At 64.7% G+C, this 57671-nt stretch carries 50 protein-coding genes, 2 pseudogenes and 1 riboswitch (1 of these 53 running past the window's edge); of the genes and pseudogenes, 22 read left to right on the top strand and 30 right to left on the bottom strand.

The features are described from left to right. The 4 genes from VKI00_RS10925 to VKI00_RS10910 all read right to left on the bottom strand — a co-directional run. Positions 1-539, bottom strand: partial view of a maltokinase N-terminal cap-like domain-containing protein gene (locus VKI00_RS10925; RefSeq protein ID WP_324437476.1) — the start only. It extends 781 nt beyond the left edge of the window; the window shows 539 of its 1320 coding nt (coding positions 1-539); its start codon is at positions 537-539; its stop codon lies beyond the left edge, outside the window. After that, positions 536-2305 (bottom strand): maltose alpha-D-glucosyltransferase, encoded by a 1770-nt coding sequence (gene treS / locus VKI00_RS10920; protein ID WP_324437475.1) that lies wholly within the window; start codon positions 2303-2305, stop codon positions 536-538. The genes VKI00_RS10925 and treS overlap by 4 nt, the downstream gene beginning before the upstream one ends. Before the next feature lie 93 nt (positions 2306-2398). Continuing rightward, positions 2399-3421 carry a S1C family serine protease gene (locus VKI00_RS10915; RefSeq protein ID WP_324437474.1) on the bottom strand — a complete coding sequence of 341 codons (1023 nt, stop codon included), beginning with the start codon at positions 3419-3421 and terminating at the stop codon, positions 2399-2401. Between the two features lie 143 nt (positions 3422-3564). Next, positions 3565-4026 carry a nuclear transport factor 2 family protein gene (locus tag VKI00_RS10910; RefSeq protein ID WP_324437473.1) on the bottom strand — a complete coding sequence of 154 codons (462 nt, stop codon included), beginning with the start codon at positions 4024-4026 and terminating at the stop codon, positions 3565-3567. A gap of 73 nt (positions 4027-4099) precedes the next feature. Between VKI00_RS10910 and VKI00_RS10905 the strand changes: the two genes are divergently transcribed. The 3 genes from VKI00_RS10905 (at position 4100) to VKI00_RS10895 (ending at position 7570) form a co-directional block, all read left to right on the top strand. Next, positions 4100-4861, top strand: a complete 762-nt coding sequence (locus VKI00_RS10905; RefSeq protein WP_324437472.1) for a glucose 1-dehydrogenase — start codon at positions 4100-4102, stop codon at positions 4859-4861. Between the two features lie 26 nt (positions 4862-4887). Further along, positions 4888-5295 carry a TIGR03668 family PPOX class F420-dependent oxidoreductase gene (locus tag VKI00_RS10900; protein WP_324437471.1) on the top strand — a complete coding sequence of 136 codons (408 nt, stop codon included), beginning with the start codon at positions 4888-4890 and terminating at the stop codon, positions 5293-5295. A gap of 115 nt (positions 5296-5410) precedes the next feature. Beyond that, positions 5411-7570, top strand: a complete 2160-nt coding sequence (locus VKI00_RS10895; protein ID WP_324437470.1) for an elongation factor G-like protein EF-G2 — start codon at positions 5411-5413, stop codon at positions 7568-7570. Positions 7571-7580: 10 nt separating this feature from the next. Here the strand turns inward: VKI00_RS10895 and VKI00_RS10890 are convergent. After that, positions 7581-7817: pseudogene (locus tag VKI00_RS10890) on the bottom strand (cysteine hydrolase); the annotation flags it as partial. Positions 7818-8110: 293 nt separating this feature from the next. On the opposite strand from VKI00_RS10890, the gene VKI00_RS10885 reads away from it, so the two are divergent. From VKI00_RS10885 to VKI00_RS10875, 3 genes are all read left to right on the top strand, one after another. Continuing rightward, positions 8111-8866 carry a L,D-transpeptidase gene (locus VKI00_RS10885; RefSeq protein ID WP_324437469.1) on the top strand — a complete coding sequence of 252 codons (756 nt, stop codon included), beginning with the start codon at positions 8111-8113 and terminating at the stop codon, positions 8864-8866. Positions 8867-8980: 114 nt separating this feature from the next. Beyond that, positions 8981-12574 (top strand): carboxylic acid reductase, encoded by a 3594-nt coding sequence (car, locus tag VKI00_RS10880; protein WP_324437468.1) that lies wholly within the window; start codon positions 8981-8983, stop codon positions 12572-12574. Next, positions 12571-13503, top strand: a complete 933-nt coding sequence (locus VKI00_RS10875; RefSeq protein WP_324437467.1) for an NADP-dependent oxidoreductase — start codon at positions 12571-12573, stop codon at positions 13501-13503. The genes car and VKI00_RS10875 overlap by 4 nt, the downstream gene beginning before the upstream one ends. An 8-nt stretch (positions 13504-13511) precedes the next feature. Here the strand turns inward: VKI00_RS10875 and VKI00_RS10870 are convergent, their stop codons facing one another. Then, positions 13512-15272 carry an NRAMP family divalent metal transporter gene (locus VKI00_RS10870; protein ID WP_324437466.1) on the bottom strand — a complete coding sequence of 587 codons (1761 nt, stop codon included), beginning with the start codon at positions 15270-15272 and terminating at the stop codon, positions 13512-13514. 124 nt (positions 15273-15396) lie between these two features. After that, positions 15397-15738, bottom strand: a complete 342-nt coding sequence (locus VKI00_RS10865; protein ID WP_324437465.1) for a hypothetical protein — start codon at positions 15736-15738, stop codon at positions 15397-15399. A 343-nt stretch (positions 15739-16081) separates the two neighbouring features. Then, positions 16082-16254, bottom strand: a riboswitch (M-box (ykoK) riboswitch). 164 nt (positions 16255-16418) lie between these two features. Between VKI00_RS10865 and VKI00_RS10860 the strand changes: the two are divergent. Then, positions 16419-17079: pseudogene (locus tag VKI00_RS10860) on the top strand (O-methyltransferase). 6 nt (positions 17080-17085) lie between these two features. Here VKI00_RS10860 and VKI00_RS10855 read toward each other — a convergent pair. The 15 genes from VKI00_RS10855 to VKI00_RS10785 form a co-directional block, all read right to left on the bottom strand. Beyond that, positions 17086-19050, bottom strand: coding sequence for an acyltransferase family protein (locus tag VKI00_RS10855; RefSeq protein ID WP_324437493.1), 1965 nt, complete (start codon positions 19048-19050; stop codon positions 17086-17088). A 397-nt stretch (positions 19051-19447) separates the two neighbouring features. Next, complete coding sequence (locus VKI00_RS10850; RefSeq protein ID WP_324437464.1) at positions 19448-20608, bottom strand: NDMA-dependent alcohol dehydrogenase; 1161 nt, start codon at positions 20606-20608, stop codon at positions 19448-19450. A gap of 31 nt (positions 20609-20639) precedes the next feature. Beyond that, positions 20640-22343: a class I adenylate-forming enzyme family protein gene (locus VKI00_RS10845; protein ID WP_324437463.1), complete on the bottom strand. Its 1704-nt coding sequence runs from the start codon at positions 22341-22343 to the stop codon at positions 20640-20642. A gap of 2 nt (positions 22344-22345) precedes the next feature. After that, a complete protein-coding gene (locus VKI00_RS10840) occupies positions 22346-23479 on the bottom strand; it encodes an FAS1-like dehydratase domain-containing protein (RefSeq protein WP_324437462.1) in 1134 nt (377 codons plus the stop codon). A 74-nt stretch (positions 23480-23553) separates the two neighbouring features. Beyond that, on the bottom strand, positions 23554-24546 hold the full coding sequence (locus VKI00_RS10835) for an MDR family oxidoreductase (protein WP_324437461.1): 993 nt from the start codon (positions 24544-24546) through the stop codon (positions 23554-23556). An 18-nt stretch (positions 24547-24564) separates the two neighbouring features. Beyond that, a complete protein-coding gene (locus VKI00_RS10830; RefSeq protein WP_324437460.1) occupies positions 24565-25167 on the bottom strand; it encodes a nuclear transport factor 2 family protein in 603 nt (200 codons plus the stop codon). Next, entirely contained in the window at positions 25157-26038 is an 882-nt protein-coding gene (locus VKI00_RS10825) for an SDR family NAD(P)-dependent oxidoreductase (RefSeq protein WP_324437459.1), read from the bottom strand. Before VKI00_RS10825 ends, VKI00_RS10830 begins: the two co-directional genes overlap by 11 nt. Positions 26039-26044: 6 nt before the next feature. Further along, positions 26045-27481 carry an aldehyde dehydrogenase family protein gene (locus VKI00_RS10820; RefSeq protein WP_324437458.1) on the bottom strand — a complete coding sequence of 479 codons (1437 nt, stop codon included), beginning with the start codon at positions 27479-27481 and terminating at the stop codon, positions 26045-26047. A gap of 16 nt (positions 27482-27497) precedes the next feature. Then, positions 27498-29204: a thiamine pyrophosphate-binding protein gene (locus tag VKI00_RS10815; RefSeq protein WP_324437457.1), complete on the bottom strand. Its 1707-nt coding sequence runs from the start codon at positions 29202-29204 to the stop codon at positions 27498-27500. 13 nt (positions 29205-29217) lie between these two features. Next, positions 29218-30426, bottom strand: coding sequence for a CoA transferase (locus VKI00_RS10810; RefSeq protein ID WP_324437456.1), 1209 nt, complete (start codon positions 30424-30426; stop codon positions 29218-29220). Further along, positions 30419-31369 carry an SDR family NAD(P)-dependent oxidoreductase gene (locus VKI00_RS10805; protein WP_324437455.1) on the bottom strand — a complete coding sequence of 317 codons (951 nt, stop codon included), beginning with the start codon at positions 31367-31369 and terminating at the stop codon, positions 30419-30421. Before VKI00_RS10805 ends, VKI00_RS10810 begins: the two co-directional genes overlap by 8 nt. After that, positions 31366-32193, bottom strand: a complete 828-nt coding sequence (locus VKI00_RS10800; RefSeq protein WP_324437454.1) for a TauD/TfdA family dioxygenase — start codon at positions 32191-32193, stop codon at positions 31366-31368. Before VKI00_RS10800 ends, VKI00_RS10805 begins: the two co-directional genes overlap by 4 nt. Further along, the gene (locus tag VKI00_RS10795) at positions 32190-34043 is read right to left on the bottom strand and encodes an NAD(P)/FAD-dependent oxidoreductase (protein ID WP_324437453.1); all 1854 of its coding nucleotides are present in this window, start codon (positions 34041-34043) and stop codon (positions 32190-32192) included. Before VKI00_RS10795 ends, VKI00_RS10800 begins: the two co-directional genes overlap by 4 nt. Beyond that, positions 34040-35440 carry an aromatic ring-hydroxylating dioxygenase subunit alpha gene (locus VKI00_RS10790; RefSeq protein ID WP_324437452.1) on the bottom strand — a complete coding sequence of 467 codons (1401 nt, stop codon included), beginning with the start codon at positions 35438-35440 and terminating at the stop codon, positions 34040-34042. Before VKI00_RS10790 ends, VKI00_RS10795 begins: the two co-directional genes overlap by 4 nt. After that, positions 35440-36288, bottom strand: coding sequence for an SDR family oxidoreductase (locus VKI00_RS10785; RefSeq protein ID WP_324437451.1), 849 nt, complete (start codon positions 36286-36288; stop codon positions 35440-35442). The genes VKI00_RS10790 and VKI00_RS10785 overlap by 1 nt, the downstream gene beginning before the upstream one ends. Before the next feature lie 211 nt (positions 36289-36499). On the opposite strand from VKI00_RS10785, the gene VKI00_RS10780 reads away from it, so the two are divergent. The 5 genes from VKI00_RS10780 to VKI00_RS10760 are packed head-to-tail and all read left to right on the top strand — an operon-like array spanning position 36500 to position 42662. Then, positions 36500-38074 carry an SMP-30/gluconolactonase/LRE family protein gene (locus VKI00_RS10780; protein ID WP_324437492.1) on the top strand — a complete coding sequence of 525 codons (1575 nt, stop codon included), beginning with the start codon at positions 36500-36502 and terminating at the stop codon, positions 38072-38074. Next, positions 38067-38807: a GntR family transcriptional regulator gene (locus VKI00_RS10775; RefSeq protein WP_324437450.1), complete on the top strand. Its 741-nt coding sequence runs from the start codon at positions 38067-38069 to the stop codon at positions 38805-38807. The genes VKI00_RS10780 and VKI00_RS10775 overlap by 8 nt, the downstream gene beginning before the upstream one ends. A 30-nt stretch (positions 38808-38837) precedes the next feature. Continuing rightward, complete coding sequence (locus VKI00_RS10770) at positions 38838-40421, top strand: AMP-binding protein (RefSeq protein ID WP_324437449.1); 1584 nt, start codon at positions 38838-38840, stop codon at positions 40419-40421. Next, complete coding sequence (locus VKI00_RS10765) at positions 40414-41196, top strand: SDR family oxidoreductase (protein ID WP_324437448.1); 783 nt, start codon at positions 40414-40416, stop codon at positions 41194-41196. Before VKI00_RS10770 ends, VKI00_RS10765 begins: the two co-directional genes overlap by 8 nt. Next, complete coding sequence (locus VKI00_RS10760; protein WP_324437447.1) at positions 41136-42662, top strand: AMP-binding protein; 1527 nt, start codon at positions 41136-41138, stop codon at positions 42660-42662. Before VKI00_RS10765 ends, VKI00_RS10760 begins: the two co-directional genes overlap by 61 nt. 6 nt (positions 42663-42668) lie before the next feature. Here the strand turns inward: VKI00_RS10760 and VKI00_RS10755 are convergent, their stop codons facing one another. From VKI00_RS10755 to VKI00_RS10745, 3 genes are read right to left on the bottom strand one after another with little or no spacing between them, the layout of a single operon-like run. Further along, the gene (locus VKI00_RS10755; protein ID WP_324437446.1) at positions 42669-42863 is read right to left on the bottom strand and encodes a hypothetical protein; all 195 of its coding nucleotides are present in this window, start codon (positions 42861-42863) and stop codon (positions 42669-42671) included. 7 nt (positions 42864-42870) lie between these two features. Beyond that, complete coding sequence (locus VKI00_RS10750) at positions 42871-43335, bottom strand: SRPBCC family protein (RefSeq protein ID WP_324437445.1); 465 nt, start codon at positions 43333-43335, stop codon at positions 42871-42873. An 11-nt stretch (positions 43336-43346) separates the two neighbouring features. After that, positions 43347-44078 carry an enoyl-CoA hydratase/isomerase family protein gene (locus VKI00_RS10745; RefSeq protein ID WP_324437444.1) on the bottom strand — a complete coding sequence of 244 codons (732 nt, stop codon included), beginning with the start codon at positions 44076-44078 and terminating at the stop codon, positions 43347-43349. A 151-nt stretch (positions 44079-44229) separates the two neighbouring features. On the opposite strand from VKI00_RS10745, the gene VKI00_RS10740 reads away from it, so the two are divergent. The 8 genes from VKI00_RS10740 to VKI00_RS10705 all read left to right on the top strand — a co-directional run bounded on the left by VKI00_RS10740 (position 44230) and on the right by VKI00_RS10705 (position 51076). After that, complete coding sequence (locus VKI00_RS10740) at positions 44230-45435, top strand: hypothetical protein (protein ID WP_324437491.1); 1206 nt, start codon at positions 44230-44232, stop codon at positions 45433-45435. Then, positions 45432-46577, top strand: a complete 1146-nt coding sequence (locus VKI00_RS10735; RefSeq protein WP_324437443.1) for a sulfotransferase — start codon at positions 45432-45434, stop codon at positions 46575-46577. The genes VKI00_RS10740 and VKI00_RS10735 overlap by 4 nt, the downstream gene beginning before the upstream one ends. Further along, positions 46574-47230: a TetR/AcrR family transcriptional regulator gene (locus VKI00_RS10730; RefSeq protein WP_324437442.1), complete on the top strand. Its 657-nt coding sequence runs from the start codon at positions 46574-46576 to the stop codon at positions 47228-47230. The genes VKI00_RS10735 and VKI00_RS10730 overlap by 4 nt, the downstream gene beginning before the upstream one ends. Before the next feature lie 9 nt (positions 47231-47239). Then, the gene (locus VKI00_RS10725; RefSeq protein WP_324437441.1) at positions 47240-48043 is read left to right on the top strand and encodes an SDR family NAD(P)-dependent oxidoreductase; all 804 of its coding nucleotides are present in this window, start codon (positions 47240-47242) and stop codon (positions 48041-48043) included. A gap of 151 nt (positions 48044-48194) precedes the next feature. Beyond that, complete coding sequence (locus VKI00_RS10720; RefSeq protein WP_324437490.1) at positions 48195-48932, top strand: enoyl-CoA hydratase/isomerase family protein; 738 nt, start codon at positions 48195-48197, stop codon at positions 48930-48932. An 18-nt stretch (positions 48933-48950) separates the two neighbouring features. Then, positions 48951-50249 carry an acyl-CoA dehydrogenase family protein gene (locus tag VKI00_RS10715; protein WP_324437440.1) on the top strand — a complete coding sequence of 433 codons (1299 nt, stop codon included), beginning with the start codon at positions 48951-48953 and terminating at the stop codon, positions 50247-50249. A 169-nt stretch (positions 50250-50418) separates the two neighbouring features. Then, complete coding sequence (locus VKI00_RS10710) at positions 50419-50790, top strand: DUF732 domain-containing protein (protein ID WP_414687167.1); 372 nt, start codon at positions 50419-50421, stop codon at positions 50788-50790. A 73-nt stretch (positions 50791-50863) separates the two neighbouring features. After that, on the top strand, positions 50864-51076 hold the full coding sequence (locus VKI00_RS10705) for a hypothetical protein (RefSeq protein ID WP_324437439.1): 213 nt from the start codon (positions 50864-50866) through the stop codon (positions 51074-51076). Positions 51077-51105: 29 nt separating this feature from the next. Here VKI00_RS10705 and VKI00_RS10700 read toward each other — a convergent pair whose 3' ends face one another. Together VKI00_RS10700 and VKI00_RS10695 are read right to left on the bottom strand one after the other, a co-directional pair. Continuing rightward, positions 51106-52089: a phosphotransferase family protein gene (locus VKI00_RS10700; protein ID WP_324437438.1), complete on the bottom strand. Its 984-nt coding sequence runs from the start codon at positions 52087-52089 to the stop codon at positions 51106-51108. Continuing rightward, on the bottom strand, positions 52077-52862 hold the full coding sequence (locus tag VKI00_RS10695; RefSeq protein WP_324437437.1) for an SDR family oxidoreductase: 786 nt from the start codon (positions 52860-52862) through the stop codon (positions 52077-52079). Before VKI00_RS10695 ends, VKI00_RS10700 begins: the two co-directional genes overlap by 13 nt. 410 nt (positions 52863-53272) lie before the next feature. Here VKI00_RS10695 and VKI00_RS10690 point away from each other — a divergent pair, with 410 nt between their 5' ends. Together VKI00_RS10690 and VKI00_RS10685 are read left to right on the top strand one after the other, a co-directional pair. Continuing rightward, entirely contained in the window at positions 53273-55015 is a 1743-nt protein-coding gene (locus tag VKI00_RS10690; RefSeq protein WP_324437436.1) for a hypothetical protein, read from the top strand. An 89-nt stretch (positions 55016-55104) separates the two neighbouring features. After that, positions 55105-55473 (top strand): nuclear transport factor 2 family protein, encoded by a 369-nt coding sequence (locus VKI00_RS10685; RefSeq protein WP_324437435.1) that lies wholly within the window; start codon positions 55105-55107, stop codon positions 55471-55473. Positions 55474-55476: 3 nt separating this feature from the next. Here the strand turns inward: VKI00_RS10685 and VKI00_RS10680 are convergent, their stop codons facing one another. From VKI00_RS10680 to VKI00_RS10670, 3 genes are all read right to left on the bottom strand, one after another. After that, complete coding sequence (locus tag VKI00_RS10680; protein WP_324437434.1) at positions 55477-56298, bottom strand: SDR family NAD(P)-dependent oxidoreductase; 822 nt, start codon at positions 56296-56298, stop codon at positions 55477-55479. After that, positions 56295-56711, bottom strand: a complete 417-nt coding sequence (locus VKI00_RS10675) for a nuclear transport factor 2 family protein (protein ID WP_324437433.1) — start codon at positions 56709-56711, stop codon at positions 56295-56297. The genes VKI00_RS10680 and VKI00_RS10675 overlap by 4 nt, the downstream gene beginning before the upstream one ends. Next, positions 56708-57671 (bottom strand): zinc-binding dehydrogenase (locus VKI00_RS10670; protein WP_324437432.1); only part of this gene is annotated, 964 nt, incomplete at its 5' end. The genes VKI00_RS10675 and VKI00_RS10670, both read right to left, overlap by 4 nt.

Genomic DNA, 57671 nt, shown 5'->3' with positions numbered 1-57671 from the left:
TCGTAGCTGCCGAGCAGTCTGGCCACATGTGGGTTCTCGGCCCGTCCGAGCACCCGGTTCAGCTCGATATCAGGGTTGATGCCGGTGCTGACGCGGCGGAATACCTTCAGGATGGCATCTCGCTCGAAGATCACGCTGGTGTTGCTCTGCTCGGCGTCTGACACCCGTGGCGCCGCCTCCAACGGAAGGGTGACCTCCGGCTCCTTGGCGAATGCCACATCGGAACGAACCGCGGACTCCTCGATCAGGGACAGCAGGAATTGGGCCGCCGGCGGGTCATACAGCGCGTCATAGGCGGTGCGGTCGTTGTCGGTACCGATGGTGGCGACAGTGGTGTACTCGGGAACCGGGGCGGTGTCCCAGCTGACCAGCACCTGATAGCGCTCCGCCGAACCGTCGGTGTAAGCGACGTCGACCAGCACCAGGTCAAGGCCATCGTTCAGCGCGACGACGTGGCCCGTCTGCGCGCTGGCGATTTCCCGGGCTCGCCCGGCATACCAGCGCTGCTGGGGAAGCCATTCAGACCACGGCAGGTTCATTGCGACTCCTGCGACTCTGCCAGCTCGAACCAGTAGAACCCGTGTCCTGGCAGTGTCAGCAGATAAGGCAGTTGGCCGATGCGCGGGAACTCCACCCGACCGGTCAGTTCGACCGGCGTGTAGCCGCTCCAGTGCTGGAGGTTCAATTCGATGGGCTGCGGGAAACGCGACAGGTTGTTGACGCAAAGGACCACGTCGTGGTCGGCTTCGCGCACGTAGGCCAGTACTGAGGGGTTGGATCCACCCATTTCCTCGAACGTACCTATCGCGAATGCCTCATGTCTGCGCCGCACCATTAGCATCGTGCGCGTCCAGTTGAGCAGCGAGGTCGAGGTGTCGCGTTGGGCCTCGACGTTCACGGTTTGGTAGCCGTAGACCGGATCCTGGCTGGGTGGCACGTACAGCCGGCCGGGATTGGCCGTGGAAAACCCGGCGTTGCGGTCCGGCGTCCATTGCATCGGGGTGCGCACCCCGTCGCGATCGCCGAGCCAGATGACGTCGCCCATACCGATCTCGTCGCCGTAGTAGATGACCGGGGAGCCGGGCAGCGACAGCAGCAGCGCGGTGAACAACTCGATCTGATCGGGGTCCTTCTCCAGCAGCGGGGCCAGCCGGCGGCGGATGCCGACATTCGCCTTCATCCGCGGATCCTTGGCGTATTCGGAGTACATGTAGTCGCGCTCGTCGTCGGTGACCATTTCCAGGGTCAGCTCGTCGTGATTACGCAGGAAGATGCCCCACTGCGCCATCTTTGGGATTGGCGGTGTTTGGCCCATGATCTCCGAGATCGGGAAACGCGATTCCCGGCGCACCGCCATGAAGATGCGCGGCATCAGCGGAAAGTGGAACGCCATGTGGCACTCGTCGCCACCGGTCTCGGGATCACCGAAGTACTCGACGACGTCGCCGGGCCACTGATTGGCCTCGGCAAGTAACACCCGAGCCGGGAATTCGTCGTCGACCACCTTGCGGACGCGCTTGAGAAACGCATGCGTCTCCGGCAAGTTCTCGCAGTTGGTGCCCTCACGTTCGAACAGGTAGGGCACGGCGTCCAGCCGGAACCCGTCGATACCGAGGTCGAGCCAGAACCGCATGACGTCGAGCATCGCCTCCTGAACATCGGGGTTGTCGTAGTTCAGGTCGGGCTGATGGTCGAAGAACCGGTGCCAGTAGAACTGGCGGCGCACCGGGTCGAACGTCCAGTTCGAGTCTTCGGTGTCGACGAAGATGATCCGCGCGTCCGGGTATTTGTCGCTGCTGTCGCTCCACACGTAGTAGTCGCCGTATGGTCCGTCAGGGTCACGGCGCGACTCTTGGAACCAGGCGTGCGAATCCGAGGTGTGGTTCATCACCAGGTCAGTGATGACCCGGATGCCGCGCCGGTGCGCGGCGTCGAGGAGCTCGACGAAGTCGTCGACGGTGCCGAACTCCGGCAGCACCTTGTAGAAATCGCGGATGTCATAGCCGCCGTCGCGCAGCGGCGAGTCGTAGAACGGCGGCAGCCAAATGCAGTCGATACCCAGCCATTGCAGGTAGTCGATCCGTTCGGTCAGGCCACGCAGGTCACCGAATCCGTCGGCGTTGGAGTCGTAGAACGCCCGGACCAACACTTCGTAGAAAACCGCATGCTTGAACCAGGTTGAATCGGCGGGCAGTTCCCTGGCGTCGGCGAAGTCGTCGGCGCTGGGGTGCTCGACTACGCCGTCCTCGACGTGACTTCCCTCGGCGGGATCATGCTCGACGGTGTCATCTCTGTCGCTCGTCAAGTCCACGAGTTTACACTTACCCGAGGCGTGCTATCGCAAACCATATGCACGCCAAACGAATTGAGAGCAGCCACGCAAGCTGCGGTGTTCAGGTCAGCCCGGCGGGCCATCCCCGAGCGTCACGTTGGCGCTCCGACCGCCAGCCCGCACGGTGACATTGTCACCGGGGTGGTGCTGATCGAGGATGGCCGTGAGCGCGGTGGCCGAGTTGACGGGTTGGCCGTTGATCGAGGTGATCACGTCCCCGGGTGCGAAGCCGGCACCGGCGGCAGGACCGTTCGGGATCACCTGCCTGACCACGGCGCCGGCACCACCCTCGGCGTCGTTGACACCGACACCGAGGAAGGCCGTCGGACCGATGTGCACCGACGGCCCACCACCGCCCTGAATCTGCCCGGCGATGGCCATGGCCCGATTGATCGGGATCACGAAACCCTGCCCGTGACCCAGTTTGAAGTTGTCGGTCGCGGCGGTGTTCAGGCCGATCACCTGGTTGGCGGAGTTGACAGTGGGCCCGCCGGAGTCGCCGGGGCGTATTCCGGCGTCGACCTGGATCAATCCGTTCAGTGTCTCGGTGCTGCCGGTCAGGGCGTCGTGCGCCGATACCGTCTGGTTCAATCCGATGACGCGGCCGTCGATCGCGCTGGGGGCTCCGCCGGCACCACCGGCATTGCCCATCGAGACAATCGGTTCGCCGACCCTAACCGAGTCGGAGTTGCCGATGTTGGCGGGCTGTAGTCCGCCTCCGCCAAGCTGCACTACGGCGATGTCATGGCTGCGGTCGAAGCCGATCACCGTGCCCGGGAACGTCTGACCGTTGCCGATGGACCTCACGTTGAGGCTGGTAGCGCCGGCGATGACGTGGTTGTTGGTCAGGATCGTGCTCGGACCGATCACGATGCCGGTTCCGGCGCCCACGGCGCTCTGATATTCCATCTGGGTGTCGATGTCGACGATCGTCGGACCTACCTGTCCGACCGCGGCCAGAGCGTCGAGCGGCCGCGGCGTCGATGGCGCCGCCTGGGCGGGGGCCGTTGCCAGGCTCAGCCCCAGCACTGCTATCAGACTGAGCAACCACAACGACCACCGCGGTTTACGGCGGTGCGATCCGCTCATCGGTGTTACCTCCTGCATAGTTCCAGCCCGACTCAAGCTCGGATTGTCGCAGCGTCGGGGGTTTCCTACGCGCGAATCTGTTCACTACACCGTAACCGGGGTTTGCGCGTCGGGCATCCTGGTCAGGCCAAAAAGGGCGCTGATCAGGCGGTTCCTCGGGTCTGCGCAAGCGGCCCGGTCAGGTGATGGCTGACGTCGCCGATCATGTCCATCAGGGAGTAGTCGCGGAAGGAATACCGCCACCGGCCGTCGACGCGCTCGAATTGGTCGTGATAGCGGCCGGTGACGATGATCTGCGGGCCGAAGTCGTCGGTGTGCTGGATCACCGTGTAGTAGCTGCGGCAAGTGGCCGTGCCGGCAGCCTCGTCGACCTCGATGATCGGGTTGGTGACGACGTGTTTGGTGCGCGGCGTGCCGTCCGGGTAGCGCATCACCCCGGACGTCCAGATCGCCAGCAAGGTCGCCGAGTCGATCGTGCCGTGCGGGCCGTCGGCGACCCGCAGGCGGGCGTGCTCGAAGAGTGCGGCCGCCCCGGCGAAGTCGCCGCTGTCCATGCATTCGGCGTAGCGATAGAGCAGGTTCGCGATCTGTGTCTCGGCCGACATGCTGCAAACGGTAGCTTCATACCTTCTAGGTTTCTGGCCGGCCTGGCAACTCGACAGCAAAGGTGGCTATTCGATGGGCGTGCTTGATTTATTCCGGCTCGACGACAGAGTCGTGATCGTGACCGGTGCGTCGTCGGGCCTCGGCGTGGCCTTCGCCGAGGCCTTCGCCGAGGCCGGCGCCGACGTCGTACTGGGCGCCCGCCGCGTCGAAAGGTTGGCCGAGACCGCCGCGCTGGTCGAAGCCGCCGGCCGTAAGTCGCTCGGAGTGGCCACCGACGTCAGCGAGCCCGCGCAATGCCAGGCCCTGGTCGACTCGGCGATGCAGACCTTCGGCCGAGTCGACATCCTGATCAACAACGCTGGAGTGGGCTCCGCTCACCCGGCGACCCGCGAGACGCCCGAGCAGTTCCGCTCGGTGATCGACGTCAACCTCAACGGCGCGTACTGGGTGGCACAGGCCTGCGGGCGGGTCATGCAGCCGGGGAGTTCGATCGTCAACATCGCCAGCATCTTGGGGATCACCACCGCCGATCTGCCGCAGGCCGCCTACAGCGCGAGCAAGGCTGCGATCATCGGGCTGACCCGAGATCTCGCCCAGCAGTGGGGCTCCCGAAAGGGAATTCGCGTCAACGCGCTGGCGCCGGGATTCTTCCGGACGGAGATGACCGACGAGTACCAGCCCGGGTACCTGGAGAGCCAGGCGCATCGCCTGGTGCTGGGGCGTTTGGGCGACGCACGCGAACTCGCCGCCACCGCGGTGTGGCTGGCGTCCGCGGCCGGTGGTTACGTCACCGGGCAGACGATCGTCGTCGACGGCGGCCTGACGATCACCTAGTTTTCTAAGCCTCTAGGCTCGGTGTGGTGGTCGACTTCGACCCCAAGGCCAGCTTCGGGCGTGCACCGGTGGCCCGGCTGGGCACCGTCGCTCCCGACGGCACGCCGCACCTGGTGCCGGTGGTGTTCGCGCTTCACGACGAGGTCGTGTACACCGCCGTGGACGGGAAGCCCAAGACCACTCAACGGCTGCGTCGGTTGGCCAACATCGAACGCCACCCGCTGGTGAGCATGCTGGTCGACCACTACGCCTCTGATTGGACGCAACTGTGGTGGGTCCGGATCGATGGTCTGGCTGCGATCCATCACGACGGCAATGCCCTGCACGCAGGTCACGACCTTTTGCGCGCGAAATATGCCCAGTACCAGTCGGTTCCGCTGAATGGACCGGTGATCGCCGTTGCGATCCGACGTTGGAGCAGCTGGCACGCCTGACCGCGGCCGCTGCGTGGGAATGGGTTCACCGCCTGTTCACTCTTGTGCTGCGCGGGCGCTAGGGGAAAAGTGACATACATCACGATGGCGTCGGGGCCAGGAGGAGAGACACGTCATGGCAGACAGGTCCAATAGTTCCCAAACCGCAGGAGCCGCTCCTGCCGTGGCTGATCCGGCCGCCGTCCGGAACGTAGTGCTGGTAGGGCCGTCCGGCGGCGGGAAGACCACTCTGGTGGAGGCCCTGTTGGTCGCCTCCGGCGTGCTGTCCAGACCCGGCTGCATTGCCGACGGCACCACGGTCTGCGACCACGACGAGGCGGAGATCCGCCAGCAGCGCTCGGTGGGTCTTGCCTTGGCGTCGCTGCTGCACGAGGGCGTCAAGGTCAACCTCGTCGACACTCCCGGGTATGCCGATTTCGTCGGCGAACTGCGGGCCGGGCTGCGAGCCGCGGATTGCGCGCTCTTCGTGATCGCAGCCTGCGAAGACGTCGACGAACCGACCAAGTCCCTCTGGCAGGAGTGCAGTCAGGTCGCAATGCCGCGGGCGGTGGTGATCACCAAACTCGACCACGCCAGGGCCAACTACCAGAACGCGCTGGCGACGGCCCAGAATGCGTTCGGCGACAAGGTTTTACCGCTTTATCTGCCCGCAGGCGAGGGTCTGATCGGGCTGCTGTCGCAAACGCATTACGAGTACCAGGGCGGCAAGCGGAACGCGCACCCGCCAGATTCGTCATACACCGATCAGATCGAAGAAGCGCGCGGCACGCTGATCGAGGGAATTATCGAAGAGTCCGAAGACGAATCGCTGATGGAGCGTTATCTCGGCGGTGAAAAGATCGACGAGTCGGTGTTGATCGACGACCTGGAGAAAGCAGTCGCCCGTGGCTCCTTCTTCCCGGTGATTCCGGTCTGCAGCGGCAGCGGCGTCGGCACCTTGGAACTACTGGAGGTCGCCACCCGCGGATTCCCGTCTCCGGCGGAACACCCACTGCCCGAGGTCTTTACGCCGCAGGGCGCCACTTTCACCAAGGTGACCTGCGGTTCCGATTCGCCGCTGCTGGCCGAGGTGGTGAAGACGACGTCGGACCCCTACGTCGGCAGGCTGAGCCTGGTCCGGGTGTTCTCCGGCACCATCAGGCCCGACACGACCGTTCATGTGTCGGGCCATTTCGCTTCCTTTTTCGGAGGCTCCAACGGGATCACTAACGGTGTCGGCAACAACCACGCCGACCACGACGAGGATGAACGCATCGGCGCATTGTCGTTCCCGCTGGGCAAGCAGCAGCGGCCCGCGTCGGTGGTGTTGCCAGGTGACATGTGCGCAATCGGCCGGCTGAGCCGGGCAGAGACCGGAGACACACTGTCCGACAAGGCCGAACCGCTGGTGCTCAAACCGTGGATCATGCCGGAATCGCTACTGCCGGTGGCCATCCAGGCACACGCCAAGACCGACGAGGACAAGCTGTCGGTCGGGTTGGGGCGGTTGGCCGCCGAGGATCCGACGCTGCGAATCGAGCAGAACCCGGAGACGCATCAGGTGGTGTTGTGGTGCATGGGTGAAGCGCACGTCGGCGTGGTACTCGAGGCGCTGGCAAACCGGTACGGCGTCGCGGTGGACACCGTCGAGCTGCGAGTACCGCTGCGGGAAACCTTTGGCGGCAAGGCAAAAGGCCACGGCCGACATGTCAAGCAGTCCGGCGGGCATGGCCAGTACGCGGTCTGCGACATCGAGGTTGAACCGCTACCGGAAGGATCGGGTTTCGAGTTCGTCGACAAGGTGGTTGGTGGCGCGGTGCCGCGGCAGTTCATCCCGAGTGTGGAAAAGGGGGTGCGCGCTCAGATGGAAAAGGGCGTGCACGCCGGTTACCCCGTGGTCGACATCCGCGTCACGCTGCTCGACGGCAAGGCGCACAGCGTCGACTCGTCGGATTTCGCCTTCCAGATGGCCGGTTCGCTGGGGCTGAAGGAGGCCGCGGCGGCGACCAAGGTGAGCCTGCTCGAGCCGATCGACGAGATCTCGGTGCTGATCCCCGACGATCTTGTCGGCGCCGTGATGGGTGACCTGTCCGGACGACGCGGCCGGGTACTGGGTACCGACACCGCAGGCAACGACCGCACATTGGTGCGAGCCGAAGTGCCGCAGGTGGAGCTGACCCGTTACGCCATCGACTTACGCTCGCTGTCACATGGGGCGGCCTCGTTTACCCGCTCCTTTGCCCGGTACGAGCCCATGCCGGAATCCGCTGCAGCCCGGGTGAAATCCGCGGACTGACACCTACGGTCTACCCCCGACTCAACCAAGTCAGGGTCGCGGATAGGTCTCGAACGTCAAGCCTATCGCCCGGCATTCCTTGATGCCCTGGTCATCCAGCCCGGACACCGCATCCGATACCAACATGATGCGGAAATATGATGCGGAAATCCCGCTCGGAGGCCTCGTAGATCGACGTACGCGGGCAGTTCGGGAAGTTGCAACCGATGAAAACTATTGTGTCGCTTGCGATATTGCGAAGATGCTGGACGTCGATCACGACAAGTGCCGCCGGGCCCGGCAGCGGCCGGGTGTACGGATCGGTGATGGGGTTTGGTGCAACACAGCGATCTGCGCTTGCCAACTTGCAAGTAACTGGACGAGTTTCAGATCACGTTAGGGTCTCTTTTTGGTTGCCGAACAGGCACGTTAACGAATTTTGCGCTCACTTATCGCGACTTGCGCGTTTTACGATCCGTTTGCTGGGCGCCCGATAGGGTACATATTACGGATACAGAATGTAAGCGCTTCGGGCTTGCACCATCTCGGAGGGTGGACACCGTGCGTACAGCGGTTCGAAAAGTGTGGCTCGCGGCGGCCGTTGCCGTGCTGGCCATGGCGGGATCGAGCGCCCCGAGCACGGCAGCGATCGCGCCCCCCAACCCGGCCGCCGATGTCGCCTCGATCCAGCCGGCGAACGGCGCGGTGGTCGGTGTGGCCCATCCGGTGATCGTCACGTTCACCGGGCCGGTCAGCGACCGGGCAGCGGCGGAGCGGGCAATCAAGATCACCGCGCCGAACCACATGACCGGGCGGTTCGACTGGGTCGACAACAACGTCGTGCAATGGATTCCGGACGGCTACTGGCCTGCCCACAGCCACATCGGTGTTGCGGTGCACGCGTTGTCGACCGGCTTCGACACCGGCGACGAGCTGGTGGGCGTTGCCAGCATCTCGCAGCACACATTCACCGTCAGCCAGAACGGCGAGGTGCTGCGCACGATGCCAGCGTCGATGGGTAAACCGACCCGCCCGACGCCGATGGGCAACTACACCGCGCTCTCCAAGGAGCGCACTGTCCGCATGGATTCGCGGACGATCGGGATCCCGCTGAGCTCGCCGGAGGGATACGACATCGTCGCCTCGTACGCGGTTCGTGTTACCTGGAGCGGTGTCTACGTGCATTCGGCGCCGTGGTCGGTGGATTCGCAGGGCTATGCGAACGTCAGCCACGGCTGCATCAATCTCAGCCCGGACAACGCCGAGTGGTACTTCAACACCGTTCACGTCGGTGACCCGATCAACGTGGTGGCCTAGCCGGCGCCTCGCCTGACGTCGTGCCGTTGTGGCGACGGTCACACCCGGGCGTGGAAGAGACGGGTGAGCCGCTGAGTTTGCGCCTAGGGAGACTGTTTCGACGGAGGGTGCGGTATGACCGGTGACGCGCGATACGGGAACGGCAACAGCCCGGCTCCAGGAGGCAGTCTCGAAACGCACGTCGCTCAGCACCTCGCCGAGCTGTACGCCGACGATGAGCAGATCCGGGCAGCAATCCCGAGGCCCGATGTCGTCGAGGCGGCGCGGCGCCCGGGTCTTCGATTACCGCAGGTGCTGCAGACCTACGTCGAAGCCTATGCCGACCGTCCGGCGCTCGGATGGCGCGCACGCACGCTGACAACCGACCCGACAACCGGCCGCAGCACCAGCCAGTTGCTCCCGCGATTCGAAACCATCACCTACCGCGACCTGTGGGCCAATGTGAGTGCGGCCGCCGCGGCCTGGCGACACGATCCAGATCATCCGGTCGCGCCCGGGGATTTCGTCGCGACCGTCGGCTTCGCCAGTCCCGACTACCTGACCATCGACCTGGTGTCCGGATACCTCGGCTTGGTCGCAGTTCCGTTGCAGCACAACGCTCCGGCTTCGCGGCTGCGGCCCATCATCGACGAAGTCGAACCGCGGATATTGGCGGTCAGCGCCGCGTATCTGGATCTGGCCATCGAGTCCGCGCTGCACAGTCAGTCGGTGCGTCGCATCGTCGTCTTCGACTACCAGCCGGAGGTCGACGACGAACGCGAAGGCCTGCAGCGGGCACACGCGCGGCTGGAGGACGCCGGTGTGCCCGCGATCGTCGAAACGCTCAGCGATGTCATCGCTCGCGGCCGATCGCTGCCACCGGAGCCCATCTACACCGACGGCGACGACCAGCGCCTGGCCATGATCATGTACACCTCCGGAAGCACCGGGCTGCCCAAAGGAGCGATGTACACCGAGAACATGGTGGCGCGCGTCTGGACCGCCGACGCGATGCCGACGGATGAGGCACCGGTGGTCAACGTCAACTTCATGCCGCTGAACCATCTCGGCGGACGCATCCCGCTGGGAACCTCGTTCCAGGCCGGTGGCACCAGTTTCTTTGTGCCGGAAAGCGACTTGTCCACGCTGTTCGAGGACTGGAACCTGGTGCGCCCCACCGAGATGGGCCTGGTACCGCGGGTCGTCGAAATGCTGTACCAGCGCTACCATAGCGGCGTTGACCGTCGGCTGGCCGACGGAGCCGAACCGCATGTCGCCGATGCGGCGGCGAAGTCGGAACTACGCGAGCAGGTGCTCGGTGGCCGGATACTCACCAGCTTCGTGGGAACGGCGCCGCTGGCCGCCGAGATGAAAGCTTTCATCCAGTCATGCCTGGGCGTGCATGTCCTCGACGGCTACGGTCTCACCGAGGTCGGCTTTGTCAGCATGGACGGCGTTATCAAACGCCCGCCGGTGATCGACTACAAACTCATCGACGTTCCCGAGCTGGGGTACTTCGCCACCGACAAACCGCATCCGCGAGGCGAGCTGCTGGTGAAATCCGCGAGTGCGACGCCCGGGTATTACAAACGCCCCGAGGTCACCGCCGGGGTCTTCGACGATGACGGCTACTACCGGACCGGTGACGTGATGGCCGAGATCGCGCCGAACACACTCGCCTACGTGGACCGGCGCAACAACGTACTCAAGCTCGCGCAGGGCGAGTTCGTGGCCGTCGCGCACCTGGAGGCGGTGTTCGCGGGCGCAGCGTTGGTGCGGCAGGTCTTCGTCTATGGCAACAGCGAACGTCCCTACCTGTTGGCGGTTGTGGTCCCCACCGACGATGCGTTGCAGAGATTCGTTGGCGACGATGCCGGCCTCAAGGCCGCGCTGAGCGAGTCGCTGCGCCAGACAGCAGCAACCGCCGAACTGCAGTCTTACGAGGTGCCGGTCGACTTCCTGGTCGAGTCCGAGCCGTTCAGCACCGACAACGGTCTGTTGTCGGGTGTTGGAAAGGTGTTGCGGCCCAAGCTCAAAGAGCACTACGCCGAACGACTCGAGCGGCTGTACGCTGATCTCGCGGCGAACCGGGTCGACCAGTTGCGCGCGCTGAGGGCGGCGGCGGCCGACCAGCCGGTGCTCGACACGTTGATCCGCGCGGCGCAGGCGTTGCTGGGATCGCCCGGGACGCCGGAGCCCGAAGCGCACTTCACCGATCTCGGCGGTGACTCGCTGTCGGCGTTGACCTTCTCCAACCTGTTGCAGGAGATCTTCGGAGCCGAAGTGCCCGTCGGCGTGATCATCAACCCGGCAGGCAACCTGCGGCAGCTCGCCGACTACATCGAGGCCGAACGCGGCGCTGGCACCAAGCGCCCGACATTCACGACGGTCCACGGCACTGGAGCCGCCGAAATCCGCTCTGCTGAACTGACTTTGGATAAGTTCATCGATGCGGCGACACTGGCCGCGGCACCGTCACTGCCCTCGACCACCGGTGAACCGCAGACCGTTTTACTCACCGGTGCCAACGGGTACCTTGGCCGGTTCCTCACCCTGGATTGGCTGCAGCGACTGGCCGAGACGGACGGGAAACTGATCTGCATCGTCCGGGGCAGCGATTCGCAGACGGCCGCGAAAAGGCTAGAAGCGGTCTTCGACAGCGGGGATGCGCAACTGCTGGCGCGATTCCGGGAGTTGGCGGCCGATCGGCTCGAAATCGTCGTCGGCGACATCGGCGAGCCGAATCTTGGTCTGGATCAAGCCACTTGGGAGCGGCTGGCGCAGACGGTGGACTTGATCGTGCATCCGGCCGCGCTGGTCAACCACGTCTTACCCTACGATCAGTTGTTCGGCCCGAATGTCGTTGGCACGGCAGAACTCATCCGGTTGGCGATCACTTCGCGGATCAAGCCGATTACCTACCTGTCGACCGTGGCGGTGGCGTTCTCGGTGGATCCCGCTGAGTTCGTCGAGGACGGTGACATTCGCGACGTCAGCCCGGTGCGGCCAATCGACGACTCGTACGCCAACGGCTACGCGAACAGCAAGTGGGCCGGCGAGGTGCTGCTGCGCGAGGCACACGACCTGTGCCGGCTGCCGGTGGCGGTGTTTCGCTCTGACTTGATTCTCGCGCACAGCCGCTATGCCGGTCAGCTCAATGTGCCCGACGCATTTACCCGGCTGATACTCAGCGTGCTGACGACGGGCGTCGCGCCCCGCTCGTTCTATCAGACCGACGCCGCGGGGAACCGACCCCGGGCACATTACGACGGCCTGCCCGTCGACTTCGTCGCGGAAGCGATCACCACGCTCGGCGAACAGTGTGCGACAACGGCATCTTCGGGATTCCGGTCCTTCGACGTGATGAACCCGCACGACGACGGGGTGTCGCTGGACGTGTTCGTCGACTGGCTCATTGACGCCGGCTATCACATCCAGCGCATCGACGACTACGCCGAATGGCTCGCGCGCTTCGAGACCGCATTGCGCGGGTTGCCGGAAAAGCAGCGCCAGCATTCGGTGCTGCCGTTACTGGATGCCTACCGGAAGCCGGCCGAACCGTTGCTTGGCGCGCCCGCCCCGACCGAGGTGTTCCGCGGGGCGGTACGAGCAGCGAAAATCGGTGCAGACGAGGATATTCCGCACCTCTCGGCGCCGCTGATAGACAAATACGCCGCCGATCTGGAGCTCCTCGGCCTGCTCGTACACCAAGAAAGGAGATCAGCATGACAGCTACCAAAGCGCGCGCGGTCCGTTTCGATCGATACGGCGGGCGGGATGTGTTGTACGTGGCCGATATCGATATGCCGGTCCCCGCTAAGGGCGAGGTGCTTGTCGAGGTTCGCGCTGCCGGGATCAATCCCGGCGAGGCGGCGATTCGCAGCGGCGCAATGCAGGAGATATTCCCCGCCACGTTTCCCTCCGGCGAAGGCAGCGACCTGGCGGGCGTTGTCGTCGAAGTCGGGGACGGCGTCAGCGATTTCGCCGTCGGAGACGAGGTGCTCGGGTTCAGCTTCCAGCGGTCCAGCCACGCGACTCATACCGTGGTGCCGGTCGACCAGCTGATCCACAAGCCGGCTCAGCTGAGCTGGGAGGCCGCCGGCTCGCTCTACGTCGTCGCAGCGACGGCATACGCCGCGGTGCACTCCGTGGCGCCACAGCCGGGTGAGACGGTCGCGGTCTCGGCCGCGGCCGGTGGCGTGGGCAGCCTGGTCGTCCAGCTGTTGACGCTGCGCGACGTGCGGGTGTTGGGCATCGCGTCGGCAAACAATGCGGAATGGCTTCGCGCGTACGGCGTCGTCCCGGTCGAGTACGGCGACGGGTTGGCCGAACGCCTGCGCGAGGCCGCGCCGGACGGCATCGATGCCTTCATCGATTTGTTCGGACCGGACTATGTTCAGCTCGCGGTCGATCTCGGTGTGCCGCCCGAGCGCATCGACACCATCATCTCCTTCGCGAAGGCCGCCGAGGTCGGCGCCAAGACCGAGGGAAGCGCCGAGGCGTCGACGCCGGCCGTGCTGACCGAAATCGCCGACCTGGTCGCCTCCGGCGCGGTCGACTTCGACGTCGCCGCCACCTATCCCCTCGACCGGGTCGCCGACGCCTACGAGGAGCTCGAGCGGCGGCACACCCACGGCAAGATCGTTCTGCTGCCCTGAGATTCTCCTCAGCCGAGGCCGGCCTGAACAAGCTTGACCACCACCATCACGCCCGCAATGACCAGGTAGCTGCGCAGCGTCAACAGCCCGGCTCGACGCAGTGGCGATATGGCCGGCCGCTCCAGGGTCGCGAGCGCCGGCGTCGTCCACCGCGCCCGGACCCGATCGCGGAAAGCCTTGAGTTCCTTACGCGTCAGCTTCGGAAGCTCTTCCAGTTCCTCCACCTGGTCGAGGTCCAGCGCGCCGAACGGCACGGTGTTCTCCGACTCTCGGCGCTGCGCAAGCCAACCCGCGCCGTAGATGAACGCGCCGCCCACTAGGCCGAGCCCCGCGGCGATGCCGAGGCCGATCACCAGGGTCGCGGTGGACAGGTTCGGGTAGAACGTCACCGCGGTCAGCATCAACGACAGCACCACCAGCGACCACACGATCATCCACGCCAGGGCGTTCTGACGGAAGCTGTTCACCCATGGGCCCATCACCGGACGGTCGTTGCACAGCAGCACCAAAAACACTGTGGCGGACGGCAAGAGCACTCCGGCGAGCGCCTGCACACCCTGAGTGATCAGGCCGAGGACGTGGTCGGGGCTGAACGCGACGCTGGCCGACACCGCGAGCAGCAGCGCGTAGCTGCCGTAGAACAGCGGCGCCTCGGTGATCTTCCAGTGCAGCGAGTGCGGCTTACCCATCGCGTCGCCCAGCGCGTAGGTGGTGGCCAGTCCGACACAGTTGGCACCGATCAAGGACGCGTCCAGCAAGATGATCGCGAACAGCACGCCCATCGTGTGGCCGATGTGGTCCGACAAGTGCGTGGCGACCGCCCCGGCGTCGGTGAAGTTGCCGACGGCGCCGGTTCCGGCAAGCCCAAATCCCGTGATCGCCATCAGCGCGAACGCCCCGCACATCACGGTGACGATGCCGATCACCAAATCGGCACGCCCGTAAGGGATCCAGCGCGGGGTGATGCGCTTGTCAACGACGTTGGACTGCTGGAAGAACAGCTGCCAAGGCGCGACGGTGGTGCCGACGATCGCCATGATGAGCAGCAGCACGGCAGAGCCCTGCCCGCCGGGCAACGACGGAATCAGTCCATGCACGCTAGCGCCGACGGTGGGGTGTACCGACAGCGCGACTGGAAAGATCGCGATGTTCACCGCGATCAGCACGAACATCAGCTGCTCCCAACGACGGAACGAGCCACCGGCCACCACCGCGAACAGCAGCACCGCGGCGACCGGTATCGCCACCGCCTTCGGACAGCCCAGGAATCCAAGCGCCAGGGCGACCCCGATGAATTCGGTGACGATCGTCAAGGCATTCAGTATCAACAGGTCTCCGACACTGAACGCGCCCCAGAACTTGCCGAACCGTTCGAAGATCAGCCGCGCGTGGCCAACTCGGGTGACGGCGCCCAACCGAAGCACCATCTCCTGGTTGACATACAGCACCGGGATCAGCAGTACCAGCGTCCATAGCAGCTTCATGCCATAGTTCTGCCCGGCCTGCGTGTAGGTCGCGACGCCACCGGCGTCGTTGTCGCCGACCATCACGATCAGTCCGGGTCCGGTGATCACCAACAGCATCCGAAGCCGTTGCCAACAACTACGACCCGGGCCGGCGGCGTCCATCCGGATACGACCGAATGCGCCGACGATGTCGCCGACGTGCGCCGAATCCAGCACAGCCGAACCGTTGGGAGCGGCATCGTGCGTGCCGTCCTTGATCGTCGGCGGAACGCCGACAGTGGTCTGAGGGGAGATGGAAGTCATCAGCCTCTCGCTCTCTGGAAAGGGTTGGAATGTCGGAGTTTCGCGGACGCGACAGCTTTCGGGCGGCCGGATACGTCGCGCGACGCAGTGCGCATGCGCGGCGTGTCGACAGCGGTGCGGCGCGCTAGGAGGCGGATGCCCGCCTGGCGATGCCGTGATCACCTTCGGCGGAGTTCACGACATATAGCGGCTTCTTGCCAACTCGGCTGCGGTAATACGACCAGGGTGGACGCTGCTCTTCCGGGAGGCCCACCATCTGGTCGAGCAAGTTGGTGGCATGCAACGCAACGGCGACGTGACGCTGGACACGCCCCAAGTTGCTGAAGGCCTTGAACATGTCGTCGCAGGTGGCCTGGGGAACGCTGCTTGCTGAACTTACTGTGAGCAGCTCCAGTGCTTCGATAAGGGCTGCACGGACGTCTCCGCACGCCCGGTGGATCTGCCGTTCGGGATTAGGCCGTGCCATGGCTGCCCCTTTGATCTGGCTGTGAGACAACAAGTTCCATGATCGTCTCCTGTGGGAAGCCCAATCGGTACCGCAAGACATTTCGAGCCGCCGAAGAATTTCGCGCACGCGTCGCTACCCTACGCACCAGTTACGCGCAGGCCCAACAAAAGTCGCGTCCGAGAAAGGCTCAGGCAGCAGAAGGAATGCCGCGAACGGATCGGGACGAAACGGATTTCGAATACGGATGCGGACTGTCGCTCGGACTCATTTCGCCCATCACCTCCTCACGGCCAGGACACACGCGGGTGTCACCCAGTGCACGCACATGGAGGGGTGTGGAGCCCGCCGGCTGGCGAACGAACCTGCACCCCCTCGTCGGAGCTTCGGCACTGCACGGCGTATCCGGATTTTCGTCCGGAAGCCACTTGGGCTCAACCCTTAGTCCGGGAAGAGCTGTCCTGACCCGGGGCATCTCTCGACGTTCGGGGTCAGTGGCCTATATCCGTGCAGACGCCTCACCTACCGAGGTGCTTGCCAGTCCATCCTGGCACCAGAAGCGGTGCAGGTCAAACATGATCGAAAAATACTTAACGTCAGCACAGCACCGGCGCAGATCAGAACGCACGCGGCGGGAGTCCACCGCGGGTCCCGGCCATAGGGCCACACCACTTTCGGTCGCGGCCACCTAGGCTCGACGTATGTCCACCACATTGCAGGATCAGCGAGTCGCAGCAGCCCTTGATCGGATGTACGCCGAGACAAGGGAACAAACGCCGAAGCTGCGCGATATGCGCGATCAGATGTCTAAAACGCGGACCGCGCAGGAACGTGCCGACGCGATGAGCACTTTCTACATCCCGGTGACTCCGGAGGCCGGGCGGCTGCTGTACTCGTTGGTGCGCGCGACGCGTCCCGCGACCATCGTGGAATTCGGTATGTCGTTTGGCATTTCGGCGCTTCATCTGGCGTCGGGCGTGCGCGACAACGGCAGCGGCCGGGTGCTGACCACTGAGCTCAGCGCCGACAAGATCGCCGCCGCGAAAAAGACATTCGCCGAGACCGGGCTGGACGACCTGATCACCATCCTTGAAGGTGACTGCGCTTTCCACGCTTGCCGATCTGGATGGAGCGGTCGATTTCGTGCTGCTCGACGGCTGGAAGGAGCTGTACGTTCCGGTGATCAAGCTGCTCGAACCACGTCTGTCATCGGGCGCCCTCGTCGTCGCCGACAACACGGAGATGGCCGACGCGAAGCCCTACCTCGACCACGTCCGCAACGCCGAGAACGGATACGTGAGCGTCAATTTCGCCGCCCGCGAGAGCGACAGCATGGAAATCAGCTGCCGCGTCGGCACATAGCCGCCACTATCTGAGCGATTTCTCGAGCCATGGCGTGAGCCAACTCACGCCTTCTTGGGTTAGGTGCACGCCGTCGCTGCGGACCTGGACGCCGTCGACCGAGGCGGTGTAGACACCTTCCGGGCAGAGCTTTTTCTTCAGGTCCAGTATCCGCACGCCCGCGCGTTGGCCGATTGTCCGGCTCAACAACGTGTTCCATTCTTTGACCCGCTCGGGTTGATCCTCCGGCCACAGGCTCCCGTCCGGGCGTTCACCCCGCCGGCTGTAGGGCAGGTTAGCAACGGTCAGCGGGGCACTGCCGGCGCTGAGAATGTCGACCGCGCGCCCCAATTCACCGGTCAGATACGCGTCGAAGGCGGGGTCACCGATGTGGGTCCACCGTCCCTCGTTGACCCGGTCCACGGTTTCCCAGCGGCCAACGATCAGCAGTATGGCGTCGGGCCGGTCGGCGGCGATCTCCGATCTCCATCTGCCCGGCCACGACTCACATTCGCTCTTCTGATCCAATGTCTGGCCGAGATAGCTGTATGGGCCGCCACGCACCAAGCTGCAGCCGATGACGGTGTGATCGACGAAATCGAACCCCGGCGTCGACGGGAGGAAATGCATCAACGTCCAGCCGATCGAGTCACCGAAGACCGACACGGTGAATGGTCGCCGCGGATCTCGCTGCGCGACGGCGCGCGCCGGTGTGGGTCCCTTCGGCGGGGACGGCGAAACGACGGCGACCGACGACACGCCAGGGGGCAGGCTGCCGCTCAGTGGTCCGACGCCGGGCCTGGGACTGACCGGGACCACCAGCAGCGTCACCGCGGCAGCGGTCGCGGCGGTCGCCCCGGCCAGCGGCAACAACGGCACCAGCACCGGTCGCCATCTCCGGACCGGCCGTTCGATCACCCACCACGACACGCCTGCCACCGCCAGCGTGGCGGCGCACCGGACACCGAACAACGAGAGCCCAGACCAGCCAGTGCGCTCGCCGTTGAGTACCAGAAAGATCGGCCAGTGCCATAGATAGACGCCGTAGGAGATGGTGCCCAGCCAGGCGAGCGGACGCCACGCCAGCACGGCAGCGACGGGTCCGCGCTGGTCGAGCGCCACCGGCGCGATCACCAGCATCGCCGCGATTGCCACCGCAATCAGCAGACCTTCGTGGAACTCGCGCGCGCTGCCGGTGGCGTAATGGGTGGCCGCCCCCAACAACGCCAACCCGATGACCGGCAGCACCCGTGCGGTCCATTTCCCCCACCGGGTCCGGATCAGCGACCATCCGCGGTTCAACGCCGACCAATCGCGCACCAACAGAGCCGACGCGGCGGCACCTACCAACAGTGCCTGTGCTCGGGTATCGGTGCCGAAGTAAACCCGGTCACGAGTGGCGTTGGACGCGAGCAGGATGGCCGCCGCGGCGGACCCCAGTGCGCCGAACACGGCCAGCAGGAACACCGTGAAGCGGACCCCGCCCACCGTGGCCCACCCCTGCCGACGACGCGCGCGTGCGGCCAACACCACCGCCACCGCGACCAGCAGCAGCGGCCAGACGATGTAGTACTGCTCCTCGACGCCGAGCGACCATGCGTGCTGCAACGGTGACGGCGGAGCCCCCTGACTGAAATAGTCGGTCTTGTCGGCGACGAACATCCAGTTGGCCACCCAGAAGAAGGCGGCGACGGCGTCATCGCGCAACCGGGCGACGGCCTCGGGTGGGAAGAATTGGCGCCCGACGGCCACGGTCAGCACCATCAGCACCAGCGCCGGCAGCAGCCGGCGGGCACGCCGAATCCAGAAGTCACCCAGGTCAATACGGCCGGTTCGGCCCAGCTCGTCGAGTAGCAGCGAGGTGATCAGGAAACCGCTGAGCACGAAAAACACGTCGACACCCAGGAATCCGCCCCCCATGCCGGGAATGCCACCATGGTCGGCGAGCACCAGTGTGACTGCCACCGCACGCACGCCATCAAGTGCGGGAATACCGAGACGGCGCGTCGACCGTCCATCACCGTCGCTACGTCTAGTGGTGCTCGGGCGGGTAACCGGCGGAGCAACCCATCGGGGACGCCGAGCAGAGCGAACCGGCGCGGGGTAGACCCCGGCCGGTTCCTTGTTCGCCGTTGCAGCGCTCCGGCCACTCGCCTGGCCGGAGCCGTAGTTGCCGCCGATGCGTCGATGCCCTCCCTGCCGGTTAAGCCGTCAGTTTAGGTGCGCCCAGACCGCATCAGCGGGAGACACGACGCGGTAAAGCTGAACTATGCCGAGCCGTGCCGCGGCTTTCGGCGGCTTCTGTGTCAGCGCCCAGTGTGGGTTCCCAAACCGTCTGACGGAAGCGATCCTGTACCCGCGGGTTTACAGAGTTTTGTGCCCCGGCGGTTCAGTGGCCAGCGAAATCGATGATGCCGCGAATGTTGCGTCCTTCGCGCAGGTCCGCGAACGCCTCGTTGATCTGGTCGAGCTGGTAGTGCCGGGTGACCAGCTCGTCGAGTTTCACCACGCCGGCCTGATACATCGACAACAGCTTCGGCACGCTGGTGCGCGGATTCATCCCGCCGTAAAGCACTCCCTTGAGTTGCTTGGCCGAGAGCACCATCTCCTGCAGGATCAGCGGAACCAGGGGCTCACTGTAAGGGGTGATGCCGGTGGCGACGCACGTCCCGCCCTTGCGAAGCAGAATCATCGCCAACGCGATCAAGTCCACGTGCAGAACACCAGGAGTCAAGATGACGCGGTCGGCCATCACGCCGGCGGTGATGTCTTTCACCAGTGGTATCGCATCCTCCGCGGAGGCGACGGCATGCGTGGCACCGAAGATCTTGGACGAATCACGTTTGTACTCAACCGGATCTACCGCAACGATATAGGTTGCGCCAGCCGCGCGCGCTCCTTGCAGGGCGTTCATTCCGACACCGCCGGTTCCGATGACGACGACGGTGTCACCGGGCTCGGTGCCTGCCGAGACCGTCGCCGAGCCCCAACCGGTGCTGACACCGCACGAGACGAGTGAGGCGGCATGGAACGGGATACCGTCGTCGATCTTGATGACGGACCTTTCCGTCAGCACCGCATATTCCGCGAACGTGCCGAGTTGACCATAGGCCAAGAGGTTTTCGTCGCCGAGATGCCGGCGGCACGTTCCGTCGGTGGGCATCTCTCGCACGAACAGGCTCGCGCCGGAATCGCAGATGTAGCTCTGACCGCTGACACAAAACCGGCAATTACCGCACGCGGGAATGAACGACATCGCCACGTGATCCCCGGGCTGCACCGTCGTCACGCCCGGCCCGATCTCGTCGACGACACCAGCGCCCTCGTGACCACCAAGCAACGGGAACCAGTCCGGTGCAGGCATGCCGGTCGCGGCCAGCACCTCGGGGGTCGGCACCACGTCGCCGGTGATCAGATGGTCATCGGAGTGGCAAACGCCGGCAACGGCCATGCGCACCAGGACTTCACCGTCGCGTGGCGGGTCTAGCTCCACCTCGCGGATCTCCCAGTCCTCGCCGACCCCGCGCAGCACAGCGGCACGACACTTCATTGCAACCTCCTTGATGGTGGGCCGGCCCGGCTCAGTTGCCGGCCAGCCGCTTGGCCGCTAGTTCCCGAAGCTCGCCGGCCTTGATTTTGGCAGTGCCCGTCAGCGCCACTTGGTCCTCGCCAAAAAACAGCAAATGGCGCGGCACCTTGTAGCTCGCCAATCGCTGCCGCAGGAACGCGAGGAGCTGCTCGGCGTCAAGGATCACGTCATTGTGCGGCACGACGCAGGACACCACGACCTCTCCGAGCGTTTGGTGCGGAACGCCGACGGTCTGTGCCACCTTTACGCCGGAATGGGCGATGAGGGCCTCATCAACCTCGCGTGGCGAGACATTGGCACCGCCGGTCTTGATGATGTCGGTGAGCCTGCCTTGCCAGTAGAGTCGGCCGGCGTCATCGAGATAGCCACCGTCGCCGGTAGGGAAGAACCCCTCGCCGTCGAGAGTCTCGTCAAGTGGAGTGCCGATATAGCCGAGCATGAGCGTGGGCCCCTTGACGCTGATTTCGCCCGCCTCGCCGCGCCGGACGATGTCCCCAGTCAGCGGATCGGTGATCTTGAGTGTCACACCGGGCAGCGCCACCCCGAAGCTGTCCGCATGGACTTCGGGCGGAGTGTTGGCCGGGTAACCGGTTGTGATCGTGAATGTTTCCGTGTTGCCGTAGGCATGGCCGGGTTCGTGCCACTCGCCCGAAACCGTGGGATGGTGTGCGATCGGGGTCTTGAAATCCGCGAATCTCACGCTGCTCAAGTCCGCTTGGCCCCAGTTAGGTGCGCCTTCCAACTGGGCCCACTGGTGGGGCCACGCGAACGGAAAGTTCACCCTTTCGGCTTGGATGAGCTCAAGCGCCTCTGCGGCGTCGAACGTCGATTGCAAGACGAGGGATCCGCCGCTGGCCAAGGTAGATCCGAGCACCATCGTGAAATTGCCGGACCAGAAAAAGCCGTTGGCGGTCCAGCCGCGAACGTGGTCGTTAGGGCTGAACCCGTACATCCGCCGGAAGCGCCACAACTGGATGCCCACCGCGCGATTCGCGCTGAGGACGCCCTTCGGCTTGCTGGTGGAGCCAGACGAGAAGAACAACGCCGCGGCATCGCTGGGAAGCACCGCGGCGGCGGTCGCCTCGACCACTGCGCGGGGCTCCGAGTGGCCGTGCGCCAGAAACTCGTCCCAGGCTTCGATGCCCGGCAGCGGTTCGCCCAGTAGTGCGAGCCGGCGCAGAAAGGGGTATTTCGCCGATTCCAGTGTGCCCGGCCGCGACGTGCCGATCGCCGGTTCCAGCTCACCCAGGATGGCCGCGAAGTCCTTTGTCAGCACTGAGCGCTCGAACAATAGCACCGAAACGGCGGAGGCCCGGATCAGGTAATCCAATTCGGGCAGTGTGGAAAACGTACTGAGGGTTACGGCCACCCCGCCGGCCAGCGCCGTGCCGAACACCGCGGCAAGCCATTCCGGCCGGTTCGTCATCAAAACGCCGACGCGGGCGTCCTTGCCCACGCCACACGCCCGCAGCGCACCCGCCACCTCGATCGCACTTTCCCAGAGCTGCGCATACGTCCAGCGCGTGGCGCCGTCGGCGGTGCGCCATACCAGAGCTTCGCGCTCGCCGTACATCTGCGTCACGTCGCGCAGGAAGCCCGGCAGCGTGAGCGACCCCAGCCCAGGCTCATCCGCAAGGGGCGGCCCGGATATGATCGAAAGCCCTTGTGCGGCTTGCGAACCCGTCTCCTCGCCCATGACTACAACGGCAGTTCGACCTCGGCCGTACAGCCCACCAGCATTTCTCCGTTCTGGTTGGTCAGGCGCAGCTTCACCTGCACGAGCGGCACACCCCAGGTCGATTCCGCTTGCTTTTCCACGATTTCGGCATCGAAATGGGTCACGTCACCCTCGAACGCGGGCGTACGGAAGTCGGCCTTGGAATGGCGCACCATCCCATCGTGGCCGGCCCAATATGCGAGATAGTCAGTGCACCACGCGCCCATCGTTGCGCCATACCCATAGGCGCGCGCCATGCCGACTTCGCTGGCCCGTTCGGCATCGATATGCCCGCGCGATGGGCCGACATAGAGCCCGTCGCGCTTGCGCGGATCGATCTTCGCGTCTTCTTCGTCGAAAGCGAAGTCCTTGCCCCAGCCCGGATCCTGATAGACCCACGGATCCTTAATGCCCGGCGGCGCCACCCACTCGAAGGTGCCCCAGATGTTGAACAGGAACGCCCGGTATTCGGTGGTGAAACTGGCGATGCTGTGCGGGCCGATCACCCGACGAGGCAATGTATCGCCAACCTTTACCTCATCGAAGCGCGGCGAGACGCCCATGCGGTTGGACTCGAGCCACTCACGCCGCAGCCTCTCGACTTCCTCGAGCTCGGTTTGCGTCCACCGTTTGATCTCGCCAAGCTGATTTTCAAACATCCCGCGCTTGGTCGCTTCATCGTAGAGATAGCGGATCGCGGTGGAACGTTCGCGCGCCACCAGGGTGCCGTGCTGGTTGGTGTGGACGGTGTCACCGCGGGAGAACATCGTCGGGCCGGCGAACTTCGTCTCTGTCACCTTGTAGTCGTGGAACCGGCGCTCCTGGAACAGCTTGTCCCCGGGCCGTACCGGACAGCCGTAGAACCACCATTCCTCGCCACCGAAGATCAAGTGGCTGTTCGGAATATGGCCCACGCACGCCGGCGCTGCGCCGTGCCCGTAGTCGAGGGCCACCGCGATGGACTGCGGTGCGACTATGCCGCCGTACTTCGAGTCGCGGGCGAACTGCTCGTCCCAGTGCAGCGGATTGGGGTAATCCATCGCCATCACCCAGCGCCGGATGTCGGATGAGCTACACGGGTCCCACAACTGGCCGCCGCCGATCGGCTTGCCCACCCGGTGATCGACGTCGGATAAATCGAGTTGGGCGGTTGGTGATTGAGTCGTCTTCTTGGTCATCAGCGCTCCCGTCAGCGGTTGACGTCGATTACGATGCGGCCACGTACCCGGCCGTCCATCAGTTCCCCCGCCGAAGCGATCGCCTCACCCAGTCCGATCTCCTGAGCGATCGAATCGAGAGCGCCGGCATCCAGATCGCGCGACAGTCTTTCCCAGGCCGCCAAACGTCGCTGCTTGGGCACCATCACGCTGTCGATACCAAGCAGCGAAACGCCACGCAGAATAAACGGCGCAACCGTCGCCGGAAAGTCCATGCCGCCAGCCAGGCCGCAGGTGGCCACAGCGCCGCCATACCGGGTCTGCGCGCAGGCGTTGACCAGCGTATGGCTACCGACAGCGTCGACGACACCCGCCCACCGCTCCTTCTGCAGCGGCTTGCCGGCCTCGCTGAATTCGGCGCGGTCCAACACCGTCACGGCACCGAGCTGCTGCAGGAACTGCTCTTCCGACGACTTTCCGGTCGCGGCAACCACTTTGAACCCGGCTGCGGACAACAACGCGATCGCGACGGTGCCCACACCGCCGGTCGCGCCGGTCACCAGGATCTCGCCCTGATCCGCAGACACCCCGTGCTGCAGCAGTGCATCCACGCAAAGGCTGGCGGTGTAGCCTGCGGTGCCGATCGCCATCGCCTGGTGGGCGGTGAAAGCGGAGGGCAGGGCTATCAGCCAATCGCCGTTGAGGCGGGCACGCTGCGCGAGGCCGCCCCAATGCGTCTCGCCGACGCCCCAACCGTTGAGCACCACACGGTCGCCCTTGCCCCAGTCGGCGTGGCTACTCTCGGTCACCACGCCAGCGAGATCGATACCCGGAACCATCGGAAATTTGCGCACCACAGGCGATTTACCCGTAATGGCTAGGCCGTCCTTGTAGTTCAGCGTGGAGTACTCGACGTCGATGCTGACCGTGTCATCCGAGCCGTCCGGCAGCTGCGCCTCGTCCAGCTCGGTGACCCCAACCGTCTGTCCCGCCTCACCCTTCTCGATCAAAACTGCTGAAAACATCGATGAAATCATCTCCTTCTAACGTGATAACCGACCTAATCGACCGTCTTCTCGGCCGTGTGGCCCGAGATCGCCTTTGTCACCAGCGGATTGCCGCCTCGCCCGCCGATTGAGGAGCGGCCGCTGATACGACGGATCCCCCTTGCTGCGCGACGGCGCGCCGTTGCCGTGGATGTCGGGCACATCCGCGAATGGGATTGGCAGGGTGGGGACCATGCCTGACCATTCGATGATGTTGGTACGCAACGCGATCCGCCAGGCTCCATCACCCCGGTCCAGCCGATCGATATAGCGGCCTCCGGCCATCCAGTTCGTCTCGTCGCGGTTACGCCCGACGAACAAGTAATACGTCTCGCTGTGCGCGGTGTCGCCGTCGATCTCACAGGTGTTGTTGAGCAGATTGTGGTGCGTGGCCACCTGGCCCTGCTCATGCATAGCCGAAGCCCAGTCGTAGAGATCGGCGGGGCCGCCAACGAAGTCGCCCGCAGCGATCACCGCGTTCGGATGAAAGGCGGACAGCAGAAGTTCCCGGTCGAAGCGGTCCATGCCGCGACTGAACCGCGTCAGGCAGTCCAGGATGTCCTGCCGGTCGAGTAGCCACCCAAGACGTTCAGCGTCCATGGGCGGCTTCCGCGATCGGTCCCCAGATCGGCGAGCCGCGCTCGGCCCGCAGCGACGGGATCACCCGCCCATCGATGTCGGTGATCCCGTAGTCCTGCGCAACCTCGGCGGTGATGAATGTGCCTCCCGACCGCGTCATCACGTCGGGGTCACCAGCCAGTGCTGCGATCACCCGGCCCGGAAATTCGGGCGAGCAGCCAAAGGCCGGCTTGGTGACCGTCAGCTCCTGCATGGCTGGGTTGCGCGCCAAGTTGCGTTGCGCCCGTTCGGTGGAGGTCAATCCCTGCCACAACGACAGCGACGCGACGTGGTGTGGCTGCAACTCGATGGCCATATCGCGCGCCATTCGGTCGACCGCGGTCTTGCACATCCCGAACACAACGCCATAGGTGTAGGTCACCCCGACGTAGCCAGAGACCGCAACGATCAGCCCCGACCGCTGGCCGACCATGATCTTCGCCGCATGCCATGCCGCGACAAAGTTCGATCGCACACCGACGTCGACCATCTCCCAGTCCGACAGCGGCTTTTCCCAGAACGGCCTGGGCTCTGTCAGATCCTCGGGAATGGCGAAGGCGTTGTTGACCAGGATGTCGAGCATGCCCTGCTCACGATGAATCCGGTCGAACAGCGCAGCGACCTGATCATCATCACGGTGGTCAACCACCACCGCGACGCCCTTGCCGCCACGGCGGCAGACTTCCTCGGCGGTCTCCCGCACTGTGCCGGGCAGCGATTGCATGCCCGGGTCGACCGTGCGTCCCGAGACGTACACTGTCGCCCCTTCGGCTCCCAGCGCCAGCGCGATCCCCTTGCCGATCCCGCGGCTGGCGCCGGTCACCAGCGCGACTTTCCCTGTCAGGGGACCCATTGCCCGCTATCCGGCGGCTTTGTCGGGCGCGTAGCCCAAAGTGCTTTTGACCTCTAAATACTCGTTGAACCCGAACTCGCTCCACTCCCGACCGTTGCCGCTGTGCTTGTAGCCACCGAACGCCGCGTTCATGTCAAAGGCGTGATTGATCGTCACCCACCCGGCCCGGATCTTGCGGGCCACCTCTCGCGCCTTGTCGTGGTCGGCCCCCGACACATAGCCGGCCAAGCCGTACTCGGTGTCGTTGGCGATCTCCACGGCTTGATCGATGTCGTCATAGCCGAGGACGCACAGCACCGGCCCGAAGATCTCCTCGCGCGCAATCGTCATGTCGTTGGTGACGTTTGCGAAGACGGTCGGCTTGACGTAGTAACCCTTGTCCAACCCCGCCGGTCGACCCGGGCCGCCGGCCACGACGGTCGCGCCCTCGTCGATGCCTTTCCGGATCAGGCCCTGGACCTTGTCGAACTGTGCCCGCGACGCCACCGGCCCGATGGCGGTTTTATCGCTGGGGTTGCCCACCTTCACCTGCTCGGCGGTTTCCCGCGCGACGGTGATCGCCTCGGCCATGCGCGAATTCGGGACCAGCATGCGCGACGGCGCGTTACAGCTCTGCCCGGAATTGGGCATCATGTTGACCACGCCGGCGCGGACACTGTCGGCGAAGCTGGCGTCGTCGAGGACAATGTTGGGGCTCTTGCCGCCGAGTTCCTGAGTCACCCGCTTCACTGTCGGAGCGGCATTCGTGGCCACCTGGACACCGGCGCGGGTGGATCCGGTGAACGACACCATGTCGACGTCGGGGTGGCTCGCCAGCGCGACGCCGACGCCGGGGCCATCGCCGTTGACCAGGTTGTAGACACCGGCCGGCACGCCCGCGGCATCGAGGATCTCGGTGAAGATGTAGGCCGAGAACGGCGCCACCTCAGATGGTTTGAGGACCATCGTGCACCCGGTCGCCAACGCCGGGTACACCTTGACCGCGATCTGGTTGAGCGGCCAGTTCCATGGCGTGATCAGCCCGCACACGCCGATGGGCTCCTTGGCGATCAGCGTTGCCCCGTGCTGCTCTTCGAATGGGAAGTTCTTCAGCACGTCGATCGCCGTCACCAGGTGACCGATCCCGAGTTGGACCTGCGGGCCGGCGGCCAGCGACGGCGGCGCACCGATTTCCTCGGTGACCGCGTCGGCGAGGTCGCCCGCACGCTTCTGGTATTCGGCGAGGATGGCCTCCAGCAGATCGAGGCGCTGTTGACGACTGGTTTGTGACCAGCCGGTGAAAGCCCGTCGGGCGGCCTTGACCGCTACGTCGACGTCGGCGGCCGAACCGAGCGAGATCTGCCCGGACACCTGCTCAGTCGCCGGGTTTTCGACGTCAAAACTATTGGGCCGCAACGGGTCAACCCAGGATCCGTCGATGTAGAACTTCAAGTATTCGCGCATGACAACCTTCCTTCTTTTACTGGGTGCCTTCGGCGTACCAAGTGCGGAATTCACCATAGTTCGGCATCTCCTCGGAGTTCGCCTTCGGGTCGATGCAGACGTGCACGACGGCGGTCTTGCCGCTGGCATACGCTCGCTCGATCGCCGGGCCGATCTCCTCTTCCTTTTCCACGTATTCGCCGTAACAGCCGAAGCCCTCGGCGATCTTGTCGAAGCGCACGTCCTTGCTCCAGTGCACGCCGGGCTGCGGTGACGGCTGAGCAAACGTGCGCTTGTAGACGCCGACTTCAAGACCCCATTGGTGGTCGACACCCACAACGCACACCAGCGGCAGCTTTAGACGCGCGGCGGTCTCCAGCTCGGCGATATGGAACATGAACGAGGAGTCGCTGGTCAGCAGCATGACCGGGCGCTTGCCGCCGTCGGCGACCGAAGCGCCGACGGCGTAGGGCAAGCCCGTGCCCAGGTGTCCGAAGTTCTGGTTCCAGATGACGTCGTGCGGCTTGGCCAGCGAATAGGTCCACTGAAAGATGACCGTCGCGCCGCCGTCACGGACCATGATGCCTTCGGCCGGAAAGGCTTTGGTCGCCTCGACGACGAAGCGAGCAGGGTGGACCGGGGTGCGGCCGCTGGGCGCGGTCTCGGCCAATTCGGCAAGCTGGTCGGCATCCTGCTTGATCCAGCGGCCAAGATCGGCCGACGGCGAACGGGGGGTGTCCTTCAGCGCTTCGACCAGCTGAGGCACCACGCCGCGCAAGTCTCCCACCAGCGGCACGTCCACCGGCCTGTTCACCCCGATCGCCGTCGGATCCTGCTCGGCATAGATCCACTTGCGAGCGGCGTTGTTCTGTTCCCAGTGGCGTGTTCTGCCGTAATGAACCGGTTCGCCGAGCTCGGTCCCGAGCGCTATGCACAAGTCCGACGCGACCACGGCCTCGACTGCGGCGGACGAGAATCCGTAGGGAAAGGTGCGGTCCTCCAGACCGGAGATGAACGAGGTGCCACCCGATGTCTGGATCACCGGGCAGGCCATCAGCTCGGCCAGTTCCCTGACCGCATCTCCGGTGCGCGACGTGTGAACGCCGTGACCGACCAGCAGGATGGGATTCTCGGCCTCGCGCACCAGCCTGGCCGCCTCGGCGATCTCCCGCGCGCCAGCCCCGTGGTTGACAAGCCGATACGCGCTGGGAGGCAGCGGGTCTGGGACATCCAACTCTTCCAGAATTACGTGAGACGGGAACTCGACGTAAGCCGGGCCGGGCGTCGTCGACATCGCGCGCCGAATCGCCTCTCGAATGATTTCATCGGTTTGGTCGGCGTATTCGATCGACGCGCTGTACTTCACCGTCGGCGCGAAAAGCGCTTCCTGGCGGACGAACTGGATGCGTCCACGCCGTACTCGCCGCTCGGTGATGCGTGCCCGCTGGCCGCCGAGGAAGATGACCGGCGAGTTCTCGACCTTGGCGCACATCATCGCCCCGGCGATATTGGCCACGCCGGGACCCAGCGTGCCGATGCACAAGCCCGGCTTGCCCGTCATCCGCGAGACGGCCTCGGCCATGAAACCCGCACTCTCCTCGTGATGAGGCGAGATCACCGCCCAGCCACGCGATTCCGCCTCTAGGAACAGGTGCACGAAGTTCGGGTCGGGGATACCGAACAACGTATTCACACCCTCCGCCTCGAACAGGTCGAGCATGCGTTTGTAAACGGGCACAGCCATGGTGGAAAACTCCTTAGGGATAGATACCGTCGAGCGAGTCGTTTTCGGCCCGAGACATGGGTGTCACGTCGACCGCCAGATCTAGCTCGTCGAGGATCTCGGCGGTGTCGGCGCCCAGCTCTGGCGCCGGTCCCGCAACGCGACCCGGTGTTCGTGAGAACCAGGCGGGTACGCCCGGGAAGCGCACCGGTCCGTGCGGGGTGTCGACGGTCTCGAACATGCCGACGGCGTTGAGATGCGGATCGTCGAACAAGTCGCCGGGCGTATTGAGTGGCGCGGCCGGTATCTCGAGTTCGCCGAACAGCGCCAGCCATTCCTGCGTCGTCCGCTGTTTCAGCGTCTCGGCCACTAGTCCATACACCGTGTCAATCTGGCGGGCACGTTGTTCCAGCGTCGAATACAGCTCACTGGCCCACGGCGGCCGCACCGCGTTGATGAACGCATTCCAGTGCTTGTCGTTGTAAATCAATGCGGCGACGTGGCCATCGCTGGTGCGATACGGGCGACGGTTGGGCGCCACGGTACGCGGATACACCGCCGGCCCCAAGGGAGGATCGAACAGGGCGCCGTTGGCGTGTTCGACAAGCATGAACGTGGCCATGGTTTCGAACATGGCGACCTCGACTTCCTGCCCCTCCCCGGTGCGCTCGCGGTGAAACAACGCCATGGTCGTCGCATACAGCGCGGTCAGCCCGGCGACCTTGTCGGCCATGATGGTTCCGACGTAGTCGGCCTCGCCGGTCAGTTGCTCTTGTACCGCCGGCAGACCGCATTCGGCCTGGATCGTGTCGTCATAGGCGGGCCGGTCGCGGTCGGGTCCGCGGCGCCCGTACCCGTAGCAATTGGTGTAGACGATCGCCGGGTTGATCGCGGCGACGTCTTGGTAGCAGAAGCCGAGCTTGGCGATCGCTTTGGCGCGCATCGAGTGGATGAACACATCCGCGGTCTCAAGCAGCGCGCGCAGCGCCCGTGTACCGGCGTCGGTTTGCAGGTCCAACACGATGCTGCGCTTGCCGCGGTTGACGTTGACGAACACTCCACTCATGCCCGGCGCCGGACCTACCGAGATGTAGCGGGTGTTATCGCCCTGTGGCGGTTCGACTTTGATCACGTCAGCACCCATGTCGGCCATGATTTGCGTGCAGTAAGGTCCCATCACCATGGCGGTGAGGTCGATTACCCGCACATCGGCCAGCGGTCCCGTCCGCGTTGGGCTAGCCATGGAGTGCGCCTCGATCGCTCGACCGGTGCGCCAGTTCGAAGCTGTAGCGGATGTGCTGGTCATGGCCGTCGGGTACGACCGGAAAAACGAGCGGCGCCTCTACCTTTCGAATCGCCTCCAGATACTCGCCGACATCCTCAACCGTCCACGACGGCCGGCACACGCCCGGGGCCTCGGCGACGACCACCCGCGCCACCCGGCCCGCCAGCGCGATGAACATCTCCCCGGTCACCGAACAGGATTCGTGTGCGAGCCAACCCACCACGGGCGCAACCAGATCCGGGCCCATCGGCGGGTAGGCCGAGGTGTCGATTCCCGCGGCCATTCGTGTCACCGCGGCCGGAACGATCACGTTGCATGTCACGCCCTCGTCGGCACCTTCGATAGCCGCGACGTTGGACAGCCCGATCACGCCGGCCTTGGCCGCTGCGTAGTTGGCTACGTCGCGGTTTCCGTACAAGCCGCCGATCGACGACGTCAGCACAATGCGCCCGTAGCCAGCCTGGCACATCACCGGAAATGCGGGTCGCACAACGTTGAAAGCGCCACGAAGGTGCACGTCGAGTACCGCGTCGAAATCCTCGTAGCTCATCTCCTTCAGCGAGCCGCGACGGACGTTGCCCGCGTTATGGATCAGGATGTCGAGGCGACCGTAGTGTTCGAGCGCGGTCCGGACAATCGCATCTCCACCTTCGCGGGTCGTCACCGACTCGGCGCACGCGACGGCTTGTCCTCCGGCCGCGGCGATCGCGCTGACCACCTGCTCGGCCGGCCCGGCGTCCACGCCCTCGCCGGCGAGGCTGCCGCCGGAGTCGTTGACGACGACCTTCGCTCCGCGCGATGCCAGCAGTTCCGCGTATGCGCGGCCCAACCCGCGACCGGCGCCGGTCACCACGGCGACGCGGTCGTCGAATCTCAGTTGCTGCTCAGCGATTCCGCTCAAGTGAACGGTTCCTCACCGGCGAGTTTGGTCCGGGTCAGCATCCGCCCGGATTCGGGATTGTAGGGCCGCGCGCGATGCATCGTGCCGGTGTTGTCCCACATCACCAGATCGCCGACAGACCACATGTGGCGGTACACGAATTCCGGCCGAGTCGCCCAATCGCGCAGACGCACCAGCGTTTCGGTGCTCGCCATGATGTCCATGCCGAGAATGCGACTGGCGGTACAACCGAGGATGAGCGACTTGCGCCCGGACCGATGTGTCCAGACCAAGGGCAACTCCCGCTCGCCGAGGGCCATCATCTGTCTTAATGTCGTGATGTCGGGCTCGGGGCCGTAGTACAGCAGCGTATTCCACGTTGAATGCATCGCCCGCAGCGACTCGAGCGCCTGCTTGTCCTCGTCGGGCAGAGCTTCGTAGGCGGCATAGGTGTTGCAAAACTCGGTGTCACCCCCGCCGTCTCGGGGAAGCACCTTGCTAGACAATAACGACGCGAAGATGGGCACCTCGTTCATCGTCCCGTCGATATGCCAGTACAGGGATCCTTTCAGGTAATCCGCGTGCTTATTGACGGCGGTATCCAAAGTGACGTTGTAGACCTGCTCTCCGCGTCGTTCGGTCGCCAGCGTGCCCAACGTCTCGGTGAACGCGATGTGTTCCTCGTCGGTGAAGTGGATCTGCGGAAAAACCAACACCCCTCGTCGTTCGAGCAGCTCTCGGAGCATACCCGCGTGCACACCACTGAGCAGATCGCGCTTTTCGGCGCGGATTACGCTGGCGATGCGCGACGTGAGATCGCGGGTTGAGAACGTCGTGACCGTCATGCGCCCAAGACCAGACCTTCCAGGTCGCCCTTGTCGCGCCACTCCCGTATGAGGTCGTCGAACACGTAGAAGCCCGGCATGTAGGGGTCGCCGATGGCCGAGCGGATGCCCTCGCCCCCTCCGCCGCCCTCATTGTTGTAATAACCTGGCGTGCAGGAAATCGCGAATTCCGAGCCGTCTATCGAAGTTTCGCGGATTGTCTTGACCCAGTTGTCTTGAGCTTCCTGGCTCGGCTCGACGGTCGTCGCGCGGCGCGCCACTGCTTCGGAAATAATGTAAGCGATGTGTTCGGCCTGTTGCTCGAGCATCGCGGTGGTGTTCCCCGCCACGCCGCCCTGGATGAAGCCGGTGAAGAACTGATTGGGGAAGCCTCGGCTGGTCATGCCATGGAGCGATTTGTAGCTGTCGCGCCAGTGATCGAAGAGCGACAGGCCGTCACGGCCCTCGATTACATCGACCGCGTACCGACGGCTGATGTCAGTGGTGATCTCGAAACCGCTGGCGAAGATGACGCAGTCGACTTCGTACTCGACGCCGTTGGCGACGATCCCGTTCTCGGTGAGCCGTTCCACGCCTTTGGATTCCGACACATCGACCAAAGTGACGTTCGGGCGATTGAACGTCGGCAGGTATTCGTCGTTGCTGCAGGGCCGCTTGCACATGAATCGGTAGTACGGTTTGAGCGCTTCGGCCGTCTGCGGGTCCTCGACGAGCTCCCCGACGCGGCGCCGCAACCGCTCCATCACCTTGTAATCCTCTTCTTCGCGGATCACCATGATCTGCTCGATGGTCAGTGCTGCCGGATTGTCGGCGGCCGCAATCCGCGCGGTCAGGTTGCGCCCGAGTTCAGTCCAGAAATCGCAGACCATATCTGGCTCGTCGAATACCGCTCCTTCCCCCAACGGTGACCAGCGGTGGAAGTTGCGCTTGCGTTTCTCCTGCCAGCCGGGCTGCAGGGAAGTCGCCCACTGCGGGTCCGTGGGCTCGTTGCCACGCAGGTCCACCGATGAGGGCGTGCGCTGAAAGACGTAGAGGTGCTGGGCATCTCGGCCCAGGTGCGGAACCAGCTGCACACCGGTCGCACCAGTACCGATGAGCGCAACCCGCTTGTCATGCAGCTTGTGCAGTCCGCCGTCGGCGGCGCCACCCGTGTAATCGTAATCCCAGCGAGCGGAATGGAACATATGTCCCTTGAAGTCCTTAATGCCGGGGATGCCGGGCAGCTTCGGCCGGTTGAATGAGCCCTGTGCCATCACCACAAACCGGGCACGAATGTCGTCACCGCGATTAGTGCACAAGCGCCAGCGCTTGATCGTCTCATCCCAGCGCGCCGCACGAACCTGGGTGGAGAAGATCGCGCCGTCGTAGAGTCCGAAATGCTTTGCGATGCGGCGGCAATGCTCGTAGATCTCGGCACCGTCGGCGAACTTCTTTGATGGAAGGTAGTTAAGTTCTTCCAGCATCGGGATGTAGCAGTACGCGTCGTTGTCGCATTGGATTCCTGGAAAGCGGTTCCAATACCAGACCCCGCCGAAGTCCCCGCCCATCTCGATGATGTGCACGTCATCGACGCCCGCCTTCTTGAGGTATGCGCCGGCCAGCAGTCCGGTGATGCCTCCGCCCAGAACCGCCACCTCGATGTTCTCGTCGATCGGCATGCGTGGCGTCGCCGGGGTGTGAGGATCGACCTCGGAGAATTCTGCAAAGTCGTCCTTTAGTTCCACGTACTGTTTCGACCCCTCCGGACGCAGCCGCTTATCACGCTCCTGCCGGTATTTCTCGCGCAGCGCGTCGATGTCGACGTCGTCGGGGGTCTGTGTTGGCCCGCAGTCGTTTTGGTACATCGTCATGCCAGTGGGGACTCCTCGCCTGAAAGCTCCTGGGGTTCGCCGGTACCCATGTACTTCGACAACTGGTGGTGCAGATTGACGGTGCTGCGTTCGCGGTACGGGTTGGGCTTGGTGCCCGGGAAACCAAGGGATTTCATGCCCTGCTGAACTGCGGCCATGTTGGAGAAGTCCTGTGGTAAAACCGACCGCCACCGAGGGTCACCGACCGGTGTGTATTCCCACTCGGTCTCGGGCTCTTGGCCCTTCGGGTACAGCTCGAACACCGACACCTCGAAAAGGCATTTGTCGGGGTTGTAGCTGGGGTGCGGCCGCGCGCCGTAGCACAGTGCGCTGGTCAGGCCTTGCCCGATCTGGAAGTTCGGGAAGATCTGCCATGCGGTGCCGGCCTGTCCGAGAATGTCGGAGGGAATGGTCGGCCAGATCACGCCGCGGGCTTCGTCGTCTCGGCGCGCTGATGCCAGCCAATGCTCGAGAACCTTGTCGGCCGGTGTCCCCTCGGGCAATTCGTCAACCAGCCGCTTGGCGGCGTTCACCAGCGTCTGAGTGGTGGTGGCGTTGGTCTGCTCCATCGTGTACACCTGCATCTCCGCCGTCGACACACGCGGATCGGCGCCGATGCCGAGGCGGATCTTGGACTTGGTGGCCTCCAGATCCTCTGGCGCGTCATAGCCGATGTTGCTGTGTTTGCCCTGCGCCCTGGCCCATCCCTTGAATTCGCCGAACTTGTTGAACTCCGGATGGGTTGTGTAGACGTGGTAGGTCTCGTTGAACGCCTCCAGCGCGACTTTCCAGTTGCAATCGAAGGACAGCCACTTGCGCCATTTGCAGCGCATGTTTTCCAGGCCGAATGGGTCGAGAATCTTCGCAGCGGGGAACAAGTAATCGGCCAGCGGTTCGCTGTCGGGGTCCATGTTGATCCACAACCAACCGCCCCAGGTGTCGGCCTTGACTGGTCGAAGGTGGGTGTTGTCGGGCGTCAGCGCTTCCTGCCAGTCTTGCTGTTCGCGGATGTACGTGCACGCCCCGTCCAGGCCGTAGGTCCAGCCGTGGAAGCCGCAGACGATTGACTTGCGGGCGCGGCCGCAGGCGTTTTTCGCCCCCTCGGGTGTGTCGATCAGCCGGCGGCCGCGGTGCATACAGACGTTGTGGTGGGCCCTGAACTCGGTGTCGCCGGTGCGCACCACGATGATCGAGTCGTCGAGAATGTCGTAGGTCAGGTAACTGCCTACCTCGGGCAGTTCCTCGACACGGCCAACCTGCTGCCAGACTTTTCGCCACAGCTTGTCGCGCTCGGCGCGGGCGTAGCTCTCGCTGATGTACGCCTCGACGCCGATCGTCGTGGGTTTCGAAAGTTCCTCAGCCGCTGCCGAATTCACATCCTTGGCTAGATCGGTCATCACATGCTCCTTATCGCAGCTCGGAAGGAGTCGTCTTTGAGGAACAGCGAGGTGTTGTCGGCGTCCAGATGTGTCCATTTAAGGTCCAGGCCGCCGTCTACCAGAAGCGTTTGCCCGGTGATGTAGCTGGACAGGTCCGACAACAGGAACAGGATGGCGCCGGCGATTTCCTCGGGACGGCCGCGTCGACCCATCGCGATGGCGCGGCGATCGCGCCCGGCGTCCTCATCGACGTAAGTGCGCGAGGCCGGCGTCGCGGTTACCCCGGGGGCCACCGCGTTGACCCGAATTTCGTCGAGGGCCAGTTCGACGGCCATCGTACGGGTCATCGCCGCAACCGCCGCTTTGGCCGTGCCGTAGGCGATGTGGAACGGCGCGGTGTTCATCCCGCTGATCGAGGAGATCGAGACGATCGATCCCCGCCGTTTGCGTGCTTTCAGTTCGGCGGCCATCGCCTGGCTCATGAAGAACGTGGCTTCCAGGTTTTGGGTGAACAGGTCGCGCCAATCGCTGCGGGTCACCCGGGTCGCAGGCATCCAGGTCGACGGCGCGGCACCGCCAGCGACGTTGACCAGCCCATGCAGGTCGCCGTCGGCGCGCACCGCCTGTTCTATCGCGGCCGCCACGCCGTCGTCGGTCGCGACGTCGGCAGCCACTGGAACGATCGACAGTCCTTGCTCGATCAGCGGCGCAATATGGTCGTCGAGATTTTGCTTGCCCCGGCTGACCGCGATCACCGTCGCGCCGGCCTCGGCCACCATGCGCGTTACGGTGGTGCCGATGCCGCCGCCCGCGGCCCCGGCCACCACCACCACGCGATGGTCAAGACTGAGCAGGTTATCGGCCACTATTGCTTTTGTCCGGACAACATAGGCGGATGTGCATAATTGAGAATATGATTCTCTGCAAATGGCTGAGCGTCAAGTGGGGTCATCGGAGCCCTCCCGATCTATTGTCTGGACCAAGCTCTGTTGCTATCGTCACCGGCTGAAACGCCCTGACAACTCGGCCCGGAGGTCACCACCGATGTTGCTACAACAAGGGCGCTCGGGTGCCGGGATGTCACCGATCCTCGCCGAGGGCTGGCGGTGCGAGCGGCTCACCCCGCCGAGCCGGCTGTTCGGCGCGAACGGTCTGCGGACCGGCCCCGACGGCCGGATCTACATCGCGCAGGTGACCGGCAGCCAGATCAGCGCCCTCGACATCGGGACCGGTGGGCTGGAAACGATCAGCGCCAAGGGCGGCGACATCATCGCGCCGGACGACGTGGCTTTCGACCCGCGCGGCAACCTTTACGCCACCGAGGTCATGGACGGTCGGGTCAGCGCGCGCAGCGCCGACGGCCGCACTCGGGTGCTGCGCGACGATGTCCCGTCCGCCAACGGAATCACCGTCCATCAGGGCCGGTTGTTCATCGGTGAGTGCCGCGAGGGCGGGCGCATTCTCGAGCTTGACTTGGGCGGCGGTCCGCCGCGGGTGCTGCTGGAAAATGTCCCGTCGCCCAACGCGATGGAGGTCGGCCCGGACGGCTTGCTGTACTTCCCGGTGATGGGCGCCAACGAAATCTGGCGGATCGCCCTTGACGGCGGTACGCCCGAGACGGTCGCCACCGGCCTCGGCGTGCCCGACTCGGTGAAGTTCGATCCGACAGGCCACATCGTTTCGACCCAGGTACACAGCGGCCAGGTGTTACGCATCGAGCCGCGCACCGGCGAGCAGACAGTACTGGCCAATCTCAGCCCCGGCCTGGACAACTCGACCTTTGTAGGGGATCGGCTGTTCGTCTCGAATTTCACCGGCGAGATCACCGAAATCCTCAGCGGCGGGGGAACTTCGACCGTGTTGCCGGGCGGGCTGAACTGGCCGCTGGATCTGGCCGTCGGGGCCGACGGCAACCTCTACATCGCCGACGGCACCTACTTCTACGTTGTGACGCCCGACCGCACATTGCAGACCGTCGGCATGCTGTTCACCCCGGGCTACCCGGGTTTCCTGCGCGGCCTGGTGCCGGCCGGACCCGGTGAGTTCGTCGTCACCACCTCCGGTGGTCAGGTGTCGCGCTACCGGCCCGCCCGCTGCGAAACCGAGGTGCTGGCAGACGGATTGGATCAGCTCTACGGCGTGGCGATCACCGCCGACGGTGCCGTGGTCGCGGCCGAACTCGGGACCGGACGGGTGTTGTCGATCCACGCCGGCCACGTCGAGGTGATCGCGTCGCGCCTGCACGATCCGATCGGGCTGGCGATCACGCCCGACGGCGCCTGCCTGGTCGCCGAGGCGGGTGCAGGCCGGGTGGTCAGACTGACAGCATCCGGCGTCCAAACCGTGGTGGACGACTTGCAAAGGCCGCAAGGCATTCTCGTTCTCGGGCGGCAGCTATACGTTGTCGACGCCGACGCCAAGGCGTTGATCGCCGTCGATCTCGAGGATGCAAGCCGGCACACGATCGCCTCCGGCTTGCCGATCGGCGCTCCGCCCGGCGTATCACCCAAGCCGCTGAAGGGCATGCCGCCGTTCTCCGGGCCGCAGGGGCCGTTCGCCGGCATCGCCGCCGGGTCGGACGACACACTCTACGTGTCGGCCGACGCGGAGGGCAGCGTGTTGGCATTGCGGCAGGACGGTCTCCATGGCTGACGACCGATCAGCCGACCACCGCTACCTTCAGGTCGCGCGAGCATTGCGGAAAGAAATCGTCGACGGAGTATACCCGGTGGGGTCGCAGCTTCCCACCGAACATCAACTGTGCGAGCGGTTTTCGGTCAGTCGCTACACCGTCCGGGAGGCGTTGCGACGGCTACGCGACGACAATCTCGTCGCATCCCGACCCCGGGCCGGCACGCTGGTCGTACCGCGGCCCTCCTCAGACTCCTACGTTCAAGACGTCGTCTCGATCAACGACCTGCTGGCCTTCGCGACCGGCGCGCAATTCGCGATCGAGTCCACCGGAATGGTGATGATCGACGATGAGCTGGCCACCCGAACCGGGCTCAGCCGCGGCGAAGAATGGTTGGCCGTCCGTGGTTTCCGGCGGATCGAGGGTGCGACGTTTCCGGTGTGCCGAACCGAGTACTACATCAACCGGGCATTCGCGGCCGTGGGCAGACTGCTGCCACGTCATACCGGTCCGATCTTCCCGCTGATCGAAGACCTTTTCGGGCTGAGCATCATCGAGGTTCGCCAAGAGATCGCAGCGGTGTTGATCTCGCCGCTGCTCGCCGAGGAGCTCAGCGTCGACGGCGATAGCCCGGGACTCGAGGTGCACCGCACCTACACCACGTCCGACGGCGAGGTCGCCCAGGTGACGATCAACACGCATCCCGCCGCGCGTTTCCGTCACTCGATGACGATGCGACGCGTGCGCAGCTAACCTCACCCATAGATCGCGATGCCAAGCAATGTGACCGGAAAACTGATCGATGGACGACAGGTCCGCTGGGACGACGAGCGGGCCGCCGACGCCTACGGGCACGGGTGGTGGGTGCGTGGCACCCTTGCCGACTCGCTGGTCGAGGCCGCGCAGCGCACACCGCAGCGAATCGTGCTGATCGACGCGGCATGCCAACTGGACTGCCGAAGCCTTTACGACCAGGCGTCGGCACTGGCGCAGACGATGCTTGCCCGCATGCCGGTCGGCAGCGTGGTGTCGTTGATGCTGCCCAATTGGCATGAGGCCACGATCATTTACCTGGCCGCGACGATGGCCGGAATGGTGGTGAACCCGATTCTGCCGTCGCTGCGGGAGCGGGAGCTGCTGTTCATTCTCAACGACGCAGACACTCGGATGATTTTCGTGCCATCGGTTTTCGCGCGGCACGACTATGTGGCGATGCTGGATCGGGTGGTCAGCCAGATGGATTCACCGCCGGAGGTCGTCGTGGTCCGCGGTGGCGCATCGCTGCCCACGGCGACCTCGCCGGCCGTCGAGCTGCCGACGCTGGATCCGGATGCGGTGCGCATGATCCTCTATACATCGGGGACCACGGGTCGGCCTAAAGGTGTTCTGCACAGCCACAACTCGATGCACGCGCTGATCTGCCAGCTCCGCGACTACTGGCAGGTACGGCCCGGCGACAGGTTTCTGGTGCCGTCGCCGATCGCGCACATCGGCGGCTCCATCTACGCGTTTGAATGTCCGCTGCTGCTGGGCACGTCGACGGTTCTGATGGAACGCTGGAACGCCGATGAAGCGGTTGAACTCATCCGAGAACAGCACTGCACGCACATCGCCGGAGCGACACCCTTTCTGGAGCAGTTACTCGCCGCCGCCGAGCGCGCCGGTACCCGATTGCCGGAGCTCAAGCTTTTCGTCTGCGGCGGCGCATCGGTGTCGCCGTCGCTGATCCGCAGAGCGGCTGAGTATTTCGCGCGCGCCGTCGTGACCCGGGTGTACGGCTCGACCGAGGTTCCGGTGACGACGGTCGGTGCGCCGCTCGACCCCGACCATGCCGCGGACACCGACGGCCGCGCCGGATTCGCGCAGATCAAGCTCGGCGACGACACCGCCGGCGGTGGCGAGATCCTGGCCCGCGGCCCGCAGATGCTGGTCGGCTACGCGCACCCTGGCGATGAATCCGGATCGTTCGACGCCGAAGGCTACTTCCGCACCGGTGATCTCGCCCGCTGGGTCGATCACGACTACCTCGTCGTCACCGGGCGTGCCAAGGACGTCATCATCCGCAACGGCGAGAACATCGCGCCCAAGGAAATCGAGGACATCCTCATCGACCATCCCGGAGTCGCGGAGATCGCCGTTGTCGGCCTGCCGGATACTCGCACCGGCGAGCGGGCTTGCGCCGTCATCGTGCCGACGGATCAGTCCCGTCCTGACGTCGCGAGCCTGCGCAGTTTCCTGCAGGCCCAAGGGGTCGCCACATTCAAAGCACCCGAGCAAGTAGTGATCTGGGAACAACTCCCGCGAAACGACGCCGGCAAGGTGCTCAAGCACCAAATCCAGGCGGCCCTCACCAAGACGGATGGATGACATGCAGATAGCGATCGTAACCGGCGCAACGGGCGGTATCGGCTTCGGATGCGCGACCAAGCTCTCCGAAATGGGAATGGCGGTCGTTGCCACCGGCCGCAATGAACAGCGGCTCGCCGAGTTGGCGGAAGCCATTGGCGCACCTGACCGTATCGCAACCGTTGCGGTCGACCTGACCGACGACGATGCGCCCAGCCGGATCGTCGAAACCGCGGTCGAACGCTGGGGCCGGATCGATTTCCTGATCAACAACGCCGGGGTCGGAAACCCCACACCGCTGCACGGGACCGACGACGAGACGCTGGATTACTTCCTCAACGTGATGTTGCGCGCGCCGTTCCGGCTGGCGCGCGACGTGCTGCCGCACATGCAGCCCGGATCGGCCATCATCAACATCACCTCGACGTTCGCCGTCGTGGGCGGTCTTCGCGGCGGTCCGTACTCCGCGGCCAAAGGCGGGCTGACCGCGCTGACCACTCATATCGCCTGCCAGTACGGGTCGCACGGAATACGCTGCAACGCGGTGGCTCCCGGCGTCATCCAGACGGCGATGACCGAAGAGCGGTTGCAGGATCCGCGATTTCGTCGGATGCAGGTCGAGATGACACCGCATCAGCGGTTGGGTACCGTCGACGACGTGGCGAGCACGGTCGCTTTCTTGTGCTCGCCCGGCGGCAGTTTCATCAACGGGCAAACCATCGTGGTCGACGGTGGATGGAGCTCCACGAAGTACCTGTCGAAATTCGCGTTGACGTCGGAGTGGACGGCAAGGTGAACCTGTTCGCGCTGCTGGAGCAGACCGCGCAGCGCTTTCCCGATCGCGGCGCCGTGTATCACGGCGAGCGGCGCTACTGTACCTGGCAGGAGCTGCGGGACCGCGCGCTGCACCTGGCGGGCTCGATTCGGCAGCACTGCCCCGCGGGCGCGCGGCTTGCGATCATCAGTGAGAATCGCCCGGAGATCGTTGAACTGCTGTTCGGGATTTGGGCGGCGGAGTGCGTCGCGGTCCCGATCAACTACAAACTGCATCCCCGCGAAATGGTGCAAATCCTGGAAGATGCCGGCGTCTCACAAGTATTCGCCTCGGCAACGATCGCCGCGCAGCTAGGGTCAGGCTCCGGCTTTCCGGTGGAAAGCATTGAGACAGAAGACTACTCGGATCGTCTGCTCGCTGCGCCCGCAGCGGCGCCGTGCACCGATCCGTCGACGCTGGCCTGGCTGTTCTACACCAGCGGGACTACTGGCCGGTCCAAAGGCGCCATGCTCAGCCACCGCAACCTGATGGCGATGACGATCGCTCACCTCGCCGACATCGACGCACCCGACGAGGGATGCAGCCTGGTGCACGCCGCGCCGATGTCGCACGGTTCCGGCCTCTACATTCCGGCCTATGTGCTGCGTGGCGCCCGCCAGGTGGTGCCGCCGCGCGGCGGGTTCGATCCGGGCGAATTCCTGGACCTGTGCGAATGTCATCCGGGGTGCAGCGCCTTCCTCGCGCCGACGATGGTGCAGCGGGTTGTCGAAACCGGTCGCGCGCGCCCGAGCCAGCTGCGCACCATCGTCTACGGCGGCGGTCCGATGTACGTGGAGAGCATTAAGAAAGCGCTTGCTGCCTTCGGACCGGTTTTCGCCCAGATTTACGGCCAGGGCGAGTCACCGATGACCATCACGGGCTTGCGCCGTGCGAACCACGAAGCGGCCAGCGACGCGATCTTGGGCTCTGTCGGTTACCCGCGGTCGGGTATGGAAGTCGCGGTGCTGCGCGCCGACGACACACCTGCGAGCATCGGTGAGATCGGTGAGATCGTCTGCCGCGGAGACGTTGTCATGTCCGGCTACTGGCACAACCCCGATGCCACTGATGCGGCACTGCACAACGGGTGGCTGCGCACCGGCGATATGGGCTCCTTCGATGCACGTGGTTACCTGACACTGCACGACCGTTCGAAAGATGTCGTGATCAGCGGCGGCACCAACATTTATCCCCGCGAGGTGGAGGAGGCGCTGCTCGAGCATCCGGGGGTGTCGGAGGCTTGCGTGGTCGGAGCACCGGACGCCGAATGGGGCGAGGTCGTGGTCGCGTTCATCGTCGGCGCGGCCGAACCCAACGAGCTCGACGCGCATCTGCTGCAGCGCATCGCCCGCTTCAAGCGCCCCAAGCGCTATCTGATCGTCGACCAGCTACCGAAGAACAGCTACGGCAAGGTGCTCAAGCGAGAGCTGCGACAGCATCTGAGCTGATCGCTGTCACGCTTCGTAGCTGACGTGGTACCAGTGGCGGACCGGCTTGTGGGTCTTGTCGACCCGACCGGTGTCCGTCACGCTTAGCACGTTGACGTCGGTCAGGTCGGGATTGTGGGCCGCGATGTAGCGTTCCAACTCGCGCACAAGCGCGTGATGCGGCTGATCTGGGTTGGCGAGTGCGTTCGTCGTGTGTGGCACACGCCGATTATGCCGACTGCGCGAAGTGGCTGCGGATGCCCGCCAACATCGCGGTGTGCGCGTTGACCGCTTCGCGTCGGGTCGTCGCGGCCAGCAGCCGGGGAGCCGCAATCTGTAATCGCTCGGTCAGACGGGTGCCCGAGTCGATCGGCTCGAAGGTCACGGCGCCGCGCAGCCGCACCCGGGGGAACTGGCGCGCCTCGGTGAGCACATCTCCGTGCACCGGAACCTCGACGCGGGCCCAGTAGCTAATCCGCAGCGCGAACGCCCCCAACGGGATACGGTCGCGCACCCGATACGTCTGGACGTAGCCGTCAGCGGCCTCGCTGCGCGATATGGTTTGCACCGAAACGACCAGCGGGTGCACGACTTTGATGTTGTCCAGATCCACGTAGAAGTCGCGTACCTGGTCGGGTGTCGCGGGTATCTCTTCGGTCAGCGTCTCCGCGGCGTGGGCGATCCAAAAGCTCACAGTGGGCCAACTTAGCGGTTGCGGGCAAGCGCTTCGACAAATGCGGCGATGCGGCCGCGTGTTTCCTCGTTGATCCAACTCGCCCGCACCTCGGCATCCATTTCCGCGCCGCCGTCTATCGCGACGCGAACCGGCTGGTGCAGCTGTCGCTTGGTGGCCGCGTACGCAGACGGTGAGTACTCGCCGAGTTCGCGCGCGGTCGCAACCGCCTGGGAAATCAGCTCGTCATTCGGGACAACCTCGTCGATCCAGCCTCGGGCCAGCGCGGTGTTCGCGTCAATCGTCTTAGCCTGCAGCGCTGCTCGGGTCGCCGATGTTCCCATCGCAAAGCGGCATATCTCCAGCGCGGCCACCGGAAACGGGACGCCGACCGAAAGCTCCGTGAGGCCGATCGTGCCCGCCGACATCAGTCGTACGTCGGCGCACATGGCCAGGATACACCCGCCCGCAATGGCATGCCCGTTGATCGCGGCGACCACTGGCGCCGGGTGGTCGAACACCGCGAGGAACGCCTCCGACAGCGCGGCGACGAAGCGCTCGGCGTACTCGGTGCCACCGTCGATGAGCGCACGCAGGTCGACACCGGCCGAGAAGCACCGGCCGGCGCCGGTGATGACGACAGGTCCCTCTACTTTTCGCATCGATGCGATGATGACTTCGAGCAGGTCCAGATCTTGCGCATTGACCGGCGGATGGTCGAATCGGACGACCGTCACACCATCTGTTACCTCGTGGTTTGTCACAGATCGGACCTTACCGGTGTCGTGGTCCGCCATTGACATCTCGCGGGCCCGCTGTGATAGTGATCTAGCGTTAAGCGAAAACAATGTTCTCAGTTAAAGGTCCCCATATGTACGCACAGGCAGTGGCAATGTGACCGCCGCACAGCGGCCGATGGCGTGGTTGCCGCACTCGATTGCGGAGGCGGCTACCGAGACACCGCCGAACGGCGACGTCGACCTGGCTGCGGCGTGGTCGCATCTGCTGCGCCGGCTTGAGAGCGGGGCCCAGACCGTCGGATCCGATCCGGCAAGCCGAAATCGGGTCGATCTCGCGGCAGGGATGCGGCACCTGCTGGTGCTGCTGGCCGCCGGTATCGATGAGGCGTTGCGCTTCGATCCCGATCCGATCCTGTGCGTCCAGCGCGCAAGCACTACCGACCTCGTGAGCTGGGGAATGGAGTGCCCGGACTGCCTGTATACCGGCGCCAAGCTGCGCGGCGGTGAAAGCTATCGGCTGTTCGGTAACCGTGGCACCGCCCGCTATGTGGGACTGCAGACGATGAACGGCATCGCCTCGACCGCGAATGCCTTGGTCGACGAACTCGAACCCGACGGCGACGGCAACTTCGAGGTGGTGTTGTCCGCGCAGGAGCACGACGGCAACTGGATGCGGATCGAGGGCGACCACCCGACATTGACCGTGCGGCACTTCTTCTACGACTGGGATACCGAGGTGCCATCGTCGTTGCGGATCGAACGCATCGGCGATCGGGCGCACCGCAAAGTTCCCACGATCGATCCCGACCACGTGGTGTCACGGCAGCTGGCCGCCCTCGGCGACTTCGTTCACGACAATCTCGAGTTCTTTCTGCAGTTCGGCGCGGCAGCCCCAGCCAATGGCTTTTTGCCCCCGATCGACCGCACGGCAATGGGCGCGGCCGCGGAGAACAAGCCCGTCATCGGGCGTTGGGAACTCGGCCCGGATGAGGCGCTGATCCTGGAAGTCGAACCGCCCCAGGGGGTTTACTGGAGCTTCTCGCTCGGCAATCCGTGGTGGGAAACGATTCACTACGGTCGCCGCCAGTCCAGCCTGAACGCGCATCAGGCCGTCGTGGACTCTGATGGGCTGGTGCGGGTGGTGCTGTGCGGCCGCGATCCCGGGGTGGCGAATTGGCTGGACACCGCGGGATTCAGCAACGGCGCGATGATTCTGCGCTGCGTACGCACCACCACCGCGCCCACCCCGAACGCGCGAGTCGTGTCGTTCGACGAGATCGCGTCCGCGTTGCCTGCCGACACTTCAAGGATCACCGCCGACGAACGGGCATCGGTCCTCGAGCGGCGCCGGCGCGCCGTGCACGAAAGGTTCGCGCTATGACGTTCTCCGCTGACGAGCTTGAAGACGGCGCCTGCGCCGCAACGGGTTTGCGCGACTTCGGGTCGCCGTACTACCGGGAGGGCCTGCAACGCACGGTTGATGCGCTGAACAACGAGGCGGAGCTGTCCGAGATGGGCCGGATCATCCAGCACGCCACGATCAGCAACGCGCTGATCCAGCGCCTCAAGGTCGAGGCCACCTACGCGCAGCACCCTGAAATCGACGACGAGGTGGTCGACGGCCCGGTATTTGTCATCGGGCTACCCCGCACCGGGACCACGGCGCTGAGCCAGCTGGTCGCCGCCGACCCGCAGTTTCGGTCATTGCGGATGTGGGAATCGCAGGCTCCGACCCCGCCGCCGGAGGCCGCAACCCAAGACACCGATCCACGTATCGCTCAGGCCGAAGAAGGCCTGAAAATGCTGGACGAGATGTTTCCGTTGATGAAGACGCTCCATAACTCCGAGGCGACTGCCGCGACCGAATGTCAGGATCTTATGGGCATGAGTTTTCGTACCTTTCATTTCGACGGCGCCGTGCGCGTCCCGAGTTACCTGGCGTGGCTGATGCACTGCGATATGCGCGAGACTTACACCTTTCATCGTCGGGTGCTGAAGCTGCTGCAGTGGCATTGCCCACCGACCCTGTGGCACCTGAAGACTCCGGTCCACATGTTTGCTCTCGACGCCCTCATCGAGGCGTATCCCAACGCGAAATTCATGTGGAGCCACCGCGATCCCGCCAAGGTCATCGGTTCGGTGTGCAGCCTCATTCGATACGTACGCAGCTGGAGCAGCGACCATGATGACCCGGGGGAACTGGGCGCAGAGCAACTCGACAGCTGGGCCGAGGCTGTTCGGCGGGCGATGGACTTTCGCAAACGTATTGGTGACGAACGGTTTTCTGACGTGGCCTTCGCGGACCTTCAGCAAGACCCGGTGCGAACATTGCGGGCGAGTTACACGTCGTTAGGCTTGACGTTTTCCGACGCCACCGCGCGTTCCGTCGAGCAATGGGCCGGCGAACACAGACCCGGGTCGCGTGGCTCGCATGACTACGATCTGGCCGACTACGGGCTGACGCCCGAGGGCGTCCGCGAACGGTTCGCGGAATACCTCGCCACCTACGACGCGACCGCATGACCCGCCCACTCACCCGGCGACGAAACAAGCTCGCTCCCGACCCCGACGTGCGCCGCGCCATCATGGTCGCCGCGTCGGAAATCATTCGTGAACGAGGTGTTCGGGGACTCAGCATCGCGGTTGTGCTCGACCGCTCCGAGCTGAGCACCCGCGCCTTCTATCGGCATTTCGAATCGAAGGACCAACTGGTTGCCGAGATCTTCCTCGAGATGGCCCGCGCCGAAAAGCGGCGACTGCGAAGGAAAATGGCGAAGGCCACTAACCCAGTCGAGGCGGTAGCCGCCTGGATCGACGGACGCCTCGACCTTGCGTTCGACGAGACCACCAAGTCTGATCTGCGCGGCTTGTCTTTGGAGGCCCAGTCGCAGATGTTCGCCTCCCCCGGCCTGATTCAGCCCGCGTACGCCGAGATGCTCAAGCCGCTCGTCGAACAACTGCAACGCGGTCTGGTTGACGCCGTCTTTCACAACATCGATCCGGTGACAGATGCGCAGTCCATCCAGGGAGTGGTGTGGACGAGCACTGAACGGCAATGGACCACAGGCGATTGCGAACGCGCGGATGTCCGTCAACGTACCCTCCGCTTCTGCTTGCGCGGACTCGGCGTGACACCCGAAGCGATCGCGGACATCACCGCGCGCGACCGATGCTAAGGAGGCACGATGGACCTGGGTTTGGCCGGATCGAGAGCCGTCGTCACCGGCGGCAGTAAGGGCATGGGGCTGGCGATCGCCCAAACCTTGGCCGCCGAAGGGGCCAACGTCGCGGTGATGGCAAGAAACAGGGCGGCTTTGGATGCCGCGGTCGAATCGCTGCGAACGGCCGGCGCCCCCGACGCCGTCGGCATCAGCGTGGACATGGCCGACGCCGCGTCGATCGCGCACGGTTTTTCCGCGGTGTCCGACCGTTGGGGTCAACTGAACAGCCTGGTTCACACCATCGGCCCGGGCGACGGGTACTTCGAGCAGATGGACGACACCGAATGGGACGCCGCGTTCACGCTTGGCACCATGTCGGGCGTCCGTTCGATTCGCGCGGCGTTGCCGATGCTGCGCGCCGCAGACTGGGCCCGCATCGTGACGCTGTCCGCGCACTCCATTCAGCGGCAGAATCCGCGCATCGTCGCCTACACTGCATCGAAGGCAGCACTGTCCAGCGTCACCAAGAACCTGTCGAAAAGCCTTGCCAAGGACGGCATTCTGGTCAACTGCGTGTGCCCGGGCACCATCGTGACCGCGAGTTTCACCGAACAACTCAAGGATATTCTGGCCGCCGACGGTCTCGATGCCACCGACCCACATGACGTGATGACCTGGATCGACAACAACTTCCACCAGCCGTGCGATCTGGGCCGCGCGGGGCTTCCGGAGGAGATCGCCTCGATCACCGCTTATCTGGCATCACAGCGCAACGGCTACATCACCGGCGCAACGGTCAACGTCGACGGCGGCTCGGACTTCGTCTAGCAGATTGCGTCAATGCGGCGCGGAAGAATAGCATTCTCCTCATCCGCAAACTCGCATCTCATCCGAGGCGCGGCGGGTCGGGCTCGCGACGAAGGGCGCTCGATTGACGGCGAACGAGACACTGAGCGTGCAGACACCGCACGCCGGCGTGATGGTGTTGCAGCTCAACCGACCCGATCGGCTCAACGCAATCAACGACGTCATGGTCGGCGAGCTCAAAGAAGCTTTGGCCGCCCTGGCCACGGACACGTCCGTCAACGCAGTCGTGATAACCGGCGCTGGGCGCGGGTTTTGCTCCGGCATAGACATGCGCGACTTCGGCCCGGATTTACCCGAGGCGGCAGCGCCAGCGATCGACCGCCTGCGCTTCCAGGAGAGGATGGCCGCGCTGCCGCAGGCGGTTCGTGATATTCCGCAGCCGGTGATCGCCGCGGTGAACGGTCCCTGCGTCGGCGCGGGCCTGGCATTGTGTCTGGGTGCCGACATCAGAATCTGCTCGACCGCAGCGACATTCGGGAACGCTGCGATCCTGCTCGGGCTGTCCGGTGCCGAGATGGGCATGAGCTACTTTCTGCCGCGCATCGTCGGCGCCAGCGTCGCCGCCGACTGGACGCTGACCGGCCGCATAGTCTCGGCCGAGGAAGCCGACCGCCGAGGATTGGTCAGCGAGCTGGTGGAGCCCGCGTTGCTGTCCGAGCGGGCACTCGAAATAGCCGCTCGGATATCCGAACTCGCGCCACTGGGTGTGCAGCTGACCAAACGGGCGCTGCAGGTCAACACCGACGCCCCGGGGCTGCAAGCGGCCATCGAACTCGAGAACCGCAACCAGGTGCTCAGCCACGCCACCGAGGAAGCCGCAGCCCGTAGACAAAAGTGGTCATCAACATGAGTAGCGAAGGGACGGCCGGTGGCCTGGGATTTCTCGACCGACGCTGAATGGGCCGCACAACTCGCCTGGGTTGACGAGTTCGTCCGCGCAGAGTGTGAGCCAATCGATCTGATCGTCAAGGAATCTCACGATCTCAACGACCCGGTGCGCCAGGCGCTGATTCCTCCGCTGCAGCACATCATCAAGGAGCGTGGGCTGTGGGCCACTCATCTGGGTCCGCACCTGGGCGGACCCGGACACGGCCAGGTGAAGCTGGCGTTGCTCAACGAGATCCTCGGCCGTTCGGAATGTGCGCCGATCGTGTTCGGCTCGCAGGCCCCGGATTCCGGCAACAGCGAGATCCTGGCCCACTACGGCACTCCGGAGCTCAAGCAGCGTTACCTGGAGCCGCTGCTGGACAACCGGATCGTGTCGTGCTTCTCGATGACCGAGCCGCAGGGCGGTGCGGACCCGAAAGTCTTCACCACCTCCGCGGTGCAGGACGGCGATCATTGGGTCATCAACGGCGAGAAATGGTTCTCGTCATTCGCCTCCATCGCGTCGTTTTTGATTGTGATGGCCGTGACGGATCCGGATGCATCGCCGTACCAACGCCATTCGATGTTCGTCGTCCCCGCTGAAACGCCCGGTATCAACGTCTTACGCGACGTCGGTCTTGGCTACCAGCCGCTCGGCGGCGGAGGACGTGAAGGATACGTGCGATACGAGAATGTCCGGGTTCCGAGCGATCACATGCTCGGGCCGCGAGGTGGCGCCTTCGTGGTGGCTCAGACCCGGCTCGGCGGTGGCCGCATCCACCACGCGATGCGGACGGTCGGCCTGGTTCGGCGGATCTTCGACATGCTTTGCGAGCGCGCGGTTTCCCGGCACACCCAAGGCGACATGCTAGGCGATAAGCAACTCGTCCAGCAGATGGTCGCTGATTCGTGGATGGAGATCGAAGCGTTCCGGCTGTTGACGTTGCAGACAGCGTGGAAGATCGACCAGCACAACGACTACAAGGCCGTTCGGGCCGACATCTCGGCGGTCAAGGCGATGATGCAGAAGGTATTGCACGACGTGTCGGCCCGTGCGCTGCAGCTGCACGGATCACTGGGTGTCACACACGAGATGCCGTTCGTCCAGCACATGGTGGAGTCCTTCGTGCTCGGACTGGCCGACGGGCCGACCGAGGTCCACAAAGTCACTCTGGCGCGGCTGCTGCTCAAAGACCACAAGCCTGCGCCCGACATCTTCCCCTCCGAGCACTTGCTGCGGTTACGCGAGGCCGCGGAAGCCAAGTTCGCCGATAAGCTCGCGGGCATTCCGCGCGGCTAGCCCAGCAGCGAATCCTCGGCGCAGCCATCCGATCTCGCGCAAGAACGGCCGCTGTTGGGCGTCGTGAGGGCTAAACCCATGTTGAAGAATGCGACCATCGCGGTCATTGCCACGGGTTACTTTGACATTAGCTGTGCGCAACGCCTCTGCTGAATAGAAGGGCTCAGGCATGACAATGGCCTACACCCGAGCGATGGATCGGGTGCTCACACGTCGGGGTGTCCGCACGTTGGTCATGGCCGCGACGCTAGCGATGCTGGCGTTACTGGGACCCCTCGGAGCCGCGGCTCCGACCGCTCGCGCTCACCCTAACGACGACGATTTTCTGGCGGCACTGCAGGCCAAGGGCATTACCTACCAGTCGGGGGATGCGGCCATCGCTGCCGGTCATTTGGTCTGCTCTGAGCTTGATCAGGGCGAGACCCCGGGCCAAGTCGCCCAGGACGTGATCAACAACAGCGACCTCGACCCCTACCATGCCGGATACTTCGTCGGCGCCAGCATCGGTGCCTACTGCCCGTACTATTCCTCGGCAAGTTGACAGCGGATCAGCAGCAACCCAAGTGCGGCGCCAGCGGGTATCATCGGATTAGGTCTATCGGGAGAACCACACAATGATCATCAAAGCGCTCGCCACCGGCGCCATCGCCGCCCTCGTCGGTCTAGGACTAGCGGCGCCCGCGCTTGCTGATCCCACCACGTTCAACAACATCGCCTGCTCCTGCCAGGCGCCGGCCCCGCAAGCCGGCCCGTCCATCCAAGACCAGATCAGCCAGGGAATCCAGCAAGGCTTGTCTGATCTGAAGTCTGGCCCAGGTCAGCCCTAGAAGGCCAATCTCGCCGGCGTTCCTCGCAGTCAACCGAGCAATTCGCGGGCTCGCAAGAGCAGCCACGGCAACGCCAAACCCATCGCCTCCAAGTCTGGATCCGGCGAGTGGCGCCGCCGGTTGTGCTTGACGATCAGTGACCACGTCGCCGCGGACTTGAAGCAGGCCAGCGCCTGGAACCAATCCAGTTCCGGCACATCGCGTCCCAGCTCTTCGCGGTAGATCGCTGCCAGTTCCGACAACGGCGGAGTCGCGCGGATGTATCTCGCGGCCCGCGCGGACCGACGGTAGGTCGTCGGGTCGCAGTTGATCAGAAACCATCCGGCGTCGACGCGCGGATCGCCGACCGACCAGATTTCCCAGTCGATGACGGCGGTGATGCGGTCGTCGACAGCCAGCAGGTTGCCGAGCCGAAAGTCGCCGTGCACGATGGCAGGCCGCAGGGCCGGTGGCGTGCTGGATTCGAGAGCGGCGGCGACCTCGCGCCACCCCGGTGCCAGCGCGGGATCGACGGTCTCCAGAGTGTGACACCACCGCTGTACTTCCGCGGACGGCCCGATCACCGGCTCGGACCCCAGGCCCACGGCGCCGGGCTCGACGCGATGCAGCTGGGCCATGGCGGCAGCGGCGTTCCGAAAACGCTCAGTGACAACGGCTTTCGGTCCGGCATCGGCGTCATCGAACAGCGGCTCGCAGGTGGTCCCGTCCACGCGCGACATCACGAACAACGGCGGCACGTCGGGTGGGTCGCCCGGGTCGTCGAAAAGCAACTGCGGAACAGGTACGGGTGTCGGCGCGAGCGCCCGGATGACCCGGGCTTGCCGCAACACATCGCGGTGCGCGATCGGCCGAACCCCGGGCGGCGCCACCTTGACGACCACCGGCCGGTCGGAACACCTGCCCACATAGGTCAGGCTTGACGCACCGCCCGGCAGCGGCGCCAGCGCCGAAACATCACGTGACGCAAGCCGCTCAGCGAGCTGAACCAGCAGCGGGTCGCTCAGCGCAACCATCCGATCTCACGCAGAAACGGCTGCGTGTGCGCGATCCGGCCCGTCATCGACTTAGGGTCGCCGGTGCACAGCGTCAGCGCGGTCTGGGTGATGAGCTCGATGTCCTCGGTGTCGGTCTTCGCCAAGTCGAGCGTGCCCGCGCCCGGGGTGGCGACCGGGTTGGAGGGGGCGGCGGCGTTCACCGCGATGCCATCGTCATACAGTTCGGCCGCAAGGCTTTTGGTGAGCCGGTTCAGGGCCGCCTTCACCGTGCCATAGACCCCGAATCCGGCCACGCGATCAAACTCCGAGAACGGCGGACCCTCGGGCAGATCGCCGCCGACCGAGGTGACGTTGAGCACCCACCCGCGGCCGCGTTCGCGCATGGCGGGGATGGCCAGTTGAGTCAGATGCATTGGCGCCAGCACATGCATTTCGATCATCAGCCGCATGCGCCGTTCCGGGAATTCGTCGAGGGGACGCAGAAACGTCACGGCGGCGTTGTTGACCAGAATGTCCGGCGCACCAACGCGTTCGACCATCTCGGCGATGAGTCGCTCCCGGTCCTCCGGCTTTGACAGGTCGGCTTGAATCGCGATCGCCGCGCCGCCGGCGGCGGTGATCTCCTCGAGCGTTTGCCGAAGCGAACCCTGGTATTTGGGATCGGGTTCCATGGTGCGCGCGGTAAGCCCGACCGTGGCGCCTTCGGCGGCCAATCGCGCAGCGATCGCCTTCCCCAAGCCGCGGCTGGCGCCCGTGACCAGAGCGACTTTGCCGACACAGGCTCCTGTCACGTCCGACCCGCCTCCCACTGCATCGTCGCATGGGCGAGAACGGCTTCTCCTGCAGAGAGAATCCCGTTACCCGCCAGGTCGGAGTATAGGCACCGCGGCGGGGCCGCCGGGGCGCCTTGCAGCACCGGCAGCTGGTCTTCGGACGGGTCGCGACGGCTGAGCTTCATCTGAGCTTCAGGCCGGATTGTCTCAGGGACGTACTGAACCATGTTAACAAAAGCGCAGCTAGATCCCGCTATTGACGCGACGCCAGCCCTTTGACCTCGCTCGATGTCAACTGATCGGTTCCCTGGGAGTCTGCTGCCAACCTGAGATTTCTCCAAAAAATATATTGACTCCCTATATTACCTATGAGTAGGGTCCTGCGACGTTACTCACGAGTAATGAACACACGTCAAAGGAGCAACCCTATGAATCGTCGCTTGATCCTTGCCGGGTTAGCCGCCACCGGCGGGCTTGTGACCACGGCATTCCTGCAGGTGGCGGTGGCCGCCGCCGACACAGCCGGTCCGGACGCGTTCACCATCGGTGACTTCACGTTCGATCCCATCAGCGCGAGCGGAGCCGAGGGCTTCGACGGAGTCCCAACACTGGAAGGCGCTCCGCCGCTGTTGGAGCTTGGCGGCGGGACTGTCCTCGGCATCCTCCCTCTCGCCACCCAAGACTTCAACGTGTACGACCCCTCCACCGGCGCCGAACTCGGCAGCATCGAGGGCAACGAGAACGTGGCGAGTCTTTTCGGCTTGACCAACGCCGAGTTCACCGTCGCCAGCGACAACGCCGCCGCCGGTGTCGACGCCTCGTCCCTGCCGACGGTGGGATCGGTGTATGACGTGTTCAACCTGGGCAACGGGTACGAGAACATCTACACCGCGCTCACCCCCGGCACAGCCGGCGGAAGCGACACCGTCACCGACATCCTGGTGACGCCGAACGGCGATATCAACCTGGACTCGCTGTTCGGCAACATCGATGCCGCCGCCCCGCTCAACCCGGGCGACGCCTTCACCGGCTTAGAGGCAGGCGACAGCAGCATCGGCGCCGACGCCTTCAGCATCGGCGGCTTCACACTCGACCCCACCCTTGCGGGCGGAGCCGAGGGCTTCACCCCGGTCACCCCGTTGGCTAGCACTCCGCCGCTGTTGGAGATTGGCGGGTCGTCGCTCGGTGATCCCACCAACCCCAACGACGACTTCGCCACCCAGAGCTTCGATGTTTACAGCGGCAGCGGGTCAGGTGCTACCGACGTCGGCACCATCAGCACCGGCGAGGATGTCACAGACCTGTTGGGCTTCACCAACACTCAACTCATCGTCACTGGCGCCACCGCAGGCGACGGTGGAAGCACCTCGGACTTGCCGACGGTGGGATCGGTCTACGACGCGTTCAATCTCGGCAGCGGGTACGAGAACGTCTACACCGCGATCCCGGGCACCGGCGGCGCGCCGGACACCGTCACCGACACCCTGGTGACGCCGTTCGGCAACGTGAATCTGGACTCACTGTTCGGCAACATCGACGCGGCGGCACAGATGCAGCCCGGCGACGCCTTCACCGGTCTCGAGACAGCGGGCATCAGCGGCGCTCCAGACGCCTTCACCATCGGCAGCACCACCTTCGACCCCATCACCAGCGGCGGGACCGAGGGCTTCGATCCCATCTATTCGATCATCGGCGCACCGCCGCTGTTGGAGATCGGTGGCGGCACACCCGACCTCGGGGGCTTTGTGCTCCCGATCGACCAGCAGGACTTCGACATCTACAGCGGCTCCGGGTCGGGCGCCACTGAGATCGGAAGCATCGTCGGCAACGAGGATGTGACCGAGCTGTTGGGCTTGACCAACACGGAGTTCACCGTCGCCAGTGTCACCGGCGCGTCGCCGGATCTGCCCACAGTGGGTTCGATCTACGACGTCTTCAACATCGGCGACGGGATCGAGAACGTCTACACCGCGATCCCCGGAGTCAACGGCGCGGCCGACACGATCACCGACACGCTGGTGACCCCGTTGGGCAATCTCAACCTGGACTCACTGTTCGGTAGCATCGACGCACTTTCGCTGCTGGACCCGGGCGACGCCTTCACCGGTGGTCTCGACGCGGCGACGGCTGCGGCCTCCACCATCGACCCGCTGGCGTTCCTCGGCCTCTAAACCGAAACGGGGCACCAAACATCCCAGGCCCTTAGCGGCCTGGGATGTTTGGCGTTGAGGCCGCGGCGCGGTAGGCGTATGAAGATGCCATGGGTCAACCTGATGAAGCCAGCGCCGTGGAGCGCTATCTGGCGTGCCTGGCCGTCAACGATTGGGACGGCCTGGCAGCCACCATCGCCGACGACGACCTGATCCGGAACGGCCCGTACTGCGACATCGTCGAAGGCAAGCAGCCGTATCTGAAGTTCCTGCGCGGCGTGTTCGCCGCGCTGAAGGGTTACCGGCTGGACGTGAAGCGGATCTCGCATGCCTCAGATCGGGTCTGTTACGTCGAGCTGAGCGAGACCTTCAACATCGACGGTGTGCCTACCGAATACCCTGAATGCCTTGTCTTCGAGCGGAATTCGGACGGGCTGATCAACCGGGTCAGCGTGTTCATCAAGCAACTGGGCAGCTGAGCTTTACCCGTTGCCGCCGCCCATGACCGCAGCCTGGGCTTGGATCATGAAGTTGACCGCTTCGTTGCGGGTCACCGAGGATAGCACCTGCACGGCCGCGCGCATCATGTCGCCGACCATCAAAGTCGGGCCGTTGCTGATGTTTTCGAATGCCTCGCTGATGACCTGATCGACACCGCAAGCATCCGGCGGCGTCTGGTCTTCGGAGCTGAGCACCCCGCGACTGTGTTCGAGGCGGCGCAGCGCGGGGGTGTCGGTCTTGCCGAGAATAAGGCCGAGGACGTCGACGCCCTTGTCGTGCAGTTCGCTCCACAGCGCCTCGGCGAAGACCATGTCGAACGCCTTGGTGGCGCTATAAGCCACCATGTTGGGCCCGCCGGCAAGTCCGGCACCCGAGCCGAAGAGCACGATGCCGCCGTGGCCGCGCTGCACCATCGCCGGGGCGAAGTGATGACACAACTGCATCGGCACCGTGCAGTTCCGGTGCACCATCGCCTCCGCGGTGGTGATCGGGTTGGCCAGGAATGGCTGAAAGTTCGGATCGGCTCCCGCGCAGTAGACCAGAAAGCCGATATCGAGATCGTCGGTGGCCTCAGCGACGACGGAAGCCGCGTCGCGCTCAGCGAGATCGACTGCCAGCGCGCGCGTTTCGACGCCGGTGCGGGCGGCTATCCCGGCGGCCACCTCGTCCAGCACGCCTTGGCGCCGCGCAAGCAACACGACATTGACCCCACGCTCGGCAAGCCCCTCGGCGAAGGCGGCCCCGACACCGTCGGAGGCGCCGGCCACCAAGGCCCACGGGCCGTACTTGTCTGCAAACGTCAAGCTGAATCTCCCACGGGAGCCACGCGCACCTGGACGAATCGGCGGCGCGCGATCTGCCACCCATTTTCGGTACGAACGAAGTCGTCATCGTAGAAACCGGCCGCGTTCACGCCGGAGCTGTTGTCGGCCAGCATGATCAACGCGTCGACATAGGTGCGGGCGTGGGCCGAGTCGCCGTCGACAGCGATCACCTGGTTGGTCAGGCGGTGCATGGTGTGCCCGGCCAACTCGTGGGCCCGTTGCATGAACTCGGTCACCGCGTCGGCACCCTGCCAGGAACCGACCTCGCCGTAGTCCAGCTCGCAATCGTCTGTGAAGACGGTGCGGAATAACGGCCAGTCGCGCCGGTCGATCCCGGTGGCGTAGCGCATGAGAACATCGGCGATGTCTTGGCGGTCTTCTCGTTCGGTCATACCACGTCTCCGTTCGGGTGGACGACGATTCGTGGTGGGCCGTCGGACTTTCGGGCCAGATCGAGCGCGTCCGGGACCTCGTCGAGGTCGACGATCGCTCCGACGCTGGGCAGTGGGTCGAGTCGCCCGGAAGCAATGGCGTCCAGGGTGCCGTACCAGTCCTGCGGGTGCGGGCCGCCGCCAAACTGGATGGCGACGCCCTGCCGGGTGGCATCGGTGACGCTGAGCGAATCGCCGCTGTACCAGCCACCGGCGCAATAGATCCGAGTGCTCATGTCGGCGGATTCCACGATCTTCTGGATCAGCCCTGTCGCGCCGACGCATTCGAAGACGACGAGTGAACCCCATAACCCACGCTCGGCGCGTAGCTCGCGCCACACGTCAAACGGTGACCTTTCTGCCGGGTCGACGGCGACATGCGCCCCGAATCGATCGCAAGCCAGTTGGCGGCGTTCGGACTTGTAGTCCGACACGATGATCGGCTCGATGCCCCGGCTGGCCAGCGCCGCGACGGCCGACAGCCCGATTGCGCCGGCGCCGACGACGACCGGCACCTCCCCCGGCTCCATCCGCGCCGAGCGCACGTAGAACTCGCCGACCGCGAACGCATCGGTCAGTGCGGCGGCGTCGCTGGATACGCCGCTGTCGACGGACTTCGCCAATGCCTCGGCGATGACCAACAATTCGCCGAAACTGCCTTGCGCCTCCGGGTGCTGACCGATGATTCGCACACCGTCGGCGCCCCCGTTGACCATGCGGATCGGGATCGACGTCACCCGAGTGCCGACCGGAAACTGTTCCGTGCAGCCGGGTCCGTGGCCGACGACTTCGCCGACGAACTCATGGCCGAGCACGATGTCGCGATTCACGTCGTAGAGCGAGCGACCGGTCGGGTCGTCGATCCCCATCTCCGGGTGATCCATGAAGTGCACATCCGACGCGCAGATCGCGGTGCTCAGC

This window comes from Mycobacterium sp. (assembly GCF_035314665.1).
Taxonomy (GTDB): Bacteria; Actinomycetota; Actinomycetes; order Mycobacteriales; family Mycobacteriaceae; genus Mycobacterium.
The sequence above is the reverse complement of the archived record's forward strand: the minus strand, read 5'-3'. Positions and strand labels throughout refer to the sequence as shown.

Bases quoted from the DNA above. Each gene is read 5' to 3' on its own strand.
- VKI00_RS10915 (WP_324437474.1), bottom strand. From the start codon at position 3,421: ATGAGCGGATCGCACCGCCGTAAACCGCGGTGGTCGTTGTGGTTGCTC.
- VKI00_RS10910 (WP_324437473.1), bottom strand. From the start codon at position 4,026: ATGTCGGCCGAGACACAGATCGCGAACCTGCTCTATCGCTACGCCGAA.
- VKI00_RS10905 (WP_324437472.1), top strand. From the start codon at position 4,100: ATGGGCGTGCTTGATTTATTCCGGCTCGACGACAGAGTCGTGATCGTG.
- VKI00_RS10895 (WP_324437470.1), top strand. From the start codon at position 5,411: ATGGCAGACAGGTCCAATAGTTCCCAAACCGCAGGAGCCGCTCCTGCC.
- car (WP_324437468.1), top strand. From the start codon at position 8,981: ATGACCGGTGACGCGCGATACGGGAACGGCAACAGCCCGGCTCCAGGA.
- VKI00_RS10875 (WP_324437467.1), top strand. From the start codon at position 12,571: ATGACAGCTACCAAAGCGCGCGCGGTCCGTTTCGATCGATACGGCGGG.
- VKI00_RS10870 (WP_324437466.1), bottom strand. From the start codon at position 15,272: ATGACTTCCATCTCCCCTCAGACCACTGTCGGCGTTCCGCCGACGATC.
- VKI00_RS10865 (WP_324437465.1), bottom strand. From the start codon at position 15,738: ATGGCACGGCCTAATCCCGAACGGCAGATCCACCGGGCGTGCGGAGAC.
- VKI00_RS10850 (WP_324437464.1), bottom strand. From the start codon at position 20,608: ATGAAGTGTCGTGCCGCTGTGCTGCGCGGGGTCGGCGAGGACTGGGAG.
- VKI00_RS10845 (WP_324437463.1), bottom strand. From the start codon at position 22,343: ATGGGCGAGGAGACGGGTTCGCAAGCCGCACAAGGGCTTTCGATCATA.
- VKI00_RS10835 (WP_324437461.1), bottom strand. From the start codon at position 24,546: ATGTTTTCAGCAGTTTTGATCGAGAAGGGTGAGGCGGGACAGACGGTT.
- VKI00_RS10830 (WP_324437460.1), bottom strand. From the start codon at position 25,167: ATGGACGCTGAACGTCTTGGGTGGCTACTCGACCGGCAGGACATCCTG.
- VKI00_RS10825 (WP_324437459.1), bottom strand. From the start codon at position 26,038: ATGGGTCCCCTGACAGGGAAAGTCGCGCTGGTGACCGGCGCCAGCCGC.
- VKI00_RS10820 (WP_324437458.1), bottom strand. From the start codon at position 27,481: ATGCGCGAATACTTGAAGTTCTACATCGACGGATCCTGGGTTGACCCG.
- VKI00_RS10815 (WP_324437457.1), bottom strand. From the start codon at position 29,204: ATGGCTGTGCCCGTTTACAAACGCATGCTCGACCTGTTCGAGGCGGAG.
- VKI00_RS10810 (WP_324437456.1), bottom strand. From the start codon at position 30,426: ATGGCTAGCCCAACGCGGACGGGACCGCTGGCCGATGTGCGGGTAATC.
- VKI00_RS10800 (WP_324437454.1), bottom strand. From the start codon at position 32,193: ATGACGGTCACGACGTTCTCAACCCGCGATCTCACGTCGCGCATCGCC.
- VKI00_RS10795 (WP_324437453.1), bottom strand. From the start codon at position 34,043: ATGACGATGTACCAAAACGACTGCGGGCCAACACAGACCCCCGACGAC.
- VKI00_RS10790 (WP_324437452.1), bottom strand. From the start codon at position 35,440: ATGACCGATCTAGCCAAGGATGTGAATTCGGCAGCGGCTGAGGAACTT.
- VKI00_RS10780 (WP_324437492.1), top strand. From the start codon at position 36,500: ATGTCACCGATCCTCGCCGAGGGCTGGCGGTGCGAGCGGCTCACCCCG.
- VKI00_RS10775 (WP_324437450.1), top strand. From the start codon at position 38,067: ATGGCTGACGACCGATCAGCCGACCACCGCTACCTTCAGGTCGCGCGA.
- VKI00_RS10765 (WP_324437448.1), top strand. From the start codon at position 40,414: ATGGATGACATGCAGATAGCGATCGTAACCGGCGCAACGGGCGGTATC.
- VKI00_RS10760 (WP_324437447.1), top strand. From the start codon at position 41,136: ATGGAGCTCCACGAAGTACCTGTCGAAATTCGCGTTGACGTCGGAGTG.
- VKI00_RS10740 (WP_324437491.1), top strand. From the start codon at position 44,230: ATGGCGTGGTTGCCGCACTCGATTGCGGAGGCGGCTACCGAGACACCG.
- VKI00_RS10735 (WP_324437443.1), top strand. From the start codon at position 45,432: ATGACGTTCTCCGCTGACGAGCTTGAAGACGGCGCCTGCGCCGCAACG.
- VKI00_RS10730 (WP_324437442.1), top strand. From the start codon at position 46,574: ATGACCCGCCCACTCACCCGGCGACGAAACAAGCTCGCTCCCGACCCC.
- VKI00_RS10725 (WP_324437441.1), top strand. From the start codon at position 47,240: ATGGACCTGGGTTTGGCCGGATCGAGAGCCGTCGTCACCGGCGGCAGT.
- VKI00_RS10720 (WP_324437490.1), top strand. From the start codon at position 48,195: ATGGTGTTGCAGCTCAACCGACCCGATCGGCTCAACGCAATCAACGAC.
- VKI00_RS10710 (WP_414687167.1), top strand. From the start codon at position 50,419: ATGACAATGGCCTACACCCGAGCGATGGATCGGGTGCTCACACGTCGG.
- VKI00_RS10705 (WP_324437439.1), top strand. From the start codon at position 50,864: ATGATCATCAAAGCGCTCGCCACCGGCGCCATCGCCGCCCTCGTCGGT.
- VKI00_RS10700 (WP_324437438.1), bottom strand. From the start codon at position 52,089: ATGGTTGCGCTGAGCGACCCGCTGCTGGTTCAGCTCGCTGAGCGGCTT.
- VKI00_RS10690 (WP_324437436.1), top strand. From the start codon at position 53,273: ATGAATCGTCGCTTGATCCTTGCCGGGTTAGCCGCCACCGGCGGGCTT.
- VKI00_RS10685 (WP_324437435.1), top strand. From the start codon at position 55,105: ATGGGTCAACCTGATGAAGCCAGCGCCGTGGAGCGCTATCTGGCGTGC.
- VKI00_RS10675 (WP_324437433.1), bottom strand. From the start codon at position 56,711: ATGACCGAACGAGAAGACCGCCAAGACATCGCCGATGTTCTCATGCGC.